Annotated in this window: 49 protein-coding genes (2 of these 49 running past the window's edge); 34 read left to right on the plus strand and 15 right to left on the minus strand. The window is 72.1% G+C overall.

From position 1 onward, the window contains the following. Positions 1 to 54, minus strand: partial view of a malonic semialdehyde reductase gene (locus QMK61_RS10780; protein ID WP_302072207.1) — the start only. The gene continues 540 nt to the left of window position 1, outside the view; only the first 54 of its 594 coding nucleotides appear in the window; the start codon lies at positions 52 to 54; its stop codon lies off the left edge, out of view. Between the two features lie 135 nt (positions 55 to 189). Here QMK61_RS10780 and QMK61_RS10785 point away from each other — a divergent pair, with 135 nt between their 5' ends. After that, on the plus strand, positions 190 to 1173 hold the full coding sequence (locus QMK61_RS10785) for a mitochondrial fission ELM1 family protein (RefSeq protein WP_302072208.1): 984 nt from the start codon (positions 190 to 192) through the stop codon (positions 1171 to 1173). Then, entirely contained in the window at positions 1170 to 1580 is a 411-nt protein-coding gene (locus tag QMK61_RS10790) for a GNAT family N-acetyltransferase (protein WP_302072209.1), read from the plus strand. The genes QMK61_RS10785 and QMK61_RS10790 overlap by 4 nt, the downstream gene beginning before the upstream one ends. A gap of 61 nt (positions 1581 to 1641) precedes the next feature. Here QMK61_RS10790 and glnE read toward each other — a convergent pair whose 3' ends face one another. Continuing rightward, a complete protein-coding gene (gene glnE, locus QMK61_RS10795) occupies positions 1642 to 4482 on the minus strand; it encodes a bifunctional [glutamate--ammonia ligase]-adenylyl-L-tyrosine phosphorylase/[glutamate--ammonia-ligase] adenylyltransferase (protein WP_302072210.1) in 2841 nt (946 codons plus the stop codon). 342 nt (positions 4483 to 4824) lie between these two features. On the opposite strand from glnE, the gene QMK61_RS10800 reads away from it, so the two are divergent. From QMK61_RS10800 to QMK61_RS10820, 5 genes are read left to right on the plus strand one after another with little or no spacing between them, the layout of a single operon-like run. Further along, a complete protein-coding gene (locus tag QMK61_RS10800; RefSeq protein WP_302072211.1) occupies positions 4825 to 6297 on the plus strand; it encodes an FAD/NAD(P)-binding protein in 1473 nt (490 codons plus the stop codon). 46 nt (positions 6298 to 6343) lie between these two features. Beyond that, the gene (locus tag QMK61_RS10805) at positions 6344 to 7342 is read left to right on the plus strand and encodes a sulfate ABC transporter substrate-binding protein (protein ID WP_302072212.1); all 999 of its coding nucleotides are present in this window, start codon (positions 6344 to 6346) and stop codon (positions 7340 to 7342) included. Position 7343: 1 nt separating this feature from the next. Continuing rightward, positions 7344 to 8177, plus strand: coding sequence for a sulfate ABC transporter permease subunit CysT (cysT, locus tag QMK61_RS10810; RefSeq protein ID WP_302072213.1), 834 nt, complete (start codon positions 7344 to 7346; stop codon positions 8175 to 8177). Further along, on the plus strand, positions 8174 to 9037 hold the full coding sequence (gene cysW, locus QMK61_RS10815) for a sulfate ABC transporter permease subunit CysW (RefSeq protein WP_302072214.1): 864 nt from the start codon (positions 8174 to 8176) through the stop codon (positions 9035 to 9037). Before cysT ends, cysW begins: the two co-directional genes overlap by 4 nt. A gap of 11 nt (positions 9038 to 9048) precedes the next feature. After that, positions 9049 to 10155, plus strand: coding sequence for a TOBE-like domain-containing protein (locus tag QMK61_RS10820; protein ID WP_302072215.1), 1107 nt, complete (start codon positions 9049 to 9051; stop codon positions 10153 to 10155). Between the two features lie 44 nt (positions 10156 to 10199). On the opposite strand, the gene QMK61_RS10825 is transcribed toward QMK61_RS10820, so the two are convergent. Then, a complete protein-coding gene (locus QMK61_RS10825; RefSeq protein ID WP_302072216.1) occupies positions 10200 to 11381 on the minus strand; it encodes a porin in 1182 nt (393 codons plus the stop codon). Positions 11382 to 11601: 220 nt separating this feature from the next. Between QMK61_RS10825 and QMK61_RS10830 the strand changes: the two genes are divergently transcribed. The 4 genes from QMK61_RS10830 to QMK61_RS10845 are packed head-to-tail and all read left to right on the plus strand — an operon-like array spanning position 11602 to position 16373. Further along, positions 11602 to 13404, plus strand: coding sequence for an assimilatory sulfite reductase (NADPH) flavoprotein subunit (locus QMK61_RS10830; protein WP_302072271.1), 1803 nt, complete (start codon positions 11602 to 11604; stop codon positions 13402 to 13404). 7 nt (positions 13405 to 13411) lie between these two features. Then, positions 13412 to 15109, plus strand: coding sequence for an assimilatory sulfite reductase (NADPH) hemoprotein subunit (gene cysI / locus QMK61_RS10835; RefSeq protein WP_302072217.1), 1698 nt, complete (start codon positions 13412 to 13414; stop codon positions 15107 to 15109). Then, on the plus strand, positions 15106 to 15828 hold the full coding sequence (locus QMK61_RS10840; RefSeq protein ID WP_302072218.1) for a phosphoadenylyl-sulfate reductase: 723 nt from the start codon (positions 15106 to 15108) through the stop codon (positions 15826 to 15828). Before cysI ends, QMK61_RS10840 begins: the two co-directional genes overlap by 4 nt. Before the next feature lie 5 nt (positions 15829 to 15833). Then, the gene (locus tag QMK61_RS10845) at positions 15834 to 16373 is read left to right on the plus strand and encodes a hypothetical protein (RefSeq protein WP_302072219.1); all 540 of its coding nucleotides are present in this window, start codon (positions 15834 to 15836) and stop codon (positions 16371 to 16373) included. Between the two features lie 286 nt (positions 16374 to 16659). Here QMK61_RS10845 and QMK61_RS10850 read toward each other — a convergent pair whose 3' ends face one another. After that, the gene (locus tag QMK61_RS10850; RefSeq protein WP_302072220.1) at positions 16660 to 17667 is read right to left on the minus strand and encodes a LysR substrate-binding domain-containing protein; all 1008 of its coding nucleotides are present in this window, start codon (positions 17665 to 17667) and stop codon (positions 16660 to 16662) included. Between the two features lie 310 nt (positions 17668 to 17977). On the opposite strand from QMK61_RS10850, the gene cysG reads away from it, so the two are divergent. The 4 genes from cysG to QMK61_RS10870 all read left to right on the plus strand — a co-directional run bounded on the left by cysG (position 17978) and on the right by QMK61_RS10870 (position 23156). Beyond that, positions 17978 to 19426 (plus strand): siroheme synthase CysG, encoded by a 1449-nt coding sequence (cysG, locus tag QMK61_RS10855; RefSeq protein ID WP_302072221.1) that lies wholly within the window; start codon positions 17978 to 17980, stop codon positions 19424 to 19426. 28 nt (positions 19427 to 19454) lie between these two features. Continuing rightward, complete coding sequence (locus QMK61_RS10860) at positions 19455 to 20099, plus strand: peroxiredoxin (protein WP_302072222.1); 645 nt, start codon at positions 19455 to 19457, stop codon at positions 20097 to 20099. Positions 20100 to 20334: 235 nt separating this feature from the next. Then, entirely contained in the window at positions 20335 to 22176 is a 1842-nt protein-coding gene (locus QMK61_RS10865; RefSeq protein WP_302072223.1) for an LTA synthase family protein, read from the plus strand. Positions 22177 to 22616: 440 nt separating this feature from the next. After that, positions 22617 to 23156 carry a hypothetical protein gene (locus QMK61_RS10870; protein WP_302072224.1) on the plus strand — a complete coding sequence of 180 codons (540 nt, stop codon included), beginning with the start codon at positions 22617 to 22619 and terminating at the stop codon, positions 23154 to 23156. A 188-nt stretch (positions 23157 to 23344) separates the two neighbouring features. On the opposite strand, the gene groL is transcribed toward QMK61_RS10870, so the two are convergent. Both groL and groES read right to left on the minus strand, forming a co-directional pair. After that, positions 23345 to 24988 (minus strand): chaperonin GroEL, encoded by a 1644-nt coding sequence (groL, locus tag QMK61_RS10875; protein WP_302072225.1) that lies wholly within the window; start codon positions 24986 to 24988, stop codon positions 23345 to 23347. A gap of 126 nt (positions 24989 to 25114) precedes the next feature. Beyond that, complete coding sequence (gene groES, locus QMK61_RS10880) at positions 25115 to 25408, minus strand: co-chaperone GroES (protein ID WP_049623107.1); 294 nt, start codon at positions 25406 to 25408, stop codon at positions 25115 to 25117. A gap of 211 nt (positions 25409 to 25619) precedes the next feature. Between groES and cutA the strand changes: the two genes are divergently transcribed. From cutA to purH, 10 genes are all read left to right on the plus strand, one after another. Continuing rightward, positions 25620 to 25946 (plus strand): divalent-cation tolerance protein CutA, encoded by a 327-nt coding sequence (cutA, locus tag QMK61_RS10885; RefSeq protein WP_302072272.1) that lies wholly within the window; start codon positions 25620 to 25622, stop codon positions 25944 to 25946. 197 nt (positions 25947 to 26143) lie between these two features. Further along, a complete protein-coding gene (locus QMK61_RS10890) occupies positions 26144 to 28366 on the plus strand; it encodes a protein-disulfide reductase DsbD (RefSeq protein WP_302072226.1) in 2223 nt (740 codons plus the stop codon). Positions 28367 to 28640: 274 nt separating this feature from the next. Next, positions 28641 to 29189: a TlpA disulfide reductase family protein gene (locus QMK61_RS10895; RefSeq protein WP_302072227.1), complete on the plus strand. Its 549-nt coding sequence runs from the start codon at positions 28641 to 28643 to the stop codon at positions 29187 to 29189. Positions 29190 to 29323: 134 nt separating this feature from the next. Beyond that, positions 29324 to 29767, plus strand: a complete 444-nt coding sequence (gene aroQ / locus QMK61_RS10900; protein ID WP_302072228.1) for a type II 3-dehydroquinate dehydratase — start codon at positions 29324 to 29326, stop codon at positions 29765 to 29767. 67 nt (positions 29768 to 29834) lie between these two features. Further along, the gene (accB, locus tag QMK61_RS10905; protein WP_302072229.1) at positions 29835 to 30302 is read left to right on the plus strand and encodes an acetyl-CoA carboxylase biotin carboxyl carrier protein; all 468 of its coding nucleotides are present in this window, start codon (positions 29835 to 29837) and stop codon (positions 30300 to 30302) included. Between the two features lie 2 nt (positions 30303 to 30304). Next, positions 30305 to 31672 (plus strand): acetyl-CoA carboxylase biotin carboxylase subunit, encoded by a 1368-nt coding sequence (gene accC / locus QMK61_RS10910; protein ID WP_302072230.1) that lies wholly within the window; start codon positions 30305 to 30307, stop codon positions 31670 to 31672. Between the two features lie 193 nt (positions 31673 to 31865). Beyond that, the gene (prmA, locus tag QMK61_RS10915) at positions 31866 to 32768 is read left to right on the plus strand and encodes a 50S ribosomal protein L11 methyltransferase (protein ID WP_302072231.1); all 903 of its coding nucleotides are present in this window, start codon (positions 31866 to 31868) and stop codon (positions 32766 to 32768) included. Positions 32769 to 32824: 56 nt separating this feature from the next. Then, on the plus strand, positions 32825 to 33613 hold the full coding sequence (locus QMK61_RS10920) for a zinc-ribbon and DUF3426 domain-containing protein (RefSeq protein WP_302072232.1): 789 nt from the start codon (positions 32825 to 32827) through the stop codon (positions 33611 to 33613). 165 nt (positions 33614 to 33778) lie between these two features. Next, positions 33779 to 34066 (plus strand): helix-turn-helix domain-containing protein, encoded by a 288-nt coding sequence (locus tag QMK61_RS10925; protein ID WP_302072233.1) that lies wholly within the window; start codon positions 33779 to 33781, stop codon positions 34064 to 34066. A gap of 100 nt (positions 34067 to 34166) precedes the next feature. Further along, positions 34167 to 35777: a bifunctional phosphoribosylaminoimidazolecarboxamide formyltransferase/IMP cyclohydrolase gene (gene purH / locus QMK61_RS10930; RefSeq protein WP_302072234.1), complete on the plus strand. Its 1611-nt coding sequence runs from the start codon at positions 34167 to 34169 to the stop codon at positions 35775 to 35777. Between the two features lie 79 nt (positions 35778 to 35856). Here purH and QMK61_RS10935 read toward each other — a convergent pair whose 3' ends face one another. Then, complete coding sequence (locus QMK61_RS10935) at positions 35857 to 36858, minus strand: bile acid:sodium symporter family protein (protein WP_302072235.1); 1002 nt, start codon at positions 36856 to 36858, stop codon at positions 35857 to 35859. A 151-nt stretch (positions 36859 to 37009) separates the two neighbouring features. Between QMK61_RS10935 and QMK61_RS10940 the strand changes: the two genes are divergently transcribed. Next, the gene (locus QMK61_RS10940) at positions 37010 to 37714 is read left to right on the plus strand and encodes a glutathione S-transferase (RefSeq protein ID WP_302072236.1); all 705 of its coding nucleotides are present in this window, start codon (positions 37010 to 37012) and stop codon (positions 37712 to 37714) included. Positions 37715 to 37718: 4 nt separating this feature from the next. Here the strand turns inward: QMK61_RS10940 and QMK61_RS10945 are convergent, their stop codons facing one another. Together QMK61_RS10945 and QMK61_RS10950 are read right to left on the minus strand one after the other, a co-directional pair. Continuing rightward, positions 37719 to 38150 (minus strand): EamA family transporter, encoded by a 432-nt coding sequence (locus QMK61_RS10945; protein WP_302072237.1) that lies wholly within the window; start codon positions 38148 to 38150, stop codon positions 37719 to 37721. Positions 38151 to 38159: 9 nt separating this feature from the next. Next, positions 38160 to 38675: a DUF2782 domain-containing protein gene (locus QMK61_RS10950; protein WP_302072238.1), complete on the minus strand. Its 516-nt coding sequence runs from the start codon at positions 38673 to 38675 to the stop codon at positions 38160 to 38162. Positions 38676 to 38753: 78 nt separating this feature from the next. On the opposite strand from QMK61_RS10950, the gene polA reads away from it, so the two are divergent. The 4 genes from polA to QMK61_RS10970 all read left to right on the plus strand — a co-directional run bounded on the left by polA (position 38754) and on the right by QMK61_RS10970 (position 45037). Continuing rightward, complete coding sequence (polA, locus tag QMK61_RS10955; protein WP_302072239.1) at positions 38754 to 41534, plus strand: DNA polymerase I; 2781 nt, start codon at positions 38754 to 38756, stop codon at positions 41532 to 41534. Positions 41535 to 41973: 439 nt separating this feature from the next. Continuing rightward, a complete protein-coding gene (locus QMK61_RS10960; protein ID WP_302072240.1) occupies positions 41974 to 42192 on the plus strand; it encodes a hypothetical protein in 219 nt (72 codons plus the stop codon). Between the two features lie 73 nt (positions 42193 to 42265). Next, complete coding sequence (locus tag QMK61_RS10965; protein WP_302072241.1) at positions 42266 to 44578, plus strand: 3'-5' exonuclease; 2313 nt, start codon at positions 42266 to 42268, stop codon at positions 44576 to 44578. 27 nt (positions 44579 to 44605) lie between these two features. After that, positions 44606 to 45037, plus strand: coding sequence for a DNA-3-methyladenine glycosylase I (locus QMK61_RS10970; RefSeq protein ID WP_302072242.1), 432 nt, complete (start codon positions 44606 to 44608; stop codon positions 45035 to 45037). Between the two features lie 8 nt (positions 45038 to 45045). Here QMK61_RS10970 and QMK61_RS10975 read toward each other — a convergent pair whose 3' ends face one another. The 6 genes from QMK61_RS10975 to QMK61_RS11000 form a co-directional block, all read right to left on the minus strand. Beyond that, positions 45046 to 46071, minus strand: a complete 1026-nt coding sequence (locus QMK61_RS10975) for an alpha/beta hydrolase (protein ID WP_302072243.1) — start codon at positions 46069 to 46071, stop codon at positions 45046 to 45048. 97 nt (positions 46072 to 46168) lie between these two features. Further along, positions 46169 to 47422, minus strand: a complete 1254-nt coding sequence (locus QMK61_RS10980) for a heme biosynthesis HemY N-terminal domain-containing protein (protein WP_302072244.1) — start codon at positions 47420 to 47422, stop codon at positions 46169 to 46171. Further along, positions 47419 to 48537 (minus strand): hypothetical protein, encoded by a 1119-nt coding sequence (locus QMK61_RS10985; protein WP_302072245.1) that lies wholly within the window; start codon positions 48535 to 48537, stop codon positions 47419 to 47421. Before QMK61_RS10985 ends, QMK61_RS10980 begins: the two co-directional genes overlap by 4 nt. 44 nt (positions 48538 to 48581) lie before the next feature. Continuing rightward, entirely contained in the window at positions 48582 to 49349 is a 768-nt protein-coding gene (locus QMK61_RS10990) for a uroporphyrinogen-III synthase (RefSeq protein WP_302072246.1), read from the minus strand. A 435-nt stretch (positions 49350 to 49784) separates the two neighbouring features. Then, positions 49785 to 52646, minus strand: a complete 2862-nt coding sequence (locus QMK61_RS10995; RefSeq protein WP_345783628.1) for a TonB-dependent receptor — start codon at positions 52644 to 52646, stop codon at positions 49785 to 49787. Positions 52647 to 53102: 456 nt separating this feature from the next. Further along, a complete protein-coding gene (locus QMK61_RS11000; RefSeq protein ID WP_302072248.1) occupies positions 53103 to 53813 on the minus strand; it encodes an AraC family transcriptional regulator in 711 nt (236 codons plus the stop codon). 128 nt (positions 53814 to 53941) lie between these two features. Between QMK61_RS11000 and QMK61_RS11005 the strand changes: the two genes are divergently transcribed. The 4 genes in view from QMK61_RS11005 to QMK61_RS11020 are tightly spaced (each overlapping or abutting the next) and all read left to right on the plus strand, a layout consistent with a single transcriptional unit that may run on beyond the window. Then, on the plus strand, positions 53942 to 54883 hold the full coding sequence (locus QMK61_RS11005; RefSeq protein WP_302072249.1) for a 4-hydroxyproline epimerase: 942 nt from the start codon (positions 53942 to 53944) through the stop codon (positions 54881 to 54883). Then, complete coding sequence (locus QMK61_RS11010) at positions 54880 to 55977, plus strand: FAD-dependent oxidoreductase (protein WP_302072250.1); 1098 nt, start codon at positions 54880 to 54882, stop codon at positions 55975 to 55977. The genes QMK61_RS11005 and QMK61_RS11010 overlap by 4 nt, the downstream gene beginning before the upstream one ends. Next, positions 55974 to 56228: a (2Fe-2S)-binding protein gene (locus QMK61_RS11015; RefSeq protein ID WP_302072251.1), complete on the plus strand. Its 255-nt coding sequence runs from the start codon at positions 55974 to 55976 to the stop codon at positions 56226 to 56228. Before QMK61_RS11010 ends, QMK61_RS11015 begins: the two co-directional genes overlap by 4 nt. Further along, positions 56221 to 56537 carry the 5' portion of an FAD/NAD(P)-binding oxidoreductase gene (locus tag QMK61_RS11020; RefSeq protein ID WP_302072252.1) on the plus strand. 970 nt of this gene lie beyond the right edge of the window, so 317 of the gene's 1287 nt are visible here — the first part of the coding sequence; its start codon is at positions 56221 to 56223; its stop codon lies beyond the right edge, outside the window. Before QMK61_RS11015 ends, QMK61_RS11020 begins: the two co-directional genes overlap by 8 nt.

Raw genomic sequence — 56537 nt, forward strand, 5'->3', positions numbered from 1 at the left:
GCGCGCCTCGCGGAAGAGTTGGTCGAGGGCGGTCTCGGAAAGCGTCTCGCGCATGGGTATCCTTCGTGCAAGCGGCGCGCCGGGCGGCGCTGTGGCCCCGCAGTGTAAAGGCATCCCCATGCAGGATAGACCCCGCCGGAGGGAACGTAGCGTGCAGACTGGGGAAACAATCCCGCCGCGGGCGCCCCGGTGAGCGGCCTGCGCCACGAATGCTGGGCGATCACCGACGCCGCCGCGGGCAACCAGCGCCAGGCGCTGGCGCTGGCCGCCCGGATGGGCCTACCGGTGCGCCACCTGGTGCTGGAGCCGCGCGCGCCGTGGGCATGGCTGTCGCCGCGCCTGGCCCTGGGCGGCACGCTGGCGCTGCCGCCGGCGCAGCGCGCCGCCTTCGCGCCGCCGTGGCCGCGACTGGCGATCGGCTGCGGGCGCGGCGCCGCGCTGTTCACCCGGCTGCTGCGACCGCTGTCCGGCGGGCGCTGCCACACCGTGCAGATCCTCGATCCGCGCATCGACCCCGCGCACTGGGACACGGTGGTCGCCCCGCGCCACGACGGCCTCGCCGGCCCCAACGTGCTGACCCCGCTGGGTTCGCTCAACCCGGTCGACGAGGACTGGCTGGCCGACGGCCGCGACGCCTGCCCGCAGTTCGCCGAGCTGCCCCGGCCGCGGGTGGGCGTGCTGCTGGGCGGGCCGCGCCGCGGCGTCGCCATCGATGCCGGCTACGCCCGCCGGCTCGCCGCGTGCCTGCGCGGACGCTGGCAGGACGAAGGCGGCAGCCTGCTGGTACTGGCCTCGCGGCGCACCCCGGCGGAGGCCATGGAGGCGATGCGCGACGGCCTCGACGACCTGCCCGGCCTGCGCTGGTCCGGCCCCGACGACGGCCGCAACCCCTACCCCGGCGTGCTCGGCTGGGCCGACCGGCTGGTGGTCACGCCCGATTCGGTGAACATGCTCAGCGAGGCCTGTGCAGTGGGCTGCCCGGTCGAGACCTTCGCCACCGGCCCGCTGCCCGGCAAGCTCGCGCGCTTCCACGCCGCGCTGCGCGAAGCCGGATTGCTGCACGACCTCGGCGCAGGCGGTCCCGCGCGCCAGCCCCCCTTGCGCGAGACGCCGGCGATAGCCGCCACCGTGCGCGACAGGCTCGAACCGCTCCAGCGCGGCAGCAGCCCATGACCGACATGCCCGCCCAGGCCACGGTCCGCGACCTCCGCCACGGCGACATCGCCGCCGCCCACGCCCTGCTCGCCCGCCACGGCTGGGCGGAACGGATCGGCGACCTCGAACGCTTCACCCTGCTGCTGGAGCGCTCGCAGCGGGTCGCCGTGGCGGTCGTGGACGATACGCTGGTCGGCTTCGCCCGCGGGCTCACCGACGGCCTTTCCAACGGCTACCTCTCAATGGTGCTGGTGGCGCCCGGGCAGCGCGGGCGCGGCATCGGGCGGGCGCTCGTGCGGCACGTGACCGGGGACGACCCGTCGATCACCTGGGTGCTGCGCGCCGGCCGCGAGGGCGCCGCGGCCTTCTTCGAGCGGCTGGGCTTCAGCCCTTCCGGCCTCGCCATGGAACGGCTGCGCCGCTGACCGCAGGTTGCCGGTCACGGCGCCGCGTCGAGGCATATCGAAGCGGCATGCCAGCGAGCGGTCAATCGAACGCGAAACCCAGCGCCCGGGTCGTTGCCGCCACGCCTTCGCACAGCTCCGCCAGCGTCGCATCGCGCGGCGCGATGCGCGAACGCAGGTCGAGCGTGCAGGCGAGCGCGCGGCGCAGCAGTTCGGCGTGGGCGTGCGACAGCGCGTGGGCCTGCGCCGCATCCAGCAAGCCGGCGTCGCGGCAGGCGGCGATCAGCGCGGCGTTGGCGGTGACGCCGAGCAGTTGCGGCTGCGCCGCCGCATGCGCCAGCACCAGCCCCTGCAGGGCGAACTCGATGTCCAGCAACGCGCCGCGGCCCTGCTTCAGGTCGACGCGGGCCGCGTCGGAGCGATCGCGCTCGGCGCGCCAGCGGCGGCGCATCTGGCTGACCTCGTCCAGCACGGCGACCGGCGCGCGCGGCGCGGCCAGCACCTCGCGCCGCACCCCGGCCAGCGCCGCACCCAGCGCGGCGTCGCCGGCCACCGGGCGGGCGCGCAGCAGGGCCTGGTGTTCCCAGGTCCAGGCGCGGCTGTGCTGGTAGGCGACGAAGGCGTCGAGGCTGCCGACCAGCAGGCCCTTGGAACCGTCCGGGCGCAGCCGCGTGTCCACTTCGTACAGGCGGCCGCCGCGGGTGGACACGGTGAGCCAGTTCATCACCCGCTGGGCGAGGCGCTGGTACCAGCGCGAGCCCTCGATCGGGCGCGGGCCGTCGCTCATCAGCGCCGCGCGCTTGCCGTCGTAGACGAACACCAGGTCGAGGTCGGAGGCGAAGCCGAGTTCCTCGCCGCCCAGGCTGCCGTAGCCCAGCACCGCGAAGCCGGAGCCTTCGCCGGGCAGGCGCCCGTGCTGCGCCGCCAGCTCGCGCTCGGCCAGCGCAGTGACCGCCACCACCACCGATTCGGCCAGCATCGCCAGCCGGCGCGCGGTGGCCACCGCGTCGGCGCGGCCGTCGTTGAAGGCCAGGCCGAGGCGGAACGCGACCGAGGCCTTGAACTCGTTGAGCCGCTCCAGCTCGGCCTCGGCCTCGCGCTCGTCCAGCGTGGCCAGCACGCGGGCGATCTCGGCGCCGATGTCGGTGCGCTTCAGCGGCAATTGATCGATGCGCGGGTCGAGCACGTCGTCCAGCAGCAGCGGCTGCGCGATCACCCGCTCGGCGAGGAAGGCGCTGTCGGCGAACAGCCGCGCCAGCCGCTTGCGCGCGGCCGGCTGTTCCTCCAGCAGGGCCAGGTAGGACGAACGCCGCGCCACCGCCTGGGTCAGCCGGCACAGCGCCAGCAGGCACGGCGACGGCGCGGCGGTGGCGCGCGCGGCGGCGATCAGCTGCGGCATCAGGTGGTCCAGCCGCTCGCGCGAGCGCGCCGACATCGCCCGCACCGAGGCGGCCTGCGGCAGTTTCAGCAGCGCCTCGGCGGCCTCGGCGCCGGGCGCGAAGCCGCTGGCTTCCAGCGTGGCGGCGCCCAGTTCGCCGTCGCAGGCGCCGTGCCACAGCGCGGCATCCTCCGCCGGCACCTGCGCGGTGCGCCCGCCCTGCGGCACCAGCACGTCGGCGAACTCGCCGGCGACGATCTCGCGGTGGCGCGCCAGTTCCCGTGCCAGCGGCTCCCAGGCCGGGTAGTCCATGCCGCGCGCCAGGCGCTCGCGACTCAGCGCGTCATCGGGGATGTCGTGGGTCTGCGCGTCGCGCAGCATCTGCACGCGGTTTTCCAGCTTGCGCAGGAACACGTAGGCCTCGCGCAGCGCCCTGGCGCGCGCGGCCGGGATGTGGCCGCGCGCCTCGCAGGCGGTCAGCGCGGGCAGCAGGCCGCGCACGCGCAGCGAGGGCTCGCGGCCGCCGCGGATCAGCTGGGTCAGCTGCACGATGAACTCGATCTCGCGGATGCCGCCGGGGCCGAGCTTGAGGTTGTCGGCCAGGTCCTTGCGCGCCACCTCGGCGTCGATCAGCGCCTTCATCTCGCGCAGGCCGGCGAAGGCGGTGTAGTCGAGGTACTTGCGGTAGACGAACGGGCGCAGCAGTTCCTGCAGCTGCTTGCCGGCGGCGCGGTCGCCGGCCACGGTGCGCGCCTTGATCCAGGCGTAGCGTTCCCAGTCGCGGCCCTCGCGCTGGTAGTACTGCTCCATCGCGCTGAACGGCAGCGCGAGGCGGCCGGCGTTGCCGAACGGGCGCAGGCGCAGGTCGACCCGGGCGCAGATGCCGTCCAGCGTGGGCTCGCCCAGCAGGCGCACCAGTTGCCGGCCCAGCCGCACGAAATACTCGCCGTTGTCGAGCGTGCGCGCGCCGTCGCTCTCGCCGCCGTGCGGATAGGCCAGCACCAGGTCGATGTCGGAGGAGAAGTTCAGCTCGGCGCCGCCGAGCTTGCCGAAGCCCACCACCACCAGCCGTTGCGGCGCGCCCTCGCGGCTGCGCGCCTGACCGTAGCGCTGCGCCAGCGCGCGCTCGGACCAGCCCAGCGCCGCACCCAGCAGCGCCTCGTACAGCACGCTGGTGGCCGACAGGGTGTCCGGCAGCTCGTCCAGGCCGTTGACGTCGCGGAACACCAGCCGCAGCGCTTCGGCATGGCGGAAGCGGCGCAGCGCGGCCATCGCCACCGCCTCGTCATCCGCAAGCTTCAGCGCTTCGGCGCGCGGCCCGGCGTCGGCGTTGGAACGCAGCCGCTCCAGCCCCTGCGGCGACAGCAGCGCGGGCTGGTTGCGCCACACCTCGAAGGCGAAGTCGCTGGCCAGAAGGGTGCGGCGGATGCGCTCGGCCACGCCGGCGTCGTCGTGCAGCGGCACGCCGGCGGCGCGGCAGCGCGCGGCCAGCTCGGCGTAGCGGTCGTCGATCAGCGCGCGCAGCGGGGCGGATTCGGCAGTCATCCGGCCATTGTGCCGGAGCGTACCGGTGCTTTCACCGTGGCCGCGACGGCGAGTGCGGTTAGTCTTTTTTCCTCTGTGTGTCAGAGCGCCGGCCTATGACTGCCGCGCAAGCGGCGCGCCATCGCCTTGCCGATCAAATACTAGCGTCTCCCTGCAAGGTGGAGGTGCAGGCCGGCGGTCACATGCCTGCGTGAAAAGGTGATGGGCCGCTAGCGATTCCTTAACCGCCAGCGTGATTCCTTCGAGCCAGGCATACGCCGACATATGAGGCAGGGGATCCATGCGCGACGCACCGCATGCGTGCAGACCATCGCCAGCCTCCGCCGCGGCATGGAGTGATGCATGACCGAGATCGCGATCATCGGCGGCGGCGCGGCAGGCGCGGCGGTATTCGGCGCCCTGCTCCGCCACGGCGGCAGCACGGGCGTCCACTGGATCGCCGGCCCGGCGGCGAACGGCCGCGGCGTGGCCTACGCCACCGCCGACGAACGGCACCTGCTCAACGTGCGCGCCAGCGGCATGGGGCTGTACCCCGACCAGGACGAGGAATTCGCGCAGTTCGCCGCGGACCGGCGTGCGGGCGCGGGGGGCGCGGACTTCCTGTCGCGCCGGCTGTTCGGCGACTTCATCGAGGCCCAGGTGCAGCGGCGCAGCGAGGCCGCACGGCGGCAGGGCCGCCGCTTCGCCGTGCATCGCCAGGAAGCGGTGCACCTCGAACGGCAGGCTGGCGGCTACCGCGTGCACCTCGCCGACGGGACGGCCGTCGATGCGGACGTCGCGGTGCTGGCGCTCGGCGCGCTGGCGCAACGGCCGTTGCGCGCGGTAAGCGGCGACGCGCTGGCCAGCGGCGCCTACGAACTCGACCCGTGGCGCCTGCCGCAGCGCACGCACGCACCGCGCCGGCTGCTGGTGATCGGCACCGGCCTCACCGCCGCCGACACGTTGCTGTCGGCGGCGTACCGCTGGCCGCACGCGGAACTGGTCGCCGTCTCGCGGCACGGCCTGCTGCCGCTCGCGCATTCGCCGCTGCCGCTCGCGCCCTACCCCTGGCAGCAGGACCTCAACGATTCCCTGCTCGCCTGCACGGGCGTCGCGCCGATGCTGCGGCTGGTGCGCACGGCGCTGCGCACCGCGCCGCAGACCGACTGGCGCAGCGTGATCGACGGCATGCGCCCGGTCAACGCGCGGCTGTGGCAGGGCCTGACCCTGGCCCGGCGCAAGCAGTTCCTGCGCCACCTGCGCTGGCTGTGGGAGGCGGCGCGCCACCGTACCGCGCCGCAGACGGCGCAGACCCTGCAGCAACTGCTCGAGGAAGGCCGCCTGCAGGTGCATGCGGCGCGCGTGCTCGCCGTGGACGGACACGGGCCGCTCGAAGTCGGCATCCGCGATCGCGCCAGCCAGGCCCGGTCGACGCTGCGGGCCGACCTGGTGGTGCAGGCCACCGGGCTGGATACCGCGGCCGCCTACACTGGGCACGTGCTGCTCTCGCAGCTGCTGCGCGACGGCCTCGCCGTGGCCGATCCGCTGCAGCTCGGCGTGGCGGCACAACCGGACGGCCGGCTGCTCGACGCCCACGGCGACGCGCAGCCTGGCCTGTACGCCATCGGTTCGCTGCTGCGGGGCAACCTGTGGGAATGCACGGCGATGCCGGAGATCCGCGCCGCCGCACACGCACTGGCCCAGGCGCTGGCGCAAGCCGGCCGGTCCGCGGGCGACGCGACGGACGGCGGCACCGCGCCGCCGCGGCGCGACGGCACGGTCATCCCCTTCCCGCGCCATAACGACATGGCATTTGGCGAATTCGCGGAAACCTGATCGACGGCTAGGCTGGACGTTCCCCTGCACCCCGGCGGAGGTAGTCATGAAGAAGGCCCTGTTCCTGCTGGCGCTGGCCGGCATGCTCGCCACGGGCGTGGCGGCCGCCGGGGACGTCACCCTGCTCAACGTTTCCTACGACCCGACCCGCGAGCTGTACCAGGACCTCAACCGCGCCTTCGCCGCGCAATGGAAGGCCGCGCACGGCGACGACGTCACCGTGCAGATGTCGCACGGCGGCTCCGGCAAGCAGGCCGGCGCGGTGGTCAACGGCCTGCCGGCCGACGTGGTCACGCTGGCGCTGGCCTACGACATCGACGCCATCGCCGACCACGGCCTGCTGGCCAGGGACTGGCAGCAGCGCCTGCCGGACAACGCCTCGCCCTACACCTCGACCATCGTGTTCCTGGTGCGCAAGGGCAACCCGAAGCACATCAGGGACTGGCCGGACCTCATCAAGCCCGGCGTGCAGGTGATCACGCCCAATCCCAAGACCTCCGGCGGCGCGCGCTGGAACTTCCTCGCCGCCTGGGGCTACGCGCTGCGGCAGCCCGGCGGCGACGAGGCCAGGGCGCGCGCCTTCGTGCACGCGCTGTTCCAGCACGTGCCGGTGCTCGACACCGGCGCGCGCGGCGCCACCAACACCTTCGTGCAGCGCGGCGTGGGCGACGTGCTGATCGCGTGGGAGAACGAGGCGCTGCTGGCGCGGAAGGAATTCGGCAAGGATGCGTTCGAGATCGTGGCGCCGTCGGTCAGCATCCTGGCCGAGCCGCCGGTGGCGGTGGTCGACGCCAACGTGGCGAAGGACGGCCATCGCGCGCTGGCCGAGGCCTACCTGAAGTTCCTCTACACGCCGCAGGCGCAGGCCATCGAGGCAAAGAACTTCTACCGCCCGCGCCTGCCGGCGGTGGCGCGGAAGTACGCCGGTCAGTTCCCGCCGGTGAAGACCTTCACCATCGCCGAGGCGTTCGGCAGCTGGCGCCAGGCGCAGGCGACGTTCTTCGCCGACGGCGGCGTGTTCGACCAGATCGGCCCCGGCAGCTGACATGGCCGCGCGGCGACGGGTGCTGCCGGGCTTCGGCCTCGGCCTGGGGTACACGCTGGCGTACCTCGGGCTGATCGTGCTGCTGCCGCTGTCGGCGCTGGCGTGGAAGGCCTCCGGCATCGGCGTCGCCGGGCTGCTGCACCTGCTCGCCGCGCCGCGGACGCAGGCGGCGCTCAGGCTCAGCTTCGGCGGCGCGCTGCTCGCCGCGCTGGCGAACGCGGCGGCCGGCCTGCTGGTGGCGTGGGTGCTGGTGCGCTACCGCTTTCCCGGCCGCCGCCTGCTCGACGCGCTGGTGGACCTGCCGTTCGCGCTGCCCACCGCGGTGGCCGGCATCGCGCTGACCGCGCTGTACGCGCCGAACGGCTGGCTGGGGCAGGCGCTGATGGAGCACCTCGGCGTCAAGGTCGCCTATTCGCGGCTCGGCGTGGTGGTGGCGATGGTGTTCGTGGGCTTCCCGTTCGTGGTGCGCACGGTGCAGCCGGTGCTGGCCACGCTCGACCGCGAGATGGAAGAGGCCGCCGAGAGCCTGGGCGCGCGGCGCTGGCAGACCTTCGCGCGGGTGATCCTGCCGATGCTGGCGCCGGCGCTGCTTACCGGCTTCGCGCTGGCGCTGGCGCGCGCGGTGGGCGAGTACGGCTCGGTGATCTTCATCGCCGGCAACATCCCGATGCGCTCGGAGATCGCGCCGCTGCTGATCGTGCAGAAGCTGGAGGCGTTCGACTACGCGGGCGCCGCCGCGCTGGGCGTGGTGATGCTGGGCTTCTCCTTCGCCTTGCTGGCCGCGCTGTCGCTGCTGCAGCGCTGGAGCCGGCGCTGGGCGGAGCAGCCGGCATGACGGCGGCGGCGACCGCGCGCGCGCCAGCGTGGCCGCGGCGACTGGCTCACCTTGCGCTGGTCCTCGCGGCGCTAGCCTTCCTGGCGCTGTTCCTGCTGCTGCCGCTGGCCGCGGTATTCGCCGAGGCGTTGCGCAAGGGCGTGCACGCGTACCTGGCGGCGATCGACCAGCCGGGCGCGTTCGCCGCGATCCGCCTCACCCTGCTGGTCGCCGCGATCGCGGTGCCGCTGAACCTGGTGTTCGGCGTGGCCGCGGCGTGGGCGGTGGCGCGCTTCGAGTTCCGCGGCAAGGCGCTGCTCGGCGCGCTGATCGACCTGCCGTTCTCGGTCTCGCCGGTGATCGCCGGCCTGGTCTACGTGCTGCTGTTCGGCGCGCAGGGCTGGTTCGGGCCATGGCTCGCCGCCCACGGCGTCAGGATCGTCTTCGCGGTGCCGGGGCTGGTGCTGGCCACGATGTTCGTCACCCTGCCGTTCGTGGCGCGCGAGCTGATCCCGCTGATGCAGGCGCAGGGCGCCGAGGAGGAGGAGGCCGCGCGCGTGCTGGGCGCGAACGGCTGGCAGATGTTCTTCCGCGTCACCCTGCCGAAGATCCGCTGGGCGCTGCTGTACGGCGTGCTGCTCTGCAACGCCCGCGCGATGGGCGAGTTCGGCGCGGTGTCGGTGGTGTCCGGGCACATCCGCGGCCTCACCACCACCCTGCCGCTGGAAATCGAGATGCGCTACAACGAATACGACTACGTCGGCGCCTTCGCGGTCGCCTCGCTGCTGGCGCTGCTGGCGCTGGTCACGCTGGCCGCCAAGACCGCGCTGGAATGGCGCTACGGCGACGAACTGGCGGCGCATGCGCCGGGCGGCCATTGAGGCGACCACGCATGACGCTCGAACTCTCCCGCCTCAGCCGCCGCTTCGCCGACTTCGCCGCGCTGGACGACGTCAGCCTGGACATCGCGCCGGGCGAATTCCTCGCCCTGCTCGGCCCTTCCGGCTCGGGCAAGACCACGCTGCTGCGCATCCTCGCCGGCCTCGACCACCCCGACGCCGGCAGCGTGCGGCTGGACGGCCGCGACTTCCTGGCCACGCCCGCGCGCTCGCGCAAGGTGGGCCTGGTGTTCCAGCACTACGCGCTGTTCCGCCACCTCACCGTGGCGGAGAACGTCGCCTTCGGCCTGCGCGTGCGGCCGTGGCGCGCGCGGCCGAAGCGCGCCGAGATCGCCGCGCGGGTGGAGGCGCTGCTGCAGCGCGTGCAGCTGGAAGGCCTGGGCAGGCGCTATCCCGCGCAGCTCTCCGGCGGCCAGCGCCAGCGCGTGGCGCTGGCCCGCGCGCTGGCGGTGGAGCCGGGCCTGCTGCTGCTCGACGAGCCCTTTGGCGCGCTCGACGCGCAGGTGCGCGTGGCCCTGCGCCGCTGGCTGCGCGAGCTGCACGAGGACCTCGGCCTGACCACGGTGTTCGTCACCCACGACCAGGAGGAGGCGCTGGAGCTGGCCGACCGCGTCGCGGTGATGAACCGCGGCCGCATCGAGCAGATCGGCGCACCCGGGACGGTCTACCAGGACCCTGCCACGCCGTTCGTCTGCGAGTTCATCGGCAAGGTCAACCGCATCCCGCTGGCGCGCGAGGACGGCATGCTGGGCGCGGCCGGCTGGACGCCCGGCCGCGATCCCTGGCGCGGCGGGCAGGCGCGGGCCACGGCCTACGTGCGTCCCGAGCACCTGGCGCTCGGCGTCGCCGGCGACCGGCCGGGATGGCAGGCGCAGGTGCGCCACGTGTACCTCGCCGGCAGCGTGGCGCACCTGGAACTGGACGTGCAGGCGCTGGCGCAGACGCTCGAGGCCGACGTCGCCAGCGAAGACCTGGCGCGCCTGGGCCTGCGCCCCGGCCTGGGCCTGCGCGTGGCGCCGCGCCGCGCGGTGGTCTTCCCCGCCGGCAGCGGCGGCGACCGCTGGGTATGGCAGGCCGACGAAGCCGTCGTCGCGGTCTAGCGGAAAGACGGCCGCGACGCCTCCCGGCATCGCGGCCGCATCGATCAGAAGGCGACCACGGCGCGCAACTCGATGATGTGCGGGTTCAGCACCCGCCCGCGCCGGTCGCTGAAGGCGCGGATGTAGTTGGCCTGGAGGCGCAGGTGCCGGCCGAGGTACCCGTTGACGCCCAGCGTCCAGTCGTGCCCGCGGCCGCCGGCCACCGGGGCGTCGTCGAGGTCCAGCTCGCTGTAGCGCACGGCCAGCTCCACCGCGCCCCACGGCCGCGAAGGCACGATGTTGCCGACGTTGCCGCCCTGGTAGGGCCGCGATTCGCCGGTGGGCACCCAGCTGACGGACACGTACCAGCCGCGGCCGTCGAAGTCCGGGCGGTCGCCGCGCCGGAACACGGTCCGCGCGTGCAGGTATTCGCCTTGCACCGACCAGGGTCCCTCGATCCACAATCCTTCCAGGCCGGTGCGATCGAGGCGTTCGACGCCGGCCAGCGTGCCGGTGTCGAGCAGCACCGGCGCCAGCCCGGCCTCGGGCGTGGAGCGCAGGCGCGCGGCGGGCGGGCTTGCCACGCCCCGCCCGTCGACGCTGGCCTGCGGCCGCTCGCGCGACGCGGCGAGGCCCAGGTGCAACACCTTGCCCTCCCGGTGGACCGGCACCCAGGCCACGCGCGCCGCCAGCGTGCGGCCGTCGTTGTCGCCCTGCAGGTCGCCGCCGTAGTAGCCGAGACTGACCAGCCACGACGGCCGCTGCAACGACCAGTCCACGCCGATGCGGCGGTTCTCGTACACCGCCTGCGAGGGCAGCGCCAGCTCGATGAAGGTGGTGGCGTTGGAGCCGGTGTTGCCCTCGAAGCCCACCGGCGTCTTGCCCTGGCCGATGCGGAGCGCGCCCGCGTCGCCGCCGAACAGCGCCTCCGACTGCAGCCGCAGGTAGGCGTCCTGCCACTTCCTCGACTGGAAGTCGAACTCGGCCTTGGCGTCGTACACGCCCTTCTTCTTCACGTAGAGGCCGAGGTACTTGCGACGGTTGGTCCGCGCGTCCGCGAGACGGCCGCCGTCGTTCGAGAAGCGGTCGAGGTCGTACTGCCAGAGCGCGCTCGCGCCGAAGTCGGTGCCGTCGTCGAGCCGCGCGTGGGTGGGCCAGTCGCCGGACAGCGACGGATCGGATGGACCGGCCGCCGCCGCAGAAGCCAGGCCGAGCAGGAACACCGGAAGCGCACGTACGGATCGCATACGCCCTCCTGGCGCCGCGCGCGGCGGCGCCCGTCGATGGATGAAGCGAAGACGAAGCGCGCGGGGACACGGCTTCGAGCCCATCGTGTCGGAGATATTCCCGGCGAAAGAAAGGATGGAACGGCATGCGGTTATGCAGGCCCCTCATTTCCCGGCCCTGCGGTGCGGGCCTACGATGGAATCCATCCTTGGACGTCTATACGTCCACAGCCTGGACGCCATGAACGCCGCCACGCCATCCCTGCTCCCCGAGGACAAGCAGCAACTCGCCGCCCGCCTGGTCGAGGGCCTGGAGGCGCCGGCGCTGCAGTGGCTCTCGGGTTACCTCGCCGGCCTGGCCGCGCAGCGCCCCGCCGGCCGCGCCACGGGCGGCGAGCACGCGCCGCTGAAATCCGCCGACGTCCAGCAGCGCCTCACCGTGCTGTACGGCAGCCAGACCGGCAACGCCAGGCGCGTCGCCGAGGACCTGGGCAAGCGCGCCGAGGCCGCCGGGCTGGCGGTGCGCGTGCTGCGCGCCGACGGCTACGCCACGCGCGAGCTGAAGAACGAACGCCTGCTGTACGTGGTCATCAGCACCCAGGGCGATGGCGAGCCGCCGGACGACGCCCGCGCGCTGGTGGAATTCCTCGCCGGCGCCCGCGCGCCGAAGCTGGACCAGCTGCGCTACGCCGTGCTGGGGCTGGGCGATTCCAGCTACCCGCAGTTCTGCGTGACCGGCCGCCAGCTCGACGAGCGCCTCGCCGCGCTGGGCGCGCAGCGCCTGTTCGCCCGCGGCGAGGCCGACGTGGACGTGGAGACCGTGGCCACGCCGTGGCTGGACCAGGCACTGCGCCTGGCCCGCGAACAGCTGAAGGCGCAGCCGCCGCTGGCCACGGTGACGCCGCTGCGCCCCACGCGCGCCGCCGCCGCATGGACCCGCGAGCAGCCGTTCGCCGCGCCGGTGCTGCTCAACCAGCGCATCACCAGCCGCGGCAGCGACCGCGACGTGCGCCACATCGAGCTGTCGCTGGAAGGTTCCGGCCTGCACTATGCGCCCGGCGACGCGCTGGGCGTGTGGCCGGTGCAGTCGCCGGCGCTGGTCGAGGCGGTGCTGGCGACGCTGAAGCTGGACGGTGACGCGCCGGTGCGCCACGCCGGTGAGGAACTGCCGCTGCGCCGCTGGCTGGCCGAACGGCGCGAGCTGACCCGGTTCGCCCGCCCCTTCCTGGCCGCGCACGCCGAGCGCGCCGGCAGCGCGGAGCTGCAGGCCCTGCTGCAGCCCGCGGCGCGCGACGCGCTGGGCCGGCTGTTCGACGAGCTGCAACTGGTCGACCTGCTGCGCCGCCACCCCGCCGCGTGGGACGCCGGCGCCCTGGTCGCCGCGCTGCGCCCGCTGGCGCCGCGGCTGTACTCCATCGCCTCCAGCCAGAGCGTGGTGGGCGAGGAAGTGCACCTCACCGTGGCGCACGTCGACTACGAGCACGCCGGCGAGCGCCGCTGGGGCGCCGCCAGCCGCTATCTCGCCGGACGCGCGGAAGGCGAGGCGGTGCCGGTATTCGTGGAGGCCAACGAACGCTTCCGCCTGCCCGCCGACGGCGGCCGCGACATCGTGATGATCGGCCCCGGCACCGGCGTGGCGCCGTTCCGCGCCTTCGTGCAGGAACGCGCCGAGAGCGGCGCGGCCGGGCGCAACTGGCTGCTGTTCGGCAACCCGCATTTCCACAGCGACTTCCTGTACCAGGTGGAGTGGCAGCAGGCGCTGAAGCGCGGCCAGCTGCACCGCCTCGACCTCGCCTTCTCGCGCGACCAGGAACACAAGGTCTACGTGCAGCAGCGCCTGCGCGAACAGGGCCGCGAGCTGTACGCGTGGCTGGACGGCGGCGCCCACCTCTACGTGTGCGGCGACGCCGGGCGCATGGCGAAGGACGTGCACCGCGCCCTGGTGGAGATCGTCGCCGAGCACGGCGGCCGTTCCGCCGCGGATGCCGAGGACTGGCTCGGCCAGCTGATCCAGCAGGGCCGCTACGCCCGCGACGTGTATTGAGGACGAGATGAGCGACGGCGCCGTTTCCCACCTGGAAGAAATCAAGGCGAACAGCCGCCTGCTGCGCGGCACGATCGCCGCCGGCCTGGCCGACCCCGTCACCGGCGCGATCGACGAGGACGACAACAAGCTGCTGAAGTTCCACGGCAGCTACCAGCAGGACGACCGCGACCTGCGCGAGGAGCGCCGCCGGCAGAAACTGGAGCCGGCCTACCAGTTCATGGTGCGCGCCCGCCTCGCCGGCGGCGTGCTGAGCCCCGCGCAATGGCTGGCGTTCGACCGCATCGCACGCGAATGGGCCAGCGGCACGCTGCGCATCACCACGCGGCAGACCTTCCAGCTGCACGGCATCCTCAAGCGCGACCTGAAGCGCGCGATCGCCGCGATGAACGCCGCCCTGGTCAGCACCGTCGCCGCCTGCGGCGACGTCAACCGCAACGTGGTGGCCAGCACCAACCCGCGGCTGTCGGCCGCGCACCGGCAGGCGTACGACTGGGCGGCGACGCTGTCCGAACACCTGAAGCCGAAGACCCGCGCCTACCACGAGATCTGGCTGGACGAACGGCTCGTCGCCGGAGGCGAACCCGAGCAGGAGCCGCTGTACGGTCCCACCTACCTGCCGCGCAAGTTCAAGATCGGCGTGGCGGTGCCGCCGCTCAACGACATCGACGTGTTCGCGCAGGACCTGGGCCTGATCGCCATCGTCGAGGACGGCGAGCTGCGCGGCTTCAACGTCGCCGTGGGCGGCGGCATGGGCGCCACCCACGGCGATCCCAGCACCTACCCGCGGCTGGCCAGCGTGATCGGCTTCGTGCCGCCGGAACAACTGCTGCGCACCGCCGAGGCGGTGATCGAGGCCCAGCGCGACCTCGGCGACCGCCGCGAGCGCCAGCACGCGCGCCTGAAGTACACCATCGACCGCATCGGCCTGCCCGCGTTCAAGGCCGAGCTGGAACGCCGCCTCGGCTTCGCGCTGCAGCCCTCGCGCCCGTACCGCTTCGAGCACAACGGCGACCGCTACGGCTGGACCGAGGGCACCGACGGGCGCTGGCACCTCACCCTGCACGTCGAATCCGGCCGCCTCGCCGACACGCCCGGGCGTCCCCTGCTGAGCGGCCTGCGTGCCATCGCGGAAGTCCACCAGGGCGAGTTCCGCATGACCTGCAACCAGAACGTGATCGTCGCCGACGTGCCCGCCGGCCAGCGCGCGCGCATCGACGCGCTGGTCGCGCAACACGCCCTGGACGGCTACCTGAAGCAGAGCGGCATCCGCCGCCACGCCATCGCCTGCGTGGCATTGCCCACCTGCGGCCTGGCGATGGCCGAGAGCGAACGCTACCTGCCCGCGTTGCTGCCGAAGCTGGAAGCGCTGCTCGACCGCCACGGCCTGCTCGATGAGCCGATCCTGCTGCGCCTGTCCGGCTGCCCCAACGGCTGCTCGCGGCCGTACCTCGGCGAGATCGCCCTGGTGGGCCGGGCCGTGGGCCGCTACGACCTGCGCCTGGGCGCCGACTTCGCCGGCCGCCGGCTCAACCGCGCGCTGCGCGAGAACATCGACGAAGCGGAGATCCTGCGCGAGCTGGACGCGCTGTTCGCCCGCTACGCCGCCGAACGCGCGCCCGACGAGCGCTTCGGCGACTTCCTGGTGCGCAGCGGCGCACTGCCCGCGCCGCGCCACGCGATCGAGGTGGAGACCCTCGCATGAGCCTCGCTGTCCCGGCGCAGTCGCCCGACGACGGGCGCGCGCATGCCGAACTCAACGACCGGCTGTTCGCGCTGGGCGCCGAGGAACGTGTGCGCTGGGCGCTGGAACACCTGCCCGGCGCGCACGTGCTGTCCTCCAGCTTCGGGGCGCAGGCGGCGGTGTCGCTGCACCTGCTCACGCAGCAGCAACCGGACATCCCGGTGATCGTGGTCGACACCGGCTACCTGTTCCCGGAGACCTACCGCTTCATCGACCAGCTCACCGAGCGGCTGAAGCTGAACCTGCACGTGGTGCGCCCCGCGCTGTCGCCGGGCTGGCTGCAGGCGCGCCACGGCGAGCTGTGGGCGCAGGGCCGCGACGGGCTCGACCGCTACAACCGGCTGGCCAAGGTGGAACCGATGCGGCAGGCGCTGGAACGGCTCGGCGCCGGCACCTGGTTCGCCGGGCTGCGCCGGCAGCAGTCGCGCAGCCGCGCCGACGCGCCGGTGCTGGAGCACCGCCACGGCCGCTGGAAGGTGCACCCCATCGTGGACTGGACCGACCGCGACGTCGGCCATTACCTCGCCCGCCACGGATTGCCCTACCACCCGCTGTGGGACCAGGGCTACGTGTCGATCGGCGACACCCATACCACGCGCCGCTGGGAGCCGGGCATGCACGAGGAGGACACGCGCTTCTTCGGCCTGAAGCGCGAGTGCGGCATCCACCTGGACGTCTGAACGCGATGGACCACGACGCCTCCGACGACGGACTCCCGCGCTGGATGCTGCGCCCGCGCCAGCAGCGCCTGCTCGGGCAGCTGCTGGACGGCGGGCTGGCGCCGCTGCGCGGCTTCCTCGGTCGCGCCGACTACGACAGCGTGCTCGCCACGATGCACCTGGCCGACGGCACGCCATGCCCGCTCCCGGTCACGCTGGACGTGGACGAGGCCTTTGCCGCCACGCTCGACGTGGGCGCCCACGTGCAGCTGTGCGACCGCCACGGCACGCCACTGGCCCGGCTGGACCTGGACGACATCTACCACCCCGACCACCTGCGCGAGGCGCGCCTGCGGTACGGCCGCATGGACCGCCGCCATCCCGCGGTGGTCGAGCTGCTGCGCCATACCGGCACGGTCTACCTCGGTGGGCGGGTGCATGATCTGCGCGAGCCGGGCCTGGGCCAGGCGCGGCGGCGAGCGGTGGCGGATCCGTCGGGGGTGTTTCCGGGATGGGCTTATGCGATCGAGGTGGCCGGAGTGGCCGGGAGCCGGCTTCTGCATTGAGAGTCGGTAGCTTTTGCGAGCTTGCGCGTGGCGCCTTGCCTCCCTCACCATCATTCCGGCGCAGCCGGAGGCGCTTTTCAACAGACGAAGGTCTGGTCATCCAGTAGCGGGAGCGATAGTTTTCGCGACAACCGTGCACTGCCGTCACTGGATTCCGGCCTGCGCCGGAATGACGGGCGAGAGCGGAAGCGCTTTTCGGCAGCCGAGGGGCGGCCATCCGGTGAAGCCCATCGTCGAGGCACGCAAAGCCCGGCGAGGCCCGTCACACACTTCCACACACCACGCCTCAGGCCGCGTGGACGGCGGCGACGCGCTTGCCGCGCCAGCCGGATTCGCGCCACGGCGGTGGCTCCGGCCAGGCCGGCTCGGCGTGGCCGGCCACCACGCGGCGCAGCTCGGCCTCGTCCAGCTGCGGCGCCACCAGCCGCGCCAGCTGCGCCACGTAGCTGCGCAGCACGCGGTCGCGGCGCAGCACCAGCCAGCTGGTGCACTCGGGCAGCAGGCTGTCGATGTCCAGCACCGCCAGCTCGCGCGCGTCGGCGTCGGCCAGCGCCATCTCGGCCAGGATCCCCACGCCCAGGCCTGCCAGCACGTAGGTCTTGATCAGGTCGGCGTCGGCCGAGGTGCAGGCGATGCGCGGCTCCAGCCCCGCCCTGGCGAAGGCGCGGCGCAGCGAGGATTCCGGCTGCAGCGAGGATTCGTAGCTGACCAGCGGCTGCTCGGCCAGGTCGGCCAGCCGCAGCGGCCGCTTCAGCTTCGCCAGCGCATGCGTGCGCGGCACCACCGCGCGCCGGCGCCAGCGGTACAGGGGCACCGCGATGCCGCCCTGCGGCTGCGCGCCGCTGGTGCTGACGATGGCCAGGTCCACCTCGCCGCTCTCGAACAGGCTGATCACCCGGCTCTCGCCCTGCGGGCGGATGTGCACGCTGAGGTCGGGGTACTGCTTCTTCAGCCGCGCGATCGGCTCGGGCAGCACGAAGCGCGCCTGGGTGTGGGTGGTGGCCAGCGCCAGCTCGCCGCGCGATTCCTGGCGCAGGTCGGCGGCCAGCGAGCGGATGTTGTGTGCCTCGTTGAGGATGACGCGGGCGCGCTCGAGCACCTGCGCGCCGGCGGGGGTGACGCTGTCCAGGCTCTTGCCGCGGCGGGTGAAGACCTGGAAGCCCAGCTCGCCCTCCAACTGCTTGAGCTGCTTGCTGATGCCGGACTGGGTGGCGTAGACGTTCTCGGCCGCGAGCGTGATGTTGAGGCCGGCGTCGGCGATGGCGACGATGTAGCGGAGCTGGGTGAGTGTCATGAGGTCCGTTCCAGGGGCTGGCGTGGCGGGCGGGCGCGGGCGACGAGGGACGGACAAGGCATGTGGCCAAGCGGGCGGATCGGCTTGAGGTTCTGCATGACGGCTCTCCACGCGCCGGCACCATGCCGGGTCGATGTCACGCGACCTTAACACACGTCGCTTTTGGACGTCTATCCATCCATTTGCCAGCCCATTCCAGGGCGATCACCCATCATGCCAACGCGGCATAACCTCGGTCACAGCAGCCATTTCCGGCACCGCGGCGCCTTCGCTAGCTTGGATGGACGTCCATTTCGACCCGCCGGGATCCATGCCGCTCTATCCGCTCTTCGCCGACCTCGCCGACCGCCCCGTGCTGGTGGTGGGCGGCGGCGTGGTCGCCGAGCGCAAGGCCGCGGCCCTGCTCGACGCCGGTGCCCGGGTCCGCGTAGGCGCGCCCGCGCTCACCGCCACGCTGGCGCACTGGGCCGCGCAGGGCCGCATCGCGCACCTGCCCGGGCGCTACCGCCGCACGTGGCAGGAAGGCGCCTGGCTGGTGATCGCCGCCACCGGCGACAGCGCGCTGAACGCGCGCGTCGCGTCCGAGGCCACCGCGCGCCGGCGGCTGGTGAACGTGGTGGACGACCCCGCGCTGTCCAGCTTCCAGGTGCCCGCGGTGATCGACCGCGCGCCGCTGCAGCTGGCGATCTCCACCGGCGGCTCGGCTCCCGCACTGGCGCGCCGCCTGCGCGAAAACCTCGAAAGCCTGCTCGATCCCGCGCTGGCCCCGCTGCTGGCGCTGGCGCAGCGCTACCGGCCGCGCATCCGCCAGCGCCACGCGGACCTGGCGCAGCGGCGCCGCTTCTACGACTGGCTGCACGACGGCCCGGTGCGCCGCCTGCTGCGCGCCGCGCAACCCGCGCTGGCCGAACACGTGCTGCAGCTGTCGCTGGACGCGCCCGGCCTGCCGGCCGCGCGCAGCTCGGTGGTGCTGGTCGGCGCCGGCCCCGGCGACCCGGGCCTGCTCACGCTGCGCGCCCTGCGCGCGCTGAACGAGGCCGACGTGATCCTGCACGATGCGCTGGTGCCGCCGGCGGTGCTCGACCTGGCGCGCCGCGACGCCGAGCGCATCGCCGTGGGCAAGCGCGGCGGCGGCGCGCACGTCGCGCAGGACACGATCCACGCACTGCTGCTGCAGCACGCGCGCGCCGGGCGCCGCGTGGTGCGGCTGAAAGGCGGCGACCCGTTCGTGTTCGGCCGCGGCGGCGAGGAACTGGAGTTCCTGCACCACCACGGCATCCCCTTCGAGGTCGTGCCCGGCATCACCGCGGCCGTGGCCTGCGCCGCCTATGCCGGCGTGCCGCTGACCCACCGCGCGCACGCGCAGTCGGTGCGCCTGGTCACCGCGCACTGCCGCGATTCGCTGGACACGCTGGACTGGCCCGCGCTGGCCCGCGAGCGGCAGACGCTGGCGTTCTACATGGGCGTGGGCAGCCTCGACACCGTGTCACGGAAGCTCCTGGCGCACGGACGCGCCGCTTCTACCCCGTTCGCGCTGGTGGAGAACGGCTCGCTGCCGCAGCAGCGCACCCTCGCCGGCACGCTGGCGGAGCTGCCCGGGCTGGCGCGCCACCACGCCATCGCCGCCCCCGCCCTGCTGATCGTGGGCGAGGTGGCCGCGCTGGCGGAGCCGCTGCACTGGTACGGCGAACTGCTGGAGAGCTGTAGTCGCCAGCCGCACGTTCCGTCGCCGTCCGCCGCGATGGCGGACGCCGCCTGACCCATCCGATTGCACCAAGGAGCACAGCATGAGCCTGCAACTGGGCGATACCGCCCCCGACTTCACCCTCGATTCCACCGAAGGCCCGATCCGCCTGCACGACTATGTCGGCGACCACTGGCTGGTGTTCTTCTCGCACCCGAAGGACTTCACCCCGGTGTGCACCACCGAGCTGGGCGCGTTCGCGCGCCGCAAGGGCGAGTTCGACGCGCGCAACACCCGGCTGCTGGGCCTGTCGGTGGATTCGGTGGAGGACCACAAGGGCTGGGCGCAGGACGTCGCCGACGTCGGCGGCACCGCGATCAACTACCCGCTGCTGGCCGACCCCGACCTGGAGGTGGCCAAGCTGTACGGCATGTTCCATCCCAAGGCCGACCCCAAGGTGACGGTGCGATCGGTGTTCATCATCGACCCACAGAAGAAGGTGCGCCTCACCCTCACCTACCCGCCCAGCGCCGGCCGCAACGTGGACGAAGTACTGCGCGTGCTCGACTCGCTGCAGCTCACCGACGGCCGCAAGCTCACCACCCCGGTGGACTGGCAGCCGGGCGACGACGTGATCATCGCCCCGTCGGTCTCGGACGACGAAGCCCGCAGGCAGTACCCGCAGGGCTGGAAGACGCTCAAGCCCTACCTGCGCCTGCTGAAGGCCGAGGATGCGGTGAGCGCCTGATCCGACGAGCCCTCTTCGGCGGCACCCGGCGACGGGCGCTTCGGGCCGGCGATCACGCCGGCCCGTCTTTTTTGGCCGTCACGCGCGGCCGGCGCGACGATGGTCTGAACCCCGAACAACGCGCGCCGGTCGCCTGACAACCGGTTCATGTCCTCCGCGTTACAGTCCTCCGCCCGGCCGCACCGGCTTACGGACCGACATGACGCCCCGCCCCGCCATCCCCCGATCCCTCCCCATGCGCCTGGCCCTGCTGCTGGCCGCGGTGCTCGTCTACGTGCTGCTGACCGGGCTGCTCGACGGCAATCCCGGCGTGGCGCCGCTGCGCCTGCTGCTGCAGCCGAAGTTCCCGCTGGCCAACGCGCTGCCCGGCCTGCTGTTCGGCGGCCTGCTGCTGCTGCTGAGCCGGCGGCTGCTGTGGTCGTTCGGCCTGGCCTACCTGCTGCAGGCGGTGCTGTACGGCGTCAACATGCTGAAGGTGGCCAACCTCGGCACGCCGCTGATGCCGGCCGACTTCCGCATGGTCGGCCAGCTGCGCAAGGGCGGCGCGCACCTGCTGGCCGGCTACCTGCCGCACAGCCCGTGGCCGTACCTGGCGCTGCTGGCGGGGGCGGCGGCGATCATCGCGCTGTGGCGCTTCGAGCGGCCGCTGTTCGAGCGCCGCCCGCGCGCGCGGCGGCTGGCCGGCGGAGTGGTACTGGCGGTGGCGCTGGGCACCCTGCTTGCCGGCAGCCAGGCCTGGGCGGGGCTCTACAACGGCCGCCAGCTGTGGCTGGAGCCGTGGTCGGCCAGCGCCACCACCACCCATTCGGGGCTGGTCAGTTCGCTGCTGATGTTCCACATCCAGTACGGCCACGCCAAGCGCAAGGCGGACCCCGCCGCGGTGGGCCAGTTGCTGGACCGGACCGGGCCGGCGCTGCGCCAGCGCATGCGCCAGCCGGGAACCGGCGCACTGCCCGACATCGTGGTGGTGCAGAGCGAGTCCTTCTTCGACCCGTCGATCATGCACGGCTACGAGCACTGCGACCTCACGCCCAACCTGGACCGGCTGGCGCGGCACGGCGTCGCCGGCGCGCTGCACGTGCCCACCTTCGGCGGCGGCACCATCCGCACCGAGTTCGAGGTGCTCACCGGGCTGTCGCTGCGCTACTTCGAGGACATGCAGTTCCCCTACCTGCAGCTCAACCGCAAGACCGTGCCCGGCCTGGTGCGCACCCTGCACGCGCACGGCTACACCACGGTGGCGGTGCACGGCAACGACCCGGCGTTCTGGAACCGCACCACCGCGTTCAAGGCACTGGGCTTCGACCGCTTCGTGTCGCGCGCCGGCTTCCCGCCGGACGCGCCCAACGACGGCAAGTACATGGCCGACAGCGCGATGACCGACGAGATCATGCGCCAGCTCAAGGACAGCGGCCCGCCGCAGTTCGTGTTCGCGATCAGCATCGAGGCGCACGGCCCCTACGACGTCGAGCCGAAGGACACCGCCGCGCGCGACGCCATCCCGGTGCCGGCCGGCATCGAGGGCAAGGACAAGCTGGAGCTGCAGAACTACCTGTACCACATGCAGCACGCCGACCAGGAACTGGGCCGCCTGGCCGCCCTGCTCGCCAGGCGCCAGCGCCCCACCCTGCTGCTGTTCTACGGCGACCACCTGCCCGCGCTCACCGACGTCTACCGCACGCTGGGCTTCGTCGACGGCGGCGACATGCTGGCCGAACCGGGCACCTGGCTGCTGGTCGATCCCGCCCATCCCGGCGCCGCCGTCCACGAGGACATCGCCTCGTGGATGCTGCCCGGCCGCCTGCTCGACGCCGCCGGCATCCACGACGACGCCTACTTCGCGCTGACCCAGCTGCTGGCGCCGCAACTGGCCGCGCTCACCCGCGCGCCCGGCGCGCCGCAGCCCGACGAGACGCCGGAGCTGCAGCGGCTCGACACCGACATGGCCAGCGTCGCCCTGCTGCGCATGAAGGGCAAGCTGGCCAGGCTGCTGCCCGTCGCCGCACCGGCCGACACCTCGCGCTACGCCGGCCAGCCCGCCGCGGCGCCGGCCGCCGCCACGGGGGCCACGCACTGAGAGCCTGTTCAAAATCTCCCCGTGGCCCGCGCCGGGAGCTGTTTGCGCGCAGACCAAGGAAGAGCGAAGGAGTGGACGTCCGTCCACGACTGAGCGATGACGCAGGGATGCGGGCAAACAGACCCGGCCCGAAGGGTTGCCTTGCCCTGGCCGCCAGGCGGCAGCGCGCGGCTTGCCCCCTGCCTTCGCAGGGGCAGGCTCTGCCAGCCAGGCAGGCGCTGCGCCACGCACTCCCACCTGGCGGCCAGGGCAAGGCAACGCGAGCCACGGGGAGATTTTGAACAGGCTCCGAGCGTTCGCCGCGGCAGCTGCCATTCAGCGAGCTGTCCGCCGGCCGAACGCCGCGTCGGCAGGTTCAGGCGCCGGCCAGAACCGCGTGCCTAGCGTGGTGGCAACCGCGGCACATCCGCCTGCGGCCCGACACCGAGGAGGCCACTCCCATGCGCAAGACCCTGATTGCCACCATCCTTGCCGCCACCTGCGCGCTGTCCATCCCCGCCTTCGCCCAGGTCGCCGTGGGCGGCGCCGGTCGGATCGGCGCCGGCGTGCAGGCCGGCGGCCTGACCCACGGCGCCGTGCAGGCCGCCGACCATGCCGGCATGCAGGCGGACCGGACGCTGCGCCACACCGCCCGCCATGCGCGTCACGCCGCGCACAAGGCCAAGGGCGCCGTGCAATCGAACGGCCACGCCCAGTCCGGTGCCGACCTCGGCGCCTCGACCCACGCCGGCGCCGGCGGCATGAACGGCGGCGCCAGCGTCGACGCCCATGCGAACACCGGCCTCGACACCTCCGCCGCCGCCGGCAAGGCCGGCGAAGCCGGCCGCGGCGTGGGCGGCGAAGTACGCGACACCACCCACGACGTACTGCAATCCGGCGGGCACACCGCCGGCGCGGTCGGCGACGCGGTGAAGGGCATCAACGCCAGCGGTTCCGCCAGCGCCGGTGGCCGGGCCGGCGCGGAAACCCACGGCCACTGAGCCCGCCGCAGGCACCGTCCGAACCCCCGGGAAGCCATTCCCGGGGGTTCGCTTTTTTGCGACGCCCACAAAGGAAAAACCCCGCCGAAGCGGGGTTTCCCGTGTTGCGCTGCTCTTGGCAAGCAGTGCAGCCATGGATGGCTGCTTCTTGATTCACGCCATCGGGGACGATGGCACGGATGGGGGCATCAGAAGTCCATGCCGCCCATGCCGCCCATGCCACCGGGGGCGCCGCCGTGGTTGTGCTCTTCCTTCTTCGGCAGCTCGGCCACCATCGCCTCGGTGGTGATCGCCAGGCCGGCGACCGAGGAGGCGTACTGCAGCGCCGAGCGGGTGACCTTGGTCGGGTCCAGGATGCCGAACTCGATCATGTCGCCGAACTCGCCGGTGGCGGCGTTGTAGCCGTAGTTGCCCTTGCCTTCCTTGACCTGGTTGACGATCACCGAGGCCTCGCCGCCGGCGTTGTTCACGATCTCGCGCAGCGGCGCTTCCAGCGCGCGGCGGGTGATGGCGATGCCGAGGTTCTGGTCCTCGTTGTCGCCCTTCAGGCTCTCGATGGCCTTCAGCGAACGGATCAGGGCGACGCCGCCGCCCGGCACCACGCCTTCCTCGACCGCCGCACGGGTGGCGTGCAGGGCGTCTTCGACGCGGGCCTTCTTCTCCTTCATCTCGACCTCGGTGGCGGCACCGACCTTGATGACGGCCACGCCGCCGGCCAGCTTGGCCACGCGCTCCTGCAGCTTCTCGCGGTCGTAGTCGGAGGAGGTCTCCTCGATCTGCGCCTTGATCTGGCTGATGCGCGACTGGATCTTCTCGGCCTCGCCGGCGCCGTCGATGATGGTGGTGTTCTCCTTGGTGACCACGACCTTCTTGGCGCGGCCCAGGTCCTGGATGGTGGCCTTCTCCAGCTGCAGGCCCACTTCCTCGGAGATCACCTGGCCGTTGGTCAGGATGGCCATGTCTTCCAGCATCGCCTTGCGGCGGTCGCCGAAGCCCGGCGCCTTCACGGCGGCGACCTTGACGATGCCGCGGATGGTGTTGACCACCAGGGTGGCCAGCGCCTCGCCTTCCACTTCCTCGGCGACGATCAGCAGCGGCTTGCCGGCCTTGGCCACGCCCTCGAGGATCGGCAGCAGCTCGCGGACGTTGGAGACCTTCTTGTCGTGCAGCAGGATGAACGGGTCTTCCAGCTCGACCTGCTGGCTCTGCTGGTTGTTGATGAAGTACGGCGACAGGTAGCCGCGGTCGAACTGCATGCCCTCGACCACGTCCAGCTCGTTCTCCAGGCCCGAGCCTTCCTCGACGGTGATCACGCCTTCCTTGCCGACCTTCTTCATCGCGGTGGCGATGATGTCGCCGATGGCGGCGTCGCTGTTCGCGGAGATGGTGCCGACCTGGGCGATCGCCTTGTCGTCGGCGGTGGGCTTGCTGAGGTTCTTAAGCTCGCCCACGGCGGCGGCCACGGCCTTGTCGATGCCGCGCTTCAGGTCCATCGGGTTGATGCCCGCGGCGACGGCCTTCATGCCCTCGCGGATGAACGCCTGCGCCAGCACGGTGGCGGTGGTGGTGCCGTCACCGGCGTTGTCGGAGGTCTTGGAGGCGGCTTCCTTGACGATCTGCGCGCCCATGTTCTCGTACTTGTCGGCCAGCTCGATCTCCTTGGCGACGGACACGCCGTCCTTGGTGACCGTGGGGGCGCCGAAGCTCTTCTCGAGCACGACGTTGCGGCCCTTCGGGCCCAGCGTGACCTTGACCGCGTTGGCCAGGGTGTTCACGCCCTTGAGGATGCGCGAGCGGGCGTCTTCGCCGAAGCGGACTTCTTTGGCTGCCATAAAATTTTTCCTTGAAAAATTTTGAAATTAGGTAAAGGGGAACATTCCGAAAGCTTCGCCAGAGGGAGCCAAGGGCGACCGACGCGCGCTCTTCAACGCGATCAGGCCACCTGCTCCCCAGGCAGATCAGCCCTCGATCACCGCCACGATGTCGTCTTCCTTCAGGAAGACCAGCTCTTCGCCGTCGATCTTGATTTCCTGGCCGGCGTACTTGCCGAACAGCACCACGTCGCCTTCCTTCAGGCTCATCGGGCGGACGTTGCCGTCCTCCAGGATGCGGCCGGTGCCGGCGGCGATGACCTTGCCGCGGGTCGGCTTCTCGGTGGCGCTGTCGGGGATGACGATGCCGCCGGCGGAGACGCGCTCCTCTTCCAGGCGCTTGACGATGACGCGATCGTGCAGCGGACGCAGTTTGCTCATGACGACTCCAGCTATGAGTTGGGTTGAGGAAAAGGTGGGCCCGGATCGTGCTGTTAGCACTCCCCATGGGTGAGTGCCAATTGTAATGACGCAGGAAGCCCCTGCAAGAGGGGGCGCGCGATCCGTGGCGTGAGGCCGACATGGAGCGCCCGTGGAGCATTTCAAGGGCCGCCGCGCTAACCTCGGCGACCCGATCCGCGCCCTGCCGCCCATGCCCGACGACGTCGTCCTGCTCTGCTACTGCACCTGCCCCGACGCGGCCAGCGCGCAGGCCATCGCCACGGCCCTGGTCGGCGAGCGGCTCGCGGCCTGCGTCAACCGGCTGCCGGGCGTGGCGTCCACCTACCGCTGGCGGGGCGAGGTGACCACGGACCACGAGGAACTGCTGCTGGTCAAGACCACTGCGACCCGTTTCGAGGCCCTGAAGGCCCGCCTGCTGGAACTGCACCCCTACGCGCTGCCCGAACTGGTCGCGGTGCCGGTGGAACGCGGCCATGCGGGCTATCTGGACTGGGTGCGCGGCCAATCCGGGGGCTGAAGCGGTCTCCGGAACGGATGTAACGAGACGGCCGGGTACGGCGAATACCCCCGCACCGCCCCTCCCGCCGGCAAACGGAGGCATGCCGGACCCGCCGCCATCGCCCCGGCATGCTGCCGCAGCCCCGGGCCATCCGTGGAAGCTGGGCCATAATGCCTCCGTCGCCCGCGCGCGACCCGACCGATGCTGGAGCCGCCATGCGTTTCCCCCTGCCCCGCCACCTGGCCGCCTGCCTGCTGGTCCTGTCCGCCCTGTTGCCGGCCGTGCCCGCGGCGCTCGCCCAGGACGGCGGCATCCTGCCGGTCACCGAGGCCTACCAGCTCCGCGCCGACGCCGGCGCGCCGGGCACGCTGAAGCTGCACTGGACCATCGCGCCGGACTACTACCTCTACCGCGGCCGCATGAAGTTCACCGCCGGCCCCGGCGTGACGCTGGGCGAGGCGCGACTGCCGCCGGGCGAAAAGCACGTCGATCCCTACCTGGGCCCGGTGGAGACCTACCACCACGCGGTCGATGCGGCGATCCCATACACCGTGGCGCCCGGCACCACGCGCCTGCGCGTGGACGTGCAGTACCAGGGCTGCCACGAGGTGGAGCCGAAGATCTGCTACCCGCCGCATACCGAGCACCTGGACCTGCCGCTGCCGGCCGCAGCCGTCAGCACGCCGCCGACCGACACGACGCCCACGTCGCCCGCCGGCGACAACCCGCTCGGCGCCGCGCTGGGCAAGCTGGGCAACGCGCCCGCCGGCGCGATCGAGGGTCGCGCGCTGCCGCCCGGACAGGCCTTCCGCTTCGCCGCGCTGGCGCAGGACCCGCACCACCTGCTGTTGCAGTGGACGATGCCGAAGGACTACTACGTCTACCGCGACCACATCGCGCTGCGGCTGAAGGACGCCAACGGCCTGCGCCTGGGCGAGCCGGCCTGGCCGGCCGGCGGCGTGGTGCACAAGGACGCCGAGTACGGCGACGTCACCGTGTATTTCGGCCAGCTGGAACTGCCGGTGCCGGTGGAGGGCGACCTCGGCGGTCGCCGCCAGCTCACCCTGGAAGCCAGCTTCCTCGGCTGCCAGGACGGCGGCGTGTGCTATCCGCTGATGACCCGCGACGTCACGGTCGACCTCGCCGGCGGCGCCCTCGCCCGCGGCGTGGCCGCGCCTTCCGCCCACGCCGCGGCATCGGCCGCCGCGGCGGAAACGGAAACGCCGGCCCCGCTGCGCACCAGCCTGCTCGCCGCGCTGCTGCTGGCGCTGGCCGGCGGCCTGGTGCTGAACCTGATGCCGTGCGTGCTGCCGGTGCTGTCGATCAAGGCGGTGAGCCTGCTGGAAAGCGGCGAGGACCCGGCGCGCCGGCGCCGCCATGCGCTGGCCTACACCGCCGGCGTGCTGTGCACGTTCGCCGCGGTCGGCCTGGCCATCGTGGCATTGCGCACGGGAGGCCACGCGCTGGGCTGGGGCGCGCAACTGCAGCAGCCGCTGCTGGTCGGCGCGCTGGCCTGCGTGATCTTCGCGCTGGGGCTGTCGATGTCCGGCGTGACGCAGTTCGGCGCCGCGCTGGGCAACGTCGGCGGCACGCTGGCGAGCCGCGCCGGCATGGCCGGCGACTTCTTCACCGGCGTGCTGGCGGTGGTGGTGGCCAGCCCGTGCACCGCGCCGTTCATGGGCGGCGCGCTGGCCTACGCCTTCGCCGCGCCGCCGCTGCACGCCCTGCTGGTGTTCCTGGCGCTGGGCGCGGGGCTGGCGTTGCCGTTCCTGCTGGTCGGCTTCGTGCCCGCGCTGGCGCGCCGGCTGCCGAAGCCCGGGCGCTGGATGGAGACGCTGAAGCAGGTGCTGGCGTTCCCGATGTACCTCACCGCGGCATGGTTGGCCTGGGTGCTGGCGAACCAGCGCGGCGCCGACGCGGTGGGCCTGCTGCTGGTGGCGATGGTGCTGCTGGCGCTGGCGCTGTGGTGGTCCGAGCGCAGCCGCGGGCGCGGCGCGGTCCGCGCGCTGGCGCTGCTGCCGGCCCTGCTGGTGCTGCTGTCGCTGTACGGCGTGTCCCGCCTGGCGCCGCCGGCGATGGGCGTGCAGGCCGAGGCCGGCGTGGTGCCCTACAGCGCGCGGAAGCTGGCCGAGCTGCGCGCGGCCGGCACGCCGGTGTTCGTGGACATGACCGCCGACTGGTGCATCACCTGCAAGGCCAACGAACACGCGGTGCTGGATACCGCCGCATTCCGCGACCTGCTGCGGCGCACCGGCACGGTCTACATGAAAGGCGACTGGACCAACGAGGACCCGGCCATCACCGCCTTCCTGCAGCGCTACCACTCGCCCGGCGTACCGCTGTACGTGGTGTTCCCCAAGGGCGGCGGCGAAGGACGGCCATTGCCGACCGTGCTGACCTCGGGGCTGCTGGAGCGGGCCCTGGGCGAAACGCCGTGAACGCCCTGCCCACCGACCCCCTCCCCGGCTTGCAGGGGAGGGCCGGGGAGGGGTCGCCCAACCTCGCAGCCAGCCCACCTACCCCCTCCCAGCCTCCCCCTGCGCGCAGGGGGGGGAGCCAGGCGTGCGCCGTGCCGCCCGCCCTGCTTGATGACTCCCTCCCCTGCCTGCAGGGGAGGGCCGGGGAGGGGTCACCCAACCTCGCGGCCAGCCCGCCTACCCCCTCCCAACCTCCCCCTGCGCGCAGGGGGAGGGGTATGTGCGGCGGGGTCCCATGCTGAGCCGCCCCACCCTGCTGATCCTCGCGCTGGCGCTGCTGGCCGCCGTGCTGGGTGGCTGGCTGCAGCACCGCAGCCGGCTGGCGCACGTGCCACCGGGGGTCCACGTGGCGGGCGTCGGCGATCCCGCGCCGGATCTCGTCCTGCCCGATCCCGCCGGGCGTGAGCATCGCCTGTCCGACTACCGCGGCCGGCGCGTGCTGCTGAACTTCTGGGCCACCTGGTGCGGCCCCTGCCTGGACGAGATGCCGGCGCTGGCGCAGGCCCAGGCGGCGGCAGGCCCCGGTGGCGCGCGCATCATCGGCATCGCCATGGACGACCCGGCGCGGGTGCGCGCCTTCCTTGCCGCGCATCCGGCGGGCTACCCGATCCTGCTCGGCCGGCTCGACCCGCCCAGCACCTCGCTGCGCTTCGGCGACCGGGCGGAAGTGCTGCCCTACAGCGTGCTGCTGGACGCCGACGGCCGCGTGCGGGCGACCCATCGCGGCCCGCTGGACCGCACGCTGCTGCAGGCCTGGCTGACGCCCGCGCAGGCCACGCGCTGACGCGACCCGCGCGACATACGTCAGCGCACGTTCCAGCACCCATTTCTCCTTCAAACATCGCCGAACTGCATCGAACTGGACAATATCGCCCGGCGCGCGCACACTGCGCGCGTTTTTGCCGATGAGGTCATGGTGTGGCCAAGATCCTGGTCCTGCACGGACCCAACCTCAACCTGCTGGGCGTGCGCGAGCCGGGCATCTACGGCCGCGAGACGCTGGCCGACCTCAACGCGCGGCTGGCCGAGCGCGCGCAGGCTGCCGGCCACGAGCTTCTCTGGTTCCAGTCCAACGCCGAGCACGAGCTGGTGGGCCGCGTGCACCAGGCCCGCGACGAGCAGGTGGCGCTGATCCTGTGCAATGCCGGCGCCTTCACCCACACCAGCATCGCGCTGCGCGACGCGCTGGCGGGGGTGGCGATCCCGTTCGTCGAGGTGCACCTGTCCAACGTGTTCGCCCGCGAGCCGTTCCGGCACCACTCCTACCTGTCCGACCTCGCCGTCGGCGTGGTCTGCGGCTTCGGCGGCGACAGCTACCTGCTGGCGCTGGACGCCGCGCTGCGCCGGCTGGCGGCAGCCTGACCGTTTCCCGACCCTTTGCGGCCGCCCGTGCGGCCACCCACGACCAGACAAGAAGAAGGCCAAACCGATGGACCTGCGCAAGATCAAGAAGCTGATCGACCTGCTCGAGGAATCCAACCTCGCCGAGCTGGAGATCAAGGAAGGCGAGGAAGTGGTACGCCTGTCGCGCGTGCCCAAGGGTGGCGTGGCGGTGGCCGCGCCGGTCGCGGTCGCCGCGCCCGCCCCGGTGGCCGCGGCCCCCGCGCCCGTGGCCGCGCCGGCCGCGGCGGAGGCCCCGGCCGCCGCCGACGCCCTGCCCGCCGGCCACGTGGTGAAGGCACCGATGGTCGGCACCTTCTACGCCTCGGCCACACCGGGCGCACCGGCCTTCGTCAAGGTCGGCCAGCAGGTGAAGGCCGGCGAGACGCTGGGCATCATCGAGGCGATGAAGATGTTCAACCAGATCGAAGCCGACGTCTCCGGCACCGTGCAGGCCATCCTGGTCGAGAACGGCCAGCCGGTCGAGTTCGACGAACCCATGTTCGTGATCGCCTGACCATGCCCAAGCTCGAGAAAGTCCTCATCGCCAACCGCGGCGAAATCGCCCTGCGCGTGCTGCGCGCCTGCCACAGCCTCGGCATCAAGACCGTGGCGGTGCACTCCACCGCGGACCGCAACCTCAAGCACGTGGGCCTGGCCGACGAGTCGATCTGCATCGGCCCGGGCCCGTCCGCCGACAGCTACCTCAACATCCCGCGCATCATCGCCGCGGCGGAGATCACCGACGCCGCCGCGATCCACCCGGGCTACGGCTTCCTCTCCGAGCGCGCCGACTTCGCCGAGCAGGTGGAGCAGTCGGGCTTCGTCTTCATCGGCCCCACCGCGGACGTGATCCGCCTGATGGGCGACAAGGTGGAGGCGATCCGCGCGATGAAGGCCGCGGGCGTGCCCTGCGTGCCCGGCTCCGGCGGCCCGCTGGGGGACGACATCGAGGCCAACGTCAAGATCGCGCGCGAGATCGGCTACCCCGTCATCATCAAGGCCGCCGGCGGCGGCGGCGGCCGCGGCATGCGCGTGGTGCGCACCGAAGCCCACCTTGGCAACGCCATCACCATGACCAAGCAGGAGGCCAAGGCGGCCTTCGGCAACGACCAGGTGTACATGGAGAAGTTCCTGGAGAACCCGCGCCACGTGGAGATCCAGGTGCTCGCCGACGGCCAGGGCAACGCCATCCACCTCGGCGAGCGCGACTGCTCGATGCAGCGCCGCCACCAGAAGGTGGTGGAGGAAGCGCCCGCGCCCGGCATCACGCCGGAACTGCGCGCGGAGATCGGCAAGGTCTGCGTGGACGCCTGCATCCGCATCGGCTACCGCGGCGCCGGCACCTTCGAGTTCCTGTTCGAGAACGGCCGTTTCTACTTCATCGAGATGAACACGCGCATCCAGGTCGAGCACCCGGTGACCGAGTTCATCACCGGCGTGGACCTGGTGCGCGAGCAGTTGCTGATCGCCGGCGGCGAGAAGCTGTCGATCCGGCAGGAGGACATCAAGATCGCCGGCCATGCGATCGAGTGCCGCATCAACGCCGAGGACCCGGACACCTTCCTGCCCTGCCCCGGCACGGTGAAGCGCTTCGAGGCGCCCGGTGGCCCCGGCGTGCGCGTGGACACCCACCTGTACGACGGCTACCGCATCCCGCCGAACTACGACTCGATGATCGGCAAGCTGATCGTCTACGGCCCCGACCGCGCCACCGCCATCGCACGCATGCGCCTGGCGCTGGCCGAGACGGTGATCGAAGGCGTGAAGTGCAACATCCCGCTGCAGCAGCGCATCATGGCCGACGTCGGTTTCCAGCAGGGCGGGCAGAACATCCACTACCTCGAGAAGCGGATGGCGGAGCAGAAGGAACATCCCGCGCATTGATCGGATAAAGCGCTTCCCGCGTTTGCCTTCTCTCCCTGCAGGAGAGCGCCCCCTGAGCCAGTCGACGGGGATCGAGGTGAGGGGCGGGTGCTCGCGACAGCCTCGACCAAAGCTCGCCCGTACACGCTTCACCGCAAGAGTGACCCCTCACCCAGCCCTCTCCCCGACGGGGAGAGGGGGCAGAGCAGCCTCCATGCCCTTCCTCGAACTCACCCTCACCGTCCGCGCCGAGCAGCAGCCGCGCACCGAGGAAGCGCTGGACGACCTCGGCGCGCTGTCGATCACGCTGCGCGACGCCGACGCCGAGACGCCCGACGAGCAGGCGATCTTCGAGCCCGGCGTGGGCGAGCTGCCGCTGTGGCCCACGATCACGCTGAGCGCGCTGTTCGACGCCGGCGTGGACCGCCGCGGCCTGCTCGGCGCGCTGGGCGAGCTGCTGCCGTGGCTGGAACCGGACCAGCTCGGCTTCCATGAAGTGGCCGACGAGGACTGGGAGCGTGCCTGGATGGACCAGTACCGGCCGATGGCCTTCGGCCGCCGGCTGTGGATCTACCCGTGGAACATCGAGCCGCCGGCGGACGACGACGTCGTGGTGGTGCGCCTCGACCCCGGCCTCGCCTTCGGCAGCGGCACGCACCCCACCACCGCGCTGTGCCTGGAATGGCTGGACGGCCTCGACCTCGCCGGCAAGTCGGTGACCGACTACGGTTGCGGCTCCGGCATCCTCGCCATCGCCGCGCTGAAGCTCGGCGCCGCGCGCGCGGTGGGCGTGGACAACGACCCGCAAGCGCTGCTCGCCTCGCGCGACAACGCCGAACGCAACGGCGTGGCCGGGCGGCTGGCGCTGTACCTGCCCGAGGACCACGTGGTGGAGCCGGCCGAGGTGTTCGTCGCCAACATCCTGGCCGGGCCGCTGGGCGAACTGGCGCCCACCTTCGCCGCCGCCGCGCGGCCCGGTGCGCCGTTCGCGATCTCCGGCATCCTCGATGGCCAGCAGGACGACCTGCTGCAGCGCTACGCGACCTGGTTCGACGACCTGCGCACCGACATCCGCGACGGCTGGGTACGCATCGGCGGCCGGCGCCGCGACGGCTAGGCGGGCGCTTGGCCGCTCCCTGCTAAGCTTGCGGCAGCTCGCTCGCCACGGCCCGCATGTACACGCAATGCCCTGAATGCCTCTCCGTGTTTTCGCTGGATGCGCACACGCTCGCGCAAGCGCACGGCTACGTGACCTGCGGACATTGCGGCGCCGGCTTCGACAGCCTGGCCACGCTGGCCGAGCAGCTGCCGCCGGAGCCGTTCCGCGAGCTGCCGGTGAACGAGCCGGCGTTCGAACCGCCGCGGCTGGACCTGGCGGTGTACCGTCCGCGCCAGCCCGAACCGGAGCCCGTGGCCGACGCCGCCGCGCCGGCGTCCGAGGATTTCTCGCAGCTCAGTTTCGCGCCGCGCTTCGCGCGCCCGCGGCCACCGGCCTCGCGCCGCTGGCCGTGGATCGTCGCCTGCCTGCTGCTCGCGCTGCTGCTGGCCGCGCAGGTCGGCTGGGCCTGCCGCGACGCGCTGGTGGCCAACCCGGTCGTCGGCGGCTGGCTGCGCGCGACCTGCGCCGCGCTCGGCTGCGAGCTGCCGCTGGTGCGCGACGTGGGCCGGCTGCACCTGCTCGCGCGCGACGTGCAGAGCCACCCGTCCGTGCCCGGCGCGCTGCTGATCAGCGCCACCGTGCGCAACGACGCCGCGTTCGCCCAGCCGTGGCCGGTGGTGGCCATCACCCTGTTCGACGTGGACGGCAAGCGCCTGGCGATGCGCCGCCTGCGCCCCGCCGACTATCTCGGCGACCGCGCCGTGCGGCCGCGCGGCCTCGCCGCCGGCGCCAGCGCCGCGCTGGTGTTCGAAGTGGACGACCCGGGCCAGCGCGCGGTCACGTTCTCGCTGGATTTCGAATAGGACGCGTCCGTTTTGGCTACCCAGGCCCTTAATTTTGTCGGCCCACGCGGGTACACTCGGTGACCCCGCGCATTCGCCAGCGCGGCCGCAGACCCGCCGCACGCAGCGGCAAGCCATAACCCAAGCGACGGCCGACGCAGCCGTCGCGTCAGCTCGTGAGGGGACATGCCCGTGAACGCCGTCAGAATGCCTGCCAACGGGGCGAACCGGGAAGCCTCGTCGCAGAGCGCGCTGAGCGAATGCGTCAGCCGCACTGTGCGCCGCTATCTCGCCGACATCGGCGACGCGGACTGCGGCGAAGGCCTGCATGCGCTGGTGATCCGCGAGGTGGAAGGCCCCCTGCTGCGCGAGGTGCTGGCGTTCCACGACGGCAACCAGAGCCGCGCCGCCGCCGCGCTCGGCATCAACCGCGCCACGCTGCGCAAGAAGCTCGCCGCGCACGGGCTGATCTGACGCGATCGCCATCCCGGACGTCTAGACGTCCAATCGCCCGGCATCGCGGGCACCGCCGCCAGGCGCTATAATTCGCGGTTTCCCAACCTCGGAAGCCGCCATGTCCGCCCCCGCCGTCGTCCCCGTCCGCCGCGCCCTGCTCAGCGTCTCCGACAAGACCGGGCTGGTCGAGCTGGGCCGCCGCCTCGCCGCGAAGGGCGTGGAACTGCTTTCCACCGGCGGCAGCGCCAAGGCGCTGCGCGAGGCCGGCATCGCGGTGAGGGACGTCAGCGAGCTCACCGGCTTCCCCGAGATCATGGACGGCCGCGTGAAGACCCTGCACCCGAAGGTGCACGGCGGTCTGCTCGGCCGGCGCGGCACCGACGACGCGGTGATGGCCGGGCTCGGCATCGCACCGATCGACCTGCTGGTGCTGAACCTCTATCCCTTCGAAGCCACCGTCGCGAGGCCGGATTGCACGCTGGAACAGGCCATCGAGAACATCGACATCGGCGGCCCGGCGATGCTGCGCTCGGCGGCGAAGAACTGGAACGACGTGGGCGTGCTCACCGACCCGTCGCAGTACGACGAGGCGCTGGCGGAGATCGAGCGGCACGGCGGCCTTTCGCGCGCCACGCGCTTCCGGCTCGCGGTCGCCGCGTTCAACAACGTGTCGGACTACGACGGCGCGATCAGCGACTACCTCAGCGGCCTCCGGCTCGACGAGGCGCACGAGGCCATCGCCGGCCACGAGGCCTTCCCCGGCCAGGCCAACGGCCGCTTCGTGAAGCTGATGGACCTGCGCTACGGCGAGAACCCGCACCAGCAGGCCGCGTTCTACCGCGACCTGTATCCGGCGCCCGGCACGCTGGCCACGTTCGAGCAGGTGCAGGGCAAGGAACTCTCGTTCAACAACATCGCCGACGCCGATGCCGCGTGGGAATGCGTGCGCAGCTTCGTCAAGCCGGCCTGCGTGATCGTGAAGCACGCCAACCCCTGCGGCGTGGCGGTAAGCCTGGACGGCATCGGCAAGGCCTACGACCTCGCATACCAGACCGACCCCACCTCGGCCTTCGGCGGCATCATCGCGTTCAACCGCGCGGTGGACGGCGCAACCGCGCAAGCCATCGTGGCGCGGCAGTTCGTCGAAGTGGTGCTGGCGCCGGGCTACGCCGACGAGGCGCTGAAGGCGTTCGCGAAGAAGGCCAACGTGCGCGTGCTGGTGATCCCGCCGCCGGCCGACGGCAACCTCGTCGCGCCGCATCCGGGCCACAACGTGAAACGCGTGGGCTCGGGCCTGCTGATCCAGACCGCCGACACCGGCATGGTCACCGCCGCCGACCTCAAGGTGGTGACCCGGGTGGCGCCCACGCCGGCGCAGATCGACGACCTGGTCTTCGCGTGGAAGGTGGCGAAGTTCGTGAAGTCCAACGCCATCGTCTATGCGAAGAACCGCCAGACCATCGGCATCGGCGCCGGCCAGATGAGCCGCGTCTACAGCGCGAGGATCGCCGGCATCAAGGCCGCCGACGAGAAGCTGGAAGTGCGCGGCTCGGTGATGGCATCCGACGCCTTCTTCCCGTTCCGCGACGGCATCGACGCAGCCGCCGAGGCCGGCATCAGCGCGGTGATCCAGCCGGGCGGCTCGATGCGCGACGCCGAGGTGATCGCCGCCGCCGACGAACACGGCATGGCGATGGTGTTCACCGGGATGCGCCATTTTCGCCACTGAATCCAGCACCCCGCACTGGCTCTGCGTCCTCTCCCCTCCGGGGAGAGGACCGGGGTGAGGGGCCAACCCCGCCTCGCGCTCAATCCGCCGGCGCCGTATCCTCGCCGCCCGGCGTTCCCGCCTCGGGCCGCCGCGCATAGCGCCGCGCCAGCACCGCGCACACCATCAGCTGCATCTGGTGGAACAGCATGATCGGCAGCACGATCATGCCCAGCGGATGCCCGGCGAACAGCACCTTGGCCATCGGGATGCCGCTGGCCAGGCTCTTCTTGGAGCCGCAGAACACGATCGTGATCTCGTCCTCCTTGCCGAAGCCCAGCATGCGCGCGCCGTAGCGCGTTGCCAGCAGGGCCAGCGCCAGCAGCACCGCGTTCGCCAGCAGCAGGCCGCCCAGCACCGGCAGCGGCGTCTGCTTCCACAGGCCCTGCAGCACCGAGGCGCTGAACGCGGTATACACCACCAGCAGGATCGAGCCCTGGTCGACCACGCCGACCAGCGGCCGGTGCCGCTGCACCCAGCCGCCGATCCAGCGCTGCGCCACCTGCCCCGCCACGAACGGCACCAGCAGCTGCAGCACGATCTCGCCCACCGCATGCCACGACATGCCGCCGCCTCCGTGCGCCTCCAGCAGCAGGCCCACCAGCAGCGGCGTGACGAAGATGCCCAGCAGGCTCGACGCCGATGCCGCGCACACCGCGGCGGAGACGTTGCCGCGCGCGATCGAGGTGAACGCGATCGACGACTGCACCGTGGACGGCAGCGCGCACAGGAACAGCACGCCGAGGTACAGCCCCGGCGTCACCAGCGGCGCCAGCAGCGGACGCAGCGCCCAGCCCAGCAGCGGGAACAGCACGAAGGTGCTGGCCAGCACGGTCAGGTGCAGTCGCCAGTGCATGGCGCCCGCCAGCACCGCCTGCCGCGACAGCTTGGCGCCGTGCAGGAAGAACAGCAGCGCGATCGCCGCGTCGGTGAGCCGGCCGAACGCCGTGGCCCACGCGCCCCGGCAGGGCAGCACGCTGGCCAGCAGCACGGTCAGCAGCAGCGCGCAGGTGAAGCGGTCGGGCAGGAAGCGATGGAACATGGCGAGCGTGATTGGGGCGAAGCGCGCATTGCAACCCAGCGTGCGCCCGAAGCCAATCCCCGTTCCGGCGGCAGGCGGCGGCGCGCCGCGCTCACGCCGCGTTGAGCCGCGCGCGCCTAGCCTGCCCGCCATCCCCTGCGGGAGAACGGCGATGCGCTACGAGCTGTACTACTGGAGCGGCATCCAGGGCCGCGGCGAATTCGTGCGCCTGGCGCTGGAGGATGCCGGCGCGGACTACGTCGACGTGGCGCGCGAGCGCGGCGACGAGGCGATGGAGCCGTTCCTGCTGGGCGACCGCGCCGGCCTGCGCCCGTTCGCGCCGCCGTTCCTGAAGGCCGGCCGCACGGTGCTGGCGCAGACCGCGCTGATCCTGGCCTGGCTGGGTCCGCGGCTGGGCCTGGTACCGGAAGGCGCCGCGGCGCGGCTGCAGGCGCAACAGTTGCAGCTCACCGTCAGCGACCTGGTGGCCGAGGCGCACGACACCCACCACCCGCTCGCCGCCGGCCTGTACTACGAGGACCAGCGCGAGGCCGCCGCGCGGTGCGCCGCCCAATTCCGCCGGCAGCGCCTGCCGAAGTTCCTCGGCTACTTCGAGCAGGTGCTGGCGCAGGGCGACGGCCAGCACGCGCTGGCCGCGCACTCCTACGTCGACCTGTCGCTGTTCCAGGTGGTGGGCGGCCTGCACTATGCCTTCCCGCGCGCGATGCGCCGCCTGCGGCCGAAGCTGCCGCGGCTGCACGCGCTGGCCGCGCGCGTGGCCGATCGTCCGAACGTCGCCGCCTATCTCGCTTCGCCGCGGCGGCTGGCGTTCAACGAGCAGGGCATCTTCCGGCACTACCCGGAACTGGACGGATGATCCGTCAACCCAGCGCGATCACCATCGCACCCGCCACGATCAGCCCGCCGCCGACCAGCAGCGGCAGGCTGGGCCGCTCGCCCAGGAACAGCAGGCCGAGCACGATCGCGATCGCCACGCTGAGCTTGTCGATCGGCGCCACCTTGCTCACCGGCCCCAGCTGCAGCGCGCGGTAGTAGCACAGCCACGACAGCCCGGTGGCGACGCCCGACAGCAGCAGGAACGCCCAGCTGTGCCAGGGCATCGCCGCGGGCCGTTCCCATTCGCCGCGCAGGCTGACGATGCCCGCGGTCACCCCCAGGATCACCAGGGTGCGGATGAAGGTGGCCAGGTTGGAATTGATGCCGGCCACGCCCAGCTTGCCGAACAGCGCGGTGAGCGCGGCGAAGCACGCCGAGCCCAGCGCGAACGGCAGCCAGTCGGGCCGGCCGGACATGGCGCGCGCTCAGCCGCCGGCGCTGGAGGAGGCCTCGGCCGGCTTGCTCTTGCCCCATTCGAGGATCTTGTACATCACCGGCTTCACCGGCGGCGCGCCGTTCTCGGGATGCATGCGGCCCTGCGGATCGACCATGTAGGTCTGCGGAATGCCGTGCCTGGGCCGCACCACGATCATGTAGACGCGGCCGCTCTCGCGGTATTCCTCCACCGTGTTGTCGCCTTCCTGGCGCACGCTGACGTCGGGCGGCGGCGGCAGCGTGGCGCCGGGCGCGCTGGCCTGGCCGGGCATGCGCGGCGCCGGGATCGGCCGCGACGGATAACGGCTGGGCGCGGGCTCCGCCGGCGTGGTGGCGGGCGTGGGCGCGCTCTGCGCCGCGGGCGGCGCGACCGGCTTCACGCCGGGGTCGTTCATCCCCGGCGGCGGCGGCGCGGGCTGGAACTGCGGCCGGTCGCCGGTGGATTGCGCGAAGGCGGGCAGCGCGACGACGGCGACCAGGGCGAACAGGCAGGTGACGGACTTCATGGCGGCGACCTCGACGGGAGGCCAGAGCATAGCAGCGCCCGCGCAGCGCCCCGTGAACCGGCGTGCGAGAATCGGCCCATGCCCAAGCTCATCCTGATCGACGGTTCCTCCTACCTGTTCCGCGCCTTCCACGCGCTGCCGCCGCTGTCCAACGCACAGGGCGAACCCACCGGCGCGCTGTTCGGCGTGGTCAACATGCTGCGTTCCACGCTGAAGGCGAAGCCCGACTACGCCGCCTTCGTCAGCGACGCCTCCGGCCCCACCTTCCGCAACGCGCTGTACGCGCAATACAAGGCCAACCGCCCGCCGATGCCCGACGATCTGCGCGCCCAGATCGAACCGATGCTGGCCATCGTCGGCGCGCTGGGCTTCCCGATCCTGCGCGTGCCTGGCGTGGAGGCCGACGACGTGATCGGCACGCTGGCGCTGCAGGCGCATGCGCAGGGCATCGAGGTGGAGATCTCCACCGGCGACAAGGACATGGCCCAACTGGTGCGCCCCGGCATCACCCTGGTCAATACCATGACCAACACCACCATGGACGGTGCCGGCGTGCTGGAGAAGTTCGGCGTGCCGCCGGAGCGCATCGTCGATTACCTCACCCTGGTCGGCGACGCCGTGGACAACGTGCCCGGCGTACCCAAGTGCGGCCCCAAGACGGCGGCGAAGTGGCTGGCCGAGCACGGCTCGCTCGACGGCGTGATCGCCCACGCCGGCCTGATCGGCGGCAAGATCGGCGAGAACCTGCGCGCGGCGCTGGCGCAACTGCCGCTGTCGCGCGAGCTGGTGACGATCAAGACCGACGTCGCGCTGGACGCGGGCCCGACCGGGTTGTCCCTGCGCGAAGCCGACGCGGCGGCGCTGCGCGAGCTGTACACGCGCTACGAGTTCAGGGCGGCGCTGAAGGAACTCGACAACGCCGCAGCGACACCCCTGCCCCCCGCCCCCCCCGGGAGCGGCGCCGGGAATGAGGGTACGGGCGAAGCGCCAGGCCCGGCCATCCCCGTGCCCCAACCGCTCTCCCAGGCGGCGAGCGGCTTCGAGCCTGCGGCCCCCGGCGCCTACGAACTCGTCACCACCCAGGCGCAGCTCGACGCCTGGCTGGACATGCTGCGCAGCGCCCCGCTGATCGCCTTCGACACCGAGACCACCGGGCTCGACCCGATGCGCGCCGACATCGTCGGCCTCAGCCTGGCGGTGGAACCGGGCAGGGCCTGCTACGTCCCGTTGGCGCACGACTACCCCGGCGCGCCGGCGCAGCTCGGCCGCGACGCCGTGCTGGCCGCGCTGAAGCCGCTGCTGGAAGACCCCGATTGCCCCAAGCTGGGCCAGCACGCCAAGTACGACATGAACATCCTGTCGCACTACGGCATCGCGGTGCGCGGCCTGCGCCACGACACCATGCTGGAATCCTACGTGTGGAACGCCACCGCCACGCGCCACGACATGGATTCGCTGGCGCGGAAATACCTCGGCTACGACACCGTGAAGTACGAAGAGGTGGCCGGCAAGGGCGCCAAGCAGATCCCGTTCTCGCAGGTGGACCTGGACACCGCCTGCCGTTATGCGGCCGAGGATGCCGACGTCACCCTGCGCCTGCACCACGCGCTGTGGCCGCAGCTGGAAGGCGTGCCGTCCTTGCGCAAGGTGTACGAGGCCATCGAGATCCCGCTGGTGCCGGTGCTGGCCGGCATGGAGCAGCGCGGCGTGCTGATCGACGTCGGCGAGCTGCGCCGGCAGAGCCAGCAGCTCGGCAAGCGCATGCTGGAACTGCAGCAGCAGGCCTGGAAGGAAGCCGGGCGCGAGTTCAACCTCGACTCGCCCAAGCAGCTGCAGGCGATCCTGTTCGACGAACTCGGCCTGCCGGCCAAGCTGAAGACGCCCACCGGCCAGCCCTCCACCAACGAGGAGGCGCTGGAGGCGATCGCCGACGACCACGCCCTGCCGCGGCTGATCCTCGACTACCGCGGCCTGGCCAAGCTGCGCTCCACCTACACCGACAAGCTGGCCGACAACGTCAACCCGCGCACCGGCCGGGTGCACACCAGCTACCACCAGGGCGCGGTGGCCACCGGGCGCATTTCGTCCACCGATCCCAACCTGCAGAACATCCCGGTACGCACCGAGGAAGGCCGGCGCATCCGCCAGGCCTTCGTAGCGCCCGAGGGCTGGGTGGTGATGGCGGCCGACTACTCGCAGATCGAGTTGCGCATCATGGCCCACCTGTCCGGCGACGAGGGCCTGCTGAAGGCCTTCCACGAAGGCGGCGACATCCACCGCGCCACCGCCGCCGAGGTGTTCGGCCTGAAGCCGGAGGAAGTGACCGCCAACCAGCGCCGCGCCGCCAAGGCGATCAACTTCGGCCTGATGTACGGCATGAGCGCGTTCGGCCTGGCGCGCCAGCTCGGCGTGGACCGCGGCGAGGCCGGCGACTACATGGCGCGCTACTTCGCCCGCTACCCCGGCGTGCATGCCTTCATGGAAGCCACCCGCGAGCAGGCGCACCGCGACGGCTACGTGGAGACCCTGTTCGGCCGCCGGCTGTACCTGGAAAACCTCAAGGCCCGCAACCAGGCGCTGCGCGCCGGCGCCGAGCGCGCCGCGGTGAACGCGCCCATGCAGGGCACCGCGGCGGACATCATCAAGCGCGCGATGATCGCCGTGGACGCCTGGCTGAAGCCCCGCGACGACGCCCACATGCTGATGCAGGTGCACGACGAACTGGTGTTCGAGGTGCGCGCCGACGCGGTGGAGACGGTGCGCGCCGCGGTGGTCGAGCGCATGTCCGGCGCGGCGACCCTCGCGGTGCCGCTGCTGGTGGAAGCCGGCGTCGGGGCGAACTGGGACCAGGCGCACTGAGCATCGGCAGGGACGGCGCCGCAGCAACCCGGCGCATACCTACCCCCTCCCAGCCTCCCCCTGCACGCAGGGGGAGGGGCAAAAGCCAGGAGCGAGCGCTGCACCCTCCCTGCTTGCGGGGGAGGGCTGGGGAGGGGTGCTCCCCCGCCCGTTCGTTAGCTTTCCGTGATCATGAACCGCCGGCAAATTTTTTTCGCGTCCGGGTTGCAACTTTTCCGCCCTGGCGCGTTCTCAGTATCGGATGCACGCAACGGCATCCCTGGCTCTCACCTCCCTGAGCAGCCACCCGGAAACGAACCTCTCCCCTGGGTTTCGTTTCCCCGGCCCCGAAGGCTCCCCCTAAGCCTTCGGGGCTTTTTTTCGCCCGCGTCCCGCCGACTGTCCGTATACATCCGCAGCCGGCATACTCGGCGTCACGTTCACCCACTGGAGACGTTCCATGCGCGCTGGATTGATCATCGTCGGCATCGCCCTGCTGGCCGCGGGCCTGTGGGTGGTCCTCGGCCACGGCAGCTACCAGCAGACCGACACCCTGGTGCAGCTGGGCTCGGCCAAGCTCACCGCCACGCACGACAAGGCGGTGCCGCAGTGGGCGGGCATCGCCGGCATCGTGGTGGGTGCGCTGCTGCTGGTCGGCGGCATCGTGAAGAAGCGCTGAGCCACCGCTTCCGTCGCCCCGGGACCGCCGCCTTCGCGGCGGTTTCCGCATCGGGCCCGCTACAATCGGTGCGATGGATGTCTCGCACCTGATCGACACGCTCAACGACGCGCAGCGCGAAGCCGTCTGCGCCCCGCCCGGCCACTACCTCGTGCTCGCCGGCGCCGGTTCCGGCAAGACCAGCGTGCTTACCCGCCGCATCGGCTGGCTCACCCAGGTGGAACGGGTGCCGCCGTGGGCGGTCCTGGCCGTCACCTTCACCAACAAGGCCGCGGGCGAGATGCGCGCGCGGCTGGAGTCGCTGATCCCCGGCGGCACCACCGGCCTCACCGTGGGCACCTTCCACGGCATCGCGCACCGCCTGCTGCGCCGGCACTGGCGCGAAGCCGGGCTGCCGGAGGGTTTCCAGATCCTCGACGCCGACGACCAGCAGCGGCTGGTGAAGCGCGTGGTGGCCGGGCTGGGCCTGGACGAGGCGCGCTTCCCGCCGCGCCAGGCCACCTGGACCCTCAACGGCTGGAAGGACGAGGGCAAGCGCCCGCGCGACATCGAGCACGGCGACCATCCGGTCACCCGCACCCTGGTGCAGATCTACCAGGCCTACGAGGACGCCTGCCAGCGCGCCGGCCTGGTCGACTTCGCCGAACTGCTGCTGCGCGCCCACGAGCTGTGGCTGAGGAACCCCGCCGTGCTGGAGCACTACCAGCAGCGCTGGCGCCACCTGCTGATCGACGAGTTCCAGGACACCAACGCGCTGCAGTACGCGTGGATCCGCGTGCTCGCCGGCCAGGTCGGCAAGGTGTTCGCCGTGGGCGACGACGACCAGTCGATCTACGGCTGGCGCGGCGCGCGGGTGGAGAACATGCAGCAATTCCTGCGCGATTTCCCCGGCGCGCGCACGATCAAGCTGGAGCAGAACTACCGCTCCACCGCCACCATCCTCAAGGCCGCCAACGGCGTGATCGCGCGCAACGGCGGACGCCTGGGCAAGAACCTGTGGACCGCCGGCGGCGAGGGCGAGCGCATCGCGCTGTACGCGGCCTACAACGAGCAGGACGAGGCGCGCTTCGTCGTCGAGCGCATCCGCGAATACGTGCGCGAGCACGGCAACGCGCGCGACTGCGCCATCCTCTACCGCTCCAACGCGCAGTCGCGCAACTTCGAGGAGCAGCTCAGCCAGTTCGGCATCAAGTACCGCGTCTACGGCGGCCAGCGTTTCTTCGAGCGCGCCGAGATCAAGGACGCGCTGGCCTACCTGCGCCTGGCCGCCAACCGCCACGACGACGCCGCGTTCGAGCGCGCGGTGAACACCCCGCCGCGCGGCATCGGCGACCGCACGCTGGACGTGCTGCGCCGCCACGCGCGCGCCGGCAATACCTCGATGTGGGAAGCCGCGCTGGGCGAACTGGCCGGCGGCGGCGAACTGGCCGGCCGCGCCAAGAACGCGGTGAAGGCGTTCCTGGCGTTGATCGACCAGATGGCCCGCGATTTTTCTCCCTCCACCCTTCCCGGTACTTCCCCCTCTCCCCTCCGGGGAGAGGGCCGGGGTGAGGGGCCGGGCTTGCCGGAAGGCTCCCGTACAACCGAACCCTCACCCCCGGCCCCTCTCCCGGAGGGAGAGGGGAGCAGCGGTCTCACCCTCGCCGAGCAGGTCGACCACGCCATCACCCACACCGGCCTGCGCGACCACTACGAGAAGGACAGCCGCGGCAACGGCGAGGCGCGGGTGGAGAACCTGGACGAACTGGTCAACGTCGCCAGCCGCTTCGAGCGCACGCAGGAGGACATCGAGGCCGGCCTCGACGAGCTTTCCGCGTTCCTGTCGCACGCCGCGCTGGAAGCCGGCGAAGGCCAGGGCGAGGCCTGGGACGACTGCGTGCAGCTGATGACCCTGCACTCGGCCAAGGGCCTGGAGTTCCCGCTGGTGTTCCTGGTCGGGCTGGAGGAAGGCCTGTTCCCCAGCCAGCGCTCGGTGGAGGACGAGGGCCGGCTGGAGGAGGAGCGCCGGCTCGCCTACGTGGGCATCACCCGCGCCCGCGCGCGGCTGGTGCTGAGCTACGCCGAGTCGCGCCGCATGCACGGCACCGAGATGCTGGCGCGGCCCTCGCGCTTCCTCGGCGAGATTCCCGCCGAGCTGGTGGACGAAGTGCGCCCGCGCGTGCAGGTGAGCCGGCCGCTCTACGCCGGCCGGCCGGCCGCCGCGGCCGCGTCGTGGCAGGAGGAACCGCCGGTGCGGCTGGGCCAGCGCGTCAGCCACCCGAGCTTCGGCGAAGGTGTCGTCACCGCCGCCGAGGGCAACGGCGCGCACACGCGGCTGCAGGTGAACTTCGAGGACGCCGGCAGCAAGTGGCTGGTGGCGGCGTATGCCAACCTCACGCCGCTGTAGGCAGGCCGCGCCGGCCGGGCGCATGCCGTGACCACCCCGCGGGTGGTGCCGGGCTGGAACCCGCTCGGCGGCGCGGCGCGCAGCGACGACGAGGTGTTCGAGCTGCTCGCCGCCGCCGTGTTCCAGGCCCGCTTCCGCCCGGCCGTGGTGCGCCGGCGCTGGCCCGCGATCCGCCAGGCCTTCGCCGGCTTCGACCTGGCCACGGTCGCCAGCTGGCCGGACGATTGCGTGGACCGACTCATGGCCGCGCCCGGCATGATCCGCAACGAGAAGAAGATCCGCGCCACCCTGCGCAACGCCCGCGACCTGTGCGAACGCGGCACCCGCCACGGCGGCGCGCTGGCCTACCTGCATGCCTGCGGCGACGACGAGGACGCGCGGGTGCGCGACGTCGACGCCTGGGCGCACTACATCGGCGCGCCGTCGATCCGCTGGTTCCTGCGCGCGCTGGGCGGCTGAGAGCCTGCTCAGCGCGACGGCAGCACGCGCGCGGTTTCCTCCAGCACCTGCGTCACCGCGTCGACCACGGCGCCGGGCTGGTCCAGCTCGATGTCGTGGGAGGTGTCGGCCACCTTGCGCAGCTCGCCGCGGGTCGAGGTCGCCACGATGCCGCGCTGGGTGGCGTCGCGTGCCGCCTCCAGCCGCCTGCGCATGTCCGCCGGCGCGTCGGCGTAGGTGCCGGCGGCCTGCAGCACCAGCAACGGCGTGTCGCCGTGCGACTCGTCCTTCGGCACCGGCTGCGCGAACACCCGCGCGTTCTGCGCCAGCTCCGAACGCAGGGTGTGCCAGAACACCGGGCGCAGCATGCGTGCGTGGTCGGCTGCGGCCACGGCCTTGCTCTGCCACGGCGCCGGCCCGTCGATGCACTGCGCCAGCGCGGCCGATGGCCTGGCCAGCCGGCCGTGTTCGGCCGCCTGCTCGCAGCGGGCGAGGAAAACGTCGCGCTGCTTGTTGATCGCCACGTCGTCCTTCATCCACTGCGCCGACATGAAGCGGCCCAGGTCCTGCGCCGGCGGGTCGACCAGCACCAGCGCGGCGACGTCGCCGGGATGTTCGCCGGCATAGCGCCGCACGATGTTGCTGCCCAGCGAATGCCCCACCAGCACCAGCGGCACATGCAGCCCGGCCGCATGGATCAACGCGTGCAGGTCCGCCACGTCGGCGTCGAGCCCGCGCGGCAGCGGCCCCTCGTCGCTGAAGCCGTAGCCGGCGCGGTCGTAGGAGCACACGCGGGCGTGCGCGGCCAGCCGCGGCTGCACGCGGAACCAGCTCGATGCATCGGCGTGCGAGCCGGCTTCCAGCAGCACCGTCGCCGGCCCGCTGCCGTTGCAGCGCAGGTCGAGGTGCCGGCCCTGGCCGATCGCGACGAGTTTGCCCGGCCTGGCGTAGCTGTCGGGGGTCTTCGCCGGTTGCGGCGACGCCGCCGCGGCCGTCGCGACCAGCAGCAGGCCGATGCAGGCCAGGGCCGTGCTTCCCGGGTGTCTCGATTCCATCTGCGCCTCCCCGTTGGATCTGCTCTGGGACTGGCGCGGGAAAGGGAAGTTCTCGGGCGGGCGCCGTTTTGTGACGAACGGTGCCGCCGCCGCGGCCCTAGCCGCGCAACCGCGGCACGCCGTGCTGGTCGCGCTCTTCCACCGCGATGCCGCGGGTGTCGATGCCGGGGCCCGGCGCGCCGCCGGCGCGCGGCACGGCTTCGCCGCGCACCGCGGCCAGCGCGTTGCGGTAGCAGCGCTGGGCCTGGGTGGCGTCGCCCTGGCCGGCGCAGGCATCGCCCAGCGCCTCCCACGCGCCGGCGCCGGGCTCGAGCGCCAGCGAGCGTTCGAGGTACTGGCGGGCCTTGCCCCACAGCTTGAGCCGCACGCACAGGCGGCCGGCGGCCAGCAGCAGGACCGGGTCGTTGGGATGGGCGTCGAGCCAGCCTTCGGCGCGGCGCAGGCGGGCTTCCATGTCGCCGCCGGGCAGGGTGCCCCAGGTGCCCACCAGCAGCGGCGACCATTCGCGGCGCAGCGCCGATTCCAGTTCGTCCATCGCCGGCAGCACCAGGCCGAAGCCGGCGGCGCGGCGGGCGTAGGCGTCGATGGTGGCGCTCACCCGCCGCTGCGGCTTGGGCAACTGCGACCACAGCGTGTTGAGCGCGGCCGCGTCGGGCGCGGCGTCCAGGCTGGCGACCAGCACGCGTTCTTCCAGCGCGGCGTAGCCGCGCGCGCCCAGCGCGCCGCTTTTCTGCAGGGGTTCCAGCGCCTCGCGGGCGCGGCGGGTGTCGCCGGTGGCCAGCGCGGCCAGCGCCAGTTCGCGCCAACCGCCGGGGCTGAGCTGGCTGGCGTCGGCGTCCGGCGCCAGCAGGGCCAGCGCCTCGGCCGGCTTGCCGTCGCGGCGCAGCACGCGGGCGCGCAGCACGCGCGCGGCGCGCGGCGCCACCTGGGCCGCCTCGTCCAGCGCCTCCAGCGCGCGGCCGTGTTCGCCGCGACGCGAGGCGGCCTCGGCCGAGGCCAGCAGGGCCGGGCCGCGCAGCGCGGCCAGCCGCGAGGCGCGGTTGAGGTCGCGCTCGGCGTCACCGTGGCGGCCTTCGGTGAGCGCCACCAGGCCCTCGCCCAGCCGCTGCCGGCTGAGCCGGCGATGGCGCCGCGACAGCGCGCCGAACGGCCAGCGCGCCAGTCGCCACAGCCCGGCGAGCACCGCCCAGGCCAGCAGCAGGATCACCACCGCGGCGAGCAGCGAGGTTTCCACCTGCCAGCCGCGGATGCGCACCAGCACGTAGCCGGGATCCGCCGCCACCCAGTGCCAGCCGAACGCGGCCAGCGCGGCGACGACCACCAGCAGCAGGATCCAGCGCCACAGCTTCATGGTCTGGCCCCGTGGCTGGACGCCGCCGGCGCCGGCGCGGGCTGGCCGCCGGACAGCGCGTGCACGGCGCGCAGGTTGCGCAGTTCGCCCAGCGCGGCGCCGAGCTGCACCGGCGCGGTGGGCTTCAATCCGGCAAGCAGGCCGGCGACCTGTTCGCGCACGTGCCGCACCGGCGCCGCCTGCGGGTCGAACTGCGCGGCGAGGCCGGCGTCGGCGCGCTGCAGCGCGGCGCGGGCGGCGTCGCTGTCGCGCGCCAGCAGGGCTTCCTGCGCCTGGGCTAGGTCCAGCGCCAGCAGTTCGTGGGCGAAGCGCGCGTCGGCCGCGGCCAGCGGCGCGCCGTTGTCGCGGCGCACGCTGATGACGCCGGCCAGTGCACGGCCGATGCGCGCCCAGGCGCCGTCGGCGGGGGCACCCGTCTCGTCCAGCGGTTTCAGCGGCAGACCGGCGGCTTCGCCGCGCAGGGCGGCGAGGGTGTCGAGCATGGCCGCGCGGCCCGCCGGCTCGCTCTGCAGCAGCGCGCCGCGTTCGCCTTCGATGGCCTGGCGCAGGCCGGCGAAGGCCTGGTCGTCCACCCCGGCCAGGGTCTGCGCGGCCAGCGCGTAGGCCGCCGCGGCGCCGCGCGCGTCGTGGAACAGCTCGTAGCGTTGCTGGCCCATGCGCAGCAGCGACTCGGTGTCGTCCAGCAGCATCGCGTCGTGGCCGGACAGGGTCTTCTCGGACAGCTTGCCCACCGCACCTTCCAGCGCGCGCAGGCGCTCGCCCTGGCCAAGCAGTTCCTCGCGCAGCGAGCGGTTCACCTGCTCGGCGTCGTCCAGCCGCTGGCGCAGCGAACTGCCGTTGCTGCTGACCCCGGCCAGGCTGTGCTCCAGCACGCTGACGCGCTGCTCCAGGTCGGCTGCGGCGCGGCGGCTGGCGCCGTGGTCGCGCATCTGCTGCCACTGGCGCCAGCCGACGTAGCCGGTGCCGACGATGGCCAGCAACGCCAGCAGCAGGGCCAGCGCCAGGCTGCCGCCGCCGGGGCGGCGCGGCGACGCGGCGGCGGGCCGCGGGCGGGTGGTGTCGGCGGGCGCGCCCACGGGCGCGGCGGTGTCGCGGGTGGCTTCGTCCTGGTTCATGCGCGCATGCTAGCAGGGCACGCCGGTGGCGGCTGAAAGCCGGTTCAGGCGCTTGCCCAGGCGGCCGCGAGCATCGCGTCGGCCTGCGCCGACGCGGCCACGCGCACCTCGGCGAAGCCGGCGGCGTGTGCCAGCGCGGCCAACCGTTCGCTGCTCGCCACCGCCACCGCGGCGCGCAGCCGGGACCACGCCGGCGGCGGCAGGATCGCGCGCAGCTTGTCCAGCGCTTCGCCGCTGGACAGCAGCACGCGCGCGTCCGGCGGCAGGCGCAGCAGCGGTTCCAGGTGGCGGCGGTCCAGCCGCGGAGCGACGCGGGCATAGACGTGCACTTCGCGCAGCTGCGCGCCGCGCGCGACCAGTCGTTCGCGCAACAGGCCGCGCCCGCCCGCGGCGCCGACCAGGGCCACGCTTCGCCCGCGCGGTTCGCGCAGCGCCGGCAGGTCGAGCAGGCCCTCGCTGTCCTGCCGCCGTGGCGCCTGCGCGTCCAGGCCGTGCCGGCGCAGCGCGGCGGCCGTGCCCTGCCCCACCGCGAACACCTGCGCACGCGTGGCCAGCGGCCGCAGCGCGGCGGCGAAGCGCACCGCGGCGGGGCTGGTGAACAGCAGCAGTTCGTCGCGCAGCGCCCGGTCCAGCGCCGTGCGCGCCGCCTCGCGATCCGCCGCCGCGCGCAGCGACAAGCCCGGCAGCAGCAGCGGCACCCCACCCGCTGCGCGCACCTGACGCGCCAGCGCACCGGCGGTGCCGGCGGGCCGCGTGATCACCACCACGCGGCCCTGCAAGGATGGCGGCGGATTGTGTGGATCGCGACCCATCTCCGTCCGGTTCGCCCGCGCTGTGCGCAACAGGCGGCGAGTATAGCTGCGCACCTTAGAGTCCGTTCATGATCTCCGCGTAGCCCGCGCCGGGAGCTGTTTGCACGCAGGCCAAGGAAGAGTGAGGGAGTGGACGTCCGTCCACGATTGAACGATGACGCCGGCCTGTGGGCCAACAGACCCGGCCCTTCGAGTTGCCTTGCTTTGGCCGCCATGCGGCAGCGCGCGGCTTGGCCTGCCAGCCAGGCAGGCGCTGCGCCACGCACTCCCACTTGGCGGCCAAAGCAAGGCAACGCGGGCCACGCGGAGATCGTGAACAGGCTCTTATCGAATCAGGACAAAAAAACCGCCCGTGACGGGCGGCTGGTTGGGGAGGACAAGTGGCGAGCGGCGGAAGTCTTGGCTTCCGCTCTAGGGATACTTCTCGAAGCGCCCTCAGAAGTCGTAAGAGACGCCGAAGCGCACATAACGCGGCTGCGATTGATCCACCGCAGTCATGTAGTAAGGATTCTCCCCCCCAGTAGAGCCGTAGAACGGGGAGGTCTGCGTCACCACGCGGTTGTTCAGCAGGTTGTAGACCATCACGTTGAAGGCCAGCTTCTTGCCGGCCCACGCCGGGCGGTATTCCGCGCTGACGCTCAGCGTGTACTGCCACGGGTTGTGCCCGGCGTCACCCGGCCGCGACACCTTGCCGGCGCACCAGTGGTAGTAGCCACCGCTATAGGCGAGGCCAGGATTGGTTTCCTGCGGACCGTAGTAGCCCAGGCAACTGCGCGGTGCGCCGGACATCACCAGCAGGTTGCCCGACAACATCCATTCCGGCGTCAGCTGGTATGAGCCGTAGGCCTTGAGCTGGTGGCGCCGGCTGTTGGACAGCTCGCCGTTGGCGTACTCCATGACCTGCCAGTAATCCCAGTCCACCGTGGCCGACACGTCGGTCTGGCCGATATCCGAACGGACCTGGCCTTCCGTATTGCCATAGCTACGCGAAAACAGGTAGTCGACCTTGCCGTACCACGTGCCGTCGAACGGATGCTCCAGATACAGGTTCAGACCGTAGTAATGCCTCTTCAGGCCCGAGGGAAAACCGAAATCCGCGGTGCTCATCGGCACCTCGTAGTAGCCGCCGGCGAGCTTGGCCACCTTGAGGATGTTGGTCCGCCCCGGGTTGAACAGGTAGGCGCCGGAAATTGCATCGGCATCGTAGGTGCTACGGTCGATGCCCATGCGATCCATCTTGGCGGCGATCGCGCCGGAGTCGCTGAAGTCGTCGATGGCGTTGCGCAGGTTGCGGTAGGTGGCCTTGGCGCCGTATACCCAGGCATCGCCCAGCTTGTGGTCGAAGCCCAGGATGTATTCGTCCTGGTACTCCGACTTCAGGTTGACGGCACCCACCATCTTCGGGTCATGCGGTTGGCCGTATTCGCGGTTCACTGAAATCGGTGCGCCGAGGCCGCGGCCGGTGTCGATGGGGGTCAGGCCGGTGGGCTGACCGTTGGCGTCGATGCCGGTATATGTGAAGAACTGACGGGTGTACAGCGGCGCGCCGGCCTGGCGCATGGCCACCGTGGCCGGCAAGGCGAGGTAGTAGCGACCCGCGTTGCCATAGACCTTGAAGCTGGAATCGCCGTCCACGTCCCAGCTGAAACCCACGCGCGGCGCCCACTGCGGCGAAGTCAGCCGCAGATAAGGCTCGCCACCCGGGTTGTAGTTGGTGAACTGGTCGTTGCGCAGGCCCAGCTTCACCAGCCAACGATCGCTGACCTGCCAGCTGTCCTCCACGTATTGCGCGCGCTGGACCACCCGCACCGAGCCGCCGCCGTAACGCCGGTACTTGGCCACGTAGTAACCGGTGGCGCCGCCCGGGTAGCTGCCCGGCGCGGCGACATAATTGTCGGCGCCAGGCGCCGCGGCGATGGGCGTGTTCGGGTTGCCTTTGTTGTATTCCCACGCGTAGCCTGGATCGACCATCTTGGTGCCGTCGTTGATGTCATCGATGGTCTGGTTGTCGATACCTGCCGACAGCGTGTGCGCGCCCAGCCGGTAGCTGAGATCAAGGCGCAGGTTGGTGTTGCGCGAGGTATGGGTGGGATCGTCCACCTTGCCCAGGGTCTGCGGGCTGGCGATGGTATGGCCACCGTTGAGCGCCGGGTTCTGCTTTTTTGCACTGTACAGGCGCCCGATGGAGGGATAGCGGTTGTCGATCTGGCTGTAGTAGGTGCCATCCATGCGGCCATACATCGCCGAGAACGTCAGCGCGTCGGTGAGGTAGCTGGTGAACTTGCCGATGTAGAGGTCGGCGCCGGTCTTGGTCGACGTGGCCGCACCCGTTCGCGCACCGGTCTTGCCGGTGGCGTAGTCGTAGTCGTAGAGGTCGGCCGAATAGGAGCGCTTGGTGGATGCGCCGGTCACTTCCAGGATGTTGCTGTCGGTGATGTTCCAGTCCAGCTTGGCGTACCATTTGGGATAATCGTTGCGGTACCGGGTGTTTTGGGGCGAATCGGTGGAACTGATGGTATTGCCCTGGCGGCGCTCGGCCTCGACCGCCGCGAACAGGTACAGCTTGTCCCTGATCAGCGGACCGCCGGCGTAGGCGCTGACCACGGTCGTCCACGAGCGCTCGTGGGCGTTGTCGTTGTACAGCTTGCCGCGATCCGCACCGCGCATGAAGACGATGTCGCGCTGATCGCCGCGGGCGAACGCGGGCGTCCACAGCACCTGGGCGCCAAAATGCCATTCGTTGGTGCCACGCTTGCCGACCTGGCTGATCACGCCGCCGTCGGAGCGACCGTAGGCCGCGCCGTAGCCGCCACTGAGGATTTCCTGCTGGTCGATCGCGCCGTACGGAAGGGTGAAGCCGCCGAAGTCGCTGAGCGGGTCGGTCGTGTTGAATCCGTTGATGTAGTAGGCGTTCTCGGTCACCGCGGAGCCGCCGAAGGACACCACGCTGCCGCCCGTGGGCCCGGTGAAGTAGCCGCTGCCCTGGATCACGCCCGGCGCCAGCAGCGCGATCGCCTCGGCATTGCGAGCGAGCGGCAAGTGGGCCAGTTGTTCCGAGGTGATCACGGTGCGCGAATCGACACCCGTGACGTCGATGGCGGGCAGGGCGCTAGCCGATACCGTCACGGCCGACAGTTCCTTCGCGTTCGTCACCGCGGCGAACGACACTTCGGTGCCGGCTCCCACCCGCAACGATACGTTCGATCGCTCGTCAATCGTTCTTCCGTCGCGCAGCAGGGTCACCGTGTAGGTACCCAAGGGCAGCGCGTTCAGTGCATAGCGACCCTGTGAATCCACAGGCACCTGCCGGACCAAGCCGGCGGTATTGCGTACCTGGATCGTTTCGCCGGCCGCAGCCGGTGCCTGGCCAAAAATGGAGCCCGTCGTCGCCTGAGCATGCAGTTGGCCGACACCCCCCAATCCCGCCAGTAGCGCAAGCGCCATGACGTGTCGCCGCAGAGGCGCGCGGCCCCGCGACAGCGTGTTCTTGTTCATCCGCGTCTTCTCCAGATCTTCGATGAATCGGACATCCGGGCCGCACCCGATCTGTGCAACCGCCCGGCCAGCACATGGCATCCCGTTCGAAGCTGCCGTTTCCCCCAGGCCCCTCTCCTGGCCCGACCGCGGTGATCCGGCGAGTGCATCGCGCAGAACCCGGGATTCATCGTGACCGACGTGTTCTTGCGATGTCTTGTCGTATGGGATCGCCATTCATGCGGAGGTCCGCACAAACATGCGATATGCGACAGTGGATCAGCCGTGCAGGCCGCGGAACTCGCGCGGGGTCATGCCCACGGTGGCCTTGAACTGGCGCGCGAACGCGCTCTGGTCGTTGAAGCCGCAGGCCAGGCCGATGTCGGCCACGCTGCCGGCGCCATGCAACAGGCGCATCGCCGCCTCGATGCGCAGCTTGGTCAGTGCCTGCTGCGGGGTGAGCTGGAACACGCGGCGGAAATGCCGTTCCAGCTGCGCCACCGAGATCCCGGCCAGCGCCGCCAGCGCGGACACGCGCACGTTGCTGCCGTAGTGCGCCTGCATGTGTTCCATCACCCGCGCCAGCCGCGGGTAGGTGGGATGGCGGCCATCCGGATGACCGAGGTCGCGCGAGATGCCGATCACACCGCACACCTCGCCGCGCTGCCGGTGCGGGTATTTGCAGGTGAGGCACCAGCCCGGCGCGCGGCTGGGCAGCAGATGCACCTCGAGCTGGTTCTCGATCGACTCGCCGGCCAGCACGCGCCGGTCCTGTGCGGCATAGGAACTGCCCAGCGCGCTTGGGAACAGTTCGGCGACGCTGCGCCCGACCACCTCGTCGCGCCGCTTAAGGCGCAGCCGGCGCACCAGGGTGAGGTTGGCATGGGTGTAGCGACCGGCGCGGTCCTTCACGAAGAACACCACGTCGGGCAGCGCATCGAACAGCGTCTGCATGTCTTCGGCCGAAAGCTTCACGTCCACGACAACCACCCCGGAGTCGCAAGCGATGGCGCACGCTAGCAAAGGCGTGTGACCGCGGCGACGATTATGCCGAATTCCGCATCATTCGCCGGCAAGCTCGCCTAGACGCATGCGCGTCCCGGGCCGACCATGAAGGCATGCGCACCCTCACGTTCATCGACTCGCATACCGGCGGCGAACCGACCCGCACCGTCCTCGACGGCTTCCCCGACCTCGGCCACGGCACGCTGGCCGAACAGCGTGCCCGTTTCCACCGCGAATTCGACGCCTGGCGCAGCGCCATCGCCTGCGAGCCGCGCGGCTCCAGCACCGTGGTCGGCGCCCTGCTTCGCCCGCCGCGGAGCGCCGGCGCCTGCACCGGGGTGATCTTCTTCAACAACGTTGGCTACCTCGGCATGTGCGGCCACGGCACCATCGGCGTGGTACGCACGCTGGCGCACCTGGGACGCATCGCGCCGGGCCGCCACCTCGTGGACACGCCGGTGGGCACCGTGGGCGCGGAACTGCACGCGGACGGCCGCGTCTCCGTCGACAACGTGAAGAGCTACCGCCATGCGGCGGGATTGCGCATCGACGTGCCCGGCCACGGCAGCGTGCGCGGCGACGTCGCCTGGGGCGGCAACTGGTTCTTCATCACCGAAGACACGCCGATGCCGCTGGAGGTGCGCCGCCAGCGCGGGCTGACCGCCTATGCCGAGGCGATCCGCCACGCGCTGGAAGCCGCCGGCATCCGCGGCGCCGGCGGCGCGGAGATCGACCACATCGAGATCAACGCGCCCTCGCCCACGCCCGGCGTCGACGCGCGCAACTTCGTGCTGTGCCCCGGCATGGCCTACGACCGCTCGCCCTGCGGCACCGGCACCAGCGCCAAGCTGGCCTGCCTCGCCGCCGACGGCAAGCTCGCGCCGGGCCAGCCGTGGCGGCAGGAAAGCATCCTCGGCAGCGTGTTCGAGGCGCGCTACGCGCCGGCCGGGGACGGCGTGCTGCCGCGCATCACCGGCAGCGCGCACGTCACCGCCGAGGGCACGCTGCTGATCGACGAAAGCGACCCGTTCGCCTGGGGCAGCGGCGCGGAATGAACGGCTACGACCTCATCGTCGTCGGCGCCGGCATCGTGGGCGCCTGCTGCGCCGACGAAGCGGCGGCGGCGGGGCTGCGCGTGGCCATCGTCGAGCCGGCGACGGTCGGCGGCGGCGCCACCGCCTGCGCGATGGGGCACCTGGTGGCGATGGACGACGACCCGGCGGAACTCGCGCTGGCGCGGTTGTCGCTGCAGGCCTGGGAAGCGTTCTCCGAACTGCCGGAGGCGGAATTCAGCCGCTGCGGCACGCTGTGGGTGGCCGCCAGCGCGGACGAGGCCGCCGGCATCGCGGCGCGCGTGGCGCGCATCAACGCCTCCGGCGGCGAGGCGCATGCGCTCGACGCGCAGCAGCTGCGCGAGGTCGAGCCCGCGCTGGCGCCGGACCTGTGCGCCGGCATGCTGGCGCCGCGCGAGGCGGTGGTCTATCCGCCGCGGATGGCGCAGCACCTGGTGCGCCGCGCCTGTGCGCGCGGCGCCGCACTGCACCGCCGCGCGGTGCAGCGGCTCGGCCGGGGCGGCGCGGTGCTGGACGACGGCAGCGTGCTGCGCGGCCCGGTGCTGGTCGCCACCGGTTGCGCCCTGCCACGCCTGCTGCCGCAGCTGCCGCTGCGTCCGCGCAAGGGGCACCTGGTCATCACCGACCGCTATCCCGGGCAACTGCGCCACCAGGTGCTGGAGCTGGGCTACGCCGACAGCGCGCACGGCAGCGACGGCAGCAGCGTGGCCTTCAACGTGCAGCCGCGGCCGACCGGGCAGGTGCTGGTCGGGTCCTCGCGCGAGTTCGACGTCGACGACGCCGCGGTCTCGCCGCCGATGCTGGCGCGCATGCTGCAGCGCGCGTTCCGCTTCATGCCGGCGTTGCGCGAGCTGCAGGCGATCCGCGCCTGGACCGGCTTCCGCCCCGCCACCCCGGACGGGCGCCCCTACCTCGGCGCCGTGCCCGGCCATGCCGACCTGTGGGTCGCCGCCGGCCACGAAGGCCTGGGCGTGACCACCGCGCCGGGCAGCGCGCGGCTGCTGCTGGACCTGATCCTGGGCCGGACACCGGCGATCGATCCCGCGCCCTACGCGCCATCGAGGGTACTGCCATGACGGCGCACGCCAGCGTGCGGCTGCAGGTGGACGGCCAACCAGTCGAGGTGCCCGAGGGCGCCAGCGTGGCGGCCGCGGTAGCGCGGGTCGCGCCCACGCGCTTCCGCGACTCCGTGCACGGCGCGCCACGCGCACCGCTGTGCGGCATGGGCGTGTGCTTCGAATGCCGGGTGCGCATCGATGGCCGCGTGCAACTGCGCGCCTGCATGGTGCCCGTGCGCGAAGGCATGCAGGTGGATACCCATGGTTGAGCGCTGCGACGTGGCGGTGATCGGCGCCGGCCCCGCCGGGCTGGCGGCGGCGCGCACTGCGGCCGGGCACGGCGCGCGGGTGCTGCTGCTGGACGCGCAGCCGCGCTGCGGCGGCCAGGTCTGGCGGCACGACGTGGCGCACCGCGCACCGCACGCGGCGCGATCCGCGATCCGCGCGGTCGGCGGCAAGGTGGACTGGCGCCCGCACCACCAGGTCGTCGCCGCCGACGGCCGCCGCCTGCTGGCGGAAACGCCCGAGGGCGCGGTGGCGATCGAGGCCGCGCACGTCGTCCTCGCCACCGGCGCGCG

The sequence above is a fragment of the Fulvimonas sp. R45 genome (genome assembly GCF_030504985.1).
Classification (GTDB): Bacteria; Pseudomonadota; Gammaproteobacteria; order Xanthomonadales; family Rhodanobacteraceae; genus Rhodanobacter_A.

Bases quoted from the DNA above. Each gene is read 5' to 3' on its own strand.
- QMK61_RS10790 (WP_302072209.1), top strand. From the start codon at position 1,170: ATGACCGACATGCCCGCCCAGGCCACGGTCCGCGACCTCCGCCACGGC.
- glnE (WP_302072210.1), bottom strand. From the start codon at position 4,482: ATGACTGCCGAATCCGCCCCGCTGCGCGCGCTGATCGACGACCGCTAC.
- QMK61_RS10800 (WP_302072211.1), top strand. From the start codon at position 4,825: ATGACCGAGATCGCGATCATCGGCGGCGGCGCGGCAGGCGCGGCGGTA.
- QMK61_RS10805 (WP_302072212.1), top strand. From the start codon at position 6,344: ATGAAGAAGGCCCTGTTCCTGCTGGCGCTGGCCGGCATGCTCGCCACG.
- cysT (WP_302072213.1), top strand. From the start codon at position 7,344: ATGGCCGCGCGGCGACGGGTGCTGCCGGGCTTCGGCCTCGGCCTGGGG.
- cysW (WP_302072214.1), top strand. From the start codon at position 8,174: ATGACGGCGGCGGCGACCGCGCGCGCGCCAGCGTGGCCGCGGCGACTG.
- QMK61_RS10820 (WP_302072215.1), top strand. From the start codon at position 9,049: ATGACGCTCGAACTCTCCCGCCTCAGCCGCCGCTTCGCCGACTTCGCC.
- QMK61_RS10825 (WP_302072216.1), bottom strand. From the start codon at position 11,381: ATGCGATCCGTACGTGCGCTTCCGGTGTTCCTGCTCGGCCTGGCTTCT.
- QMK61_RS10830 (WP_302072271.1), top strand. From the start codon at position 11,602: ATGAACGCCGCCACGCCATCCCTGCTCCCCGAGGACAAGCAGCAACTC.
- cysI (WP_302072217.1), top strand. From the start codon at position 13,412: ATGAGCGACGGCGCCGTTTCCCACCTGGAAGAAATCAAGGCGAACAGC.
- QMK61_RS10840 (WP_302072218.1), top strand. From the start codon at position 15,106: ATGAGCCTCGCTGTCCCGGCGCAGTCGCCCGACGACGGGCGCGCGCAT.
- QMK61_RS10845 (WP_302072219.1), top strand. From the start codon at position 15,834: ATGGACCACGACGCCTCCGACGACGGACTCCCGCGCTGGATGCTGCGC.
- QMK61_RS10850 (WP_302072220.1), bottom strand. From the start codon at position 17,667: ATGACACTCACCCAGCTCCGCTACATCGTCGCCATCGCCGACGCCGGC.
- cysG (WP_302072221.1), top strand. From the start codon at position 17,978: ATGCCGCTCTATCCGCTCTTCGCCGACCTCGCCGACCGCCCCGTGCTG.
- QMK61_RS10860 (WP_302072222.1), top strand. From the start codon at position 19,455: ATGAGCCTGCAACTGGGCGATACCGCCCCCGACTTCACCCTCGATTCC.
- QMK61_RS10865 (WP_302072223.1), top strand. From the start codon at position 20,335: ATGCGCCTGGCCCTGCTGCTGGCCGCGGTGCTCGTCTACGTGCTGCTG.
- QMK61_RS10870 (WP_302072224.1), top strand. From the start codon at position 22,617: ATGCGCAAGACCCTGATTGCCACCATCCTTGCCGCCACCTGCGCGCTG.
- groL (WP_302072225.1), bottom strand. From the start codon at position 24,988: ATGGCAGCCAAAGAAGTCCGCTTCGGCGAAGACGCCCGCTCGCGCATC.
- groES (WP_049623107.1), bottom strand. From the start codon at position 25,408: ATGAGCAAACTGCGTCCGCTGCACGATCGCGTCATCGTCAAGCGCCTG.
- cutA (WP_302072272.1), top strand. From the start codon at position 25,620: ATGCCCGACGACGTCGTCCTGCTCTGCTACTGCACCTGCCCCGACGCG.
- QMK61_RS10890 (WP_302072226.1), top strand. From the start codon at position 26,144: ATGCGTTTCCCCCTGCCCCGCCACCTGGCCGCCTGCCTGCTGGTCCTG.
- QMK61_RS10895 (WP_302072227.1), top strand. From the start codon at position 28,641: ATGCTGAGCCGCCCCACCCTGCTGATCCTCGCGCTGGCGCTGCTGGCC.
- accB (WP_302072229.1), top strand. From the start codon at position 29,835: ATGGACCTGCGCAAGATCAAGAAGCTGATCGACCTGCTCGAGGAATCC.
- accC (WP_302072230.1), top strand. From the start codon at position 30,305: ATGCCCAAGCTCGAGAAAGTCCTCATCGCCAACCGCGGCGAAATCGCC.
- prmA (WP_302072231.1), top strand. From the start codon at position 31,866: ATGCCCTTCCTCGAACTCACCCTCACCGTCCGCGCCGAGCAGCAGCCG.
- QMK61_RS10920 (WP_302072232.1), top strand. From the start codon at position 32,825: ATGTACACGCAATGCCCTGAATGCCTCTCCGTGTTTTCGCTGGATGCG.
- QMK61_RS10925 (WP_302072233.1), top strand. From the start codon at position 33,779: ATGCCCGTGAACGCCGTCAGAATGCCTGCCAACGGGGCGAACCGGGAA.
- purH (WP_302072234.1), top strand. From the start codon at position 34,167: ATGTCCGCCCCCGCCGTCGTCCCCGTCCGCCGCGCCCTGCTCAGCGTC.
- QMK61_RS10935 (WP_302072235.1), bottom strand. From the start codon at position 36,858: ATGTTCCATCGCTTCCTGCCCGACCGCTTCACCTGCGCGCTGCTGCTG.
- QMK61_RS10940 (WP_302072236.1), top strand. From the start codon at position 37,010: ATGCGCTACGAGCTGTACTACTGGAGCGGCATCCAGGGCCGCGGCGAA.
- QMK61_RS10945 (WP_302072237.1), bottom strand. From the start codon at position 38,150: ATGTCCGGCCGGCCCGACTGGCTGCCGTTCGCGCTGGGCTCGGCGTGC.
- QMK61_RS10950 (WP_302072238.1), bottom strand. From the start codon at position 38,675: ATGAAGTCCGTCACCTGCCTGTTCGCCCTGGTCGCCGTCGTCGCGCTG.
- polA (WP_302072239.1), top strand. From the start codon at position 38,754: ATGCCCAAGCTCATCCTGATCGACGGTTCCTCCTACCTGTTCCGCGCC.
- QMK61_RS10960 (WP_302072240.1), top strand. From the start codon at position 41,974: ATGCGCGCTGGATTGATCATCGTCGGCATCGCCCTGCTGGCCGCGGGC.
- QMK61_RS10965 (WP_302072241.1), top strand. From the start codon at position 42,266: ATGGATGTCTCGCACCTGATCGACACGCTCAACGACGCGCAGCGCGAA.
- QMK61_RS10975 (WP_302072243.1), bottom strand. From the start codon at position 46,071: ATGGAATCGAGACACCCGGGAAGCACGGCCCTGGCCTGCATCGGCCTG.
- QMK61_RS10980 (WP_302072244.1), bottom strand. From the start codon at position 47,422: ATGAAGCTGTGGCGCTGGATCCTGCTGCTGGTGGTCGTCGCCGCGCTG.
- QMK61_RS10985 (WP_302072245.1), bottom strand. From the start codon at position 48,537: ATGAACCAGGACGAAGCCACCCGCGACACCGCCGCGCCCGTGGGCGCG.
- QMK61_RS10990 (WP_302072246.1), bottom strand. From the start codon at position 49,349: ATGGGTCGCGATCCACACAATCCGCCGCCATCCTTGCAGGGCCGCGTG.
- QMK61_RS11005 (WP_302072249.1), top strand. From the start codon at position 53,942: ATGCGCACCCTCACGTTCATCGACTCGCATACCGGCGGCGAACCGACC.
- QMK61_RS11010 (WP_302072250.1), top strand. From the start codon at position 54,880: ATGAACGGCTACGACCTCATCGTCGTCGGCGCCGGCATCGTGGGCGCC.
- QMK61_RS11015 (WP_302072251.1), top strand. From the start codon at position 55,974: ATGACGGCGCACGCCAGCGTGCGGCTGCAGGTGGACGGCCAACCAGTC.